The organism is Cupriavidus sp. 05N38, from assembly GCF_056397345.1.
This window is the reverse complement of the sequence record NZ_JBFTNF010000019.1, coordinates 1-57,671: the sequence shown is the minus strand read 5'-3', so window position 1 is coordinate 57,671 and position 57,671 is coordinate 1. Positions and strand designations below refer to the sequence as shown.

Genomic DNA, 57,671 nt, shown 5'->3' with positions numbered 1-57,671 from the left:
CGACCGGGAAGCGCGCCGGCGCGCCGAAGAACGGCACCGTCACCGTGCGCCCGCCGTGCACCGGGACGCGGTCGCCGGCGATCGCCACGAACTCGCCCGCGCGGACCTTCTCGGCCAGCATCAGCGCGGTGGCCGGCGAGATGTCGTCGACCTGGAACAGTTGCAGGCCGGAGCGCGGATCCAGGCGCGAGAGAATGCGGTTGAACTGGGCGGCGTGCGCGGTATGCACCAGCACCGTCAGGCGCAGGCCCTGGCGCCGGTTGGCCAGCACGCGGCACAGCTCCAGGCAGCCCATGTGCGCGGTCACGATGATGCCACCCTGGCCGCTGGCAATCTGCTGCTGCATCACTTGTTCGCCCTCGCGTCGCACGTTGCCGTAGCGATAGCCGCCGCCGATGGCGAGCAGCTTGTCGAGCAGCGTGTCGGCGAACGAAAAGAGATGGCGCAAGGTATGGCGCAGGCCCGGCGCGGCGCCCGCGGGCACGGCCGTGCCGGTGGCGGCCTGGACGCGCCGCAGGTAGTCGAGCGACGAATGGCGCGCCAGCGGCCTGGCCAGCCAGTAGTAGGTGACCACGGGATACAGCACGGCGCGGAACAGCGTGCGGCCGCACAGCCGGTAGAGCCAGTACAGGCACCACACGCCCCACACGCAGGTGGATTCGCGGATCTGGCTCCAGTGCCGCGCCATGCGGCCCGGCTGGCTGGCTTGCCGCTGGTCGTGTCGCTGGTCGTGTCGCTGCGCGTTCATGCCGGTCGCACCTTGCGCCACAGCAGCAGCGGCAGCCGCCTGAGCATGCCGAAGAACAGCCGGGTATGCATGGCCGAGATCAGCACGTTGTCACGCCAGACCTGGAAATGCGAGACGCCATCCGACGGATAGGTGACCCGCGTGGGCACGTTGACGATGGGCACGTTGCGCCAGGCCAGGTGGACCAGCACTTCGGTATCGAACTCCATGCGCCGCCCCAGCCGCACGTCATGCACCAGCGCAAGCACCGGGCCGAGCGGATAGACCCGCAGGCCGCACATCGAATCGCGGATGGCGAGCGACAGCGTGTTGATCCAGACCCAGACATGGGTCAGGTAGCGCGCCAGCAGCCGCACGCGCGGCACCGACTCGTCGTAGACCGGATAGCCGCACACCATGGCATCCGGGCGCGCCTGCGCCAGCGCCACGAACTGCGGGATGCACGCGGCGTCGTGCTGGCCGTCGGCATCGATCTGCAGGGCGTGGGTAAAGCCCATGCGCGCGGCCTCTTCGAAGCCGGCCATGATGGCGCCGCCCTTGCCCTGGTTCTTCGGCAGGCGGATCAGGTGCACGCGCTGCGCGTGCGCGGCGGCGATCTCGCGCAGCACGCGCTCGCATGCCGGGCTGCTGCCGTCGTCCACCAGCAGGCAGGGCAGCGGATGCCGCAGGATGGCCTGCACCATGGCGCCGATGGCGTGTTCGTGGTCATAGACCGGCACCAGCACCACCGGCTTAAACATGCGCGTCTCCGAAAACGATGCGACCGCTGGCATGCGGCCCCTGTGCCGAACTGAGGCGGAACGCTAGCGCGTTGCGCTCGGGCTGCCATGTCAGCGCCAGTTGCACGGTCGTGCCCGGCATGATCACGGCCTGGAACTTGAGCGTCTCCAGCCGGCGGAACTGCGCGCGCGGCGGCACCGGCAGGCGCGCCGGCGCCAGCGCCATGACCCAGTCGACCTGCGCCACGCCGGGCACGATCGGACTGCCGGGGAAATGGCCGTCGAACACGGCCAGGTCTTCGCTGATGTCCAGTTCGGCGCTGGCCGACATGGCATCCCCGCCCGCCTGCCAGCGCACCGCCGGCAACACGCGGCGGAACATATCGCGCAGCATGGCTTCGGTGGTCTTGCCCTGGGCATTGCACGGCAAGGCATCGGCGAAACTCCAGCGGCGCGGCAGCGCCAGCGCGTCCACCGCGCTCGCCAGGACGGCGCGCAGCGCGGCCAGCAAGGCTGCCCTGCCCTGGCCGGCCAGCAGGGCGGCGCCGCCATCGCTCGGCACCACCGCGGCACCGAGGCGCATGCCGATATCCAGTTCGAGCAGCACCACGCGCGCTTCGCGCACCAGCGGCGATTGCTGCAGGACTTGCTCGACCTGCGTCAGCGAGATGCGCTTTTCCTCGATCTTGACGATGCGGTCGGCGCGGCCCGCCAGCGCAAAGCCGCCGTCGCCGGCGGGCTGCACCTGGTCGGCGCACAGGTACCAGCCGTCGTCCGGCAGATGGGCCGAGCGGACCGCGAGGAAGCCGTCCTGCAAACGCCACTGCACGCCCGGCAGCGGGGTCCAGCGCTCGTCATGGCGCGCGCGCTGGCGCCAGGCGATGCCGCCGGTCTCCGAGCTGCCGAAGACTTCGACCGGGGCCAGGCCGAAATGGCGCAGCGCGTCGGCCGCGGCCTCCGGCGGCAACGGCCCGCCGGACGAGAACACGGCATGCAGCGAGGCGCGCGCCGGCGCCCAGTCGAGTGCCGGCGGCATGCGCCGCAGGTGCGCGGGGCTGGTCACCAGCACCGCAGGCGTGCCATCGCAGGCGCGCACGATTTCCTCGTGGAAGGCGAGCCGGTCGGCGGGCATGGGCCGCGCCGCGGCAAGCGGCCACAGCACGCAGAACAGCAGGCCATAGATATGCTGGTGCGAGACCGTGGCCAGCACCCGTGCCTGCGCCGGCACGCCGGCGCCGAACGCGGCCTGCAGCGCCTGCACCTCCGCCTCCAGCTGCGACAGTTGCTTGACGATGGCCCCGGGCGCGCCGGTGGAGCCGGAGGTAAACAGGGTTACCTGTGTCGAGCGCGGGTCCAGCGGCGGCCAGCCGGGAGCAGCCGCGCCATGCGCATCCCGCGCCTGCGGCCGCACCCCGCCTGGCAGGTCGCCGGCGCGCGCATCGGCGCGCCCGGCCAGCGCAGCCAGCGTCTCGGCACGCGTATCGCCAGGCAGCACCACGTGCTTGCCGGCGTGCCATGCGCCGAACAAGGCGGCGGCGAACTCGGCAGTGGATTCGAGATAGAGCGCCACCGTGGTGCCCGGCACCGCCGCGAAGGCCTGCCGCCAGGCCGTCGCGCGCCGCACGAAGGCCGGCGCATCCAGGTTGCCGGCCGTGCCGTGCGCCACCGCATGCGTGCGCGCCGCCAGTGCGGCCATCGCGCCGCTTACGCCGAGCCACTCAGCCATGCCTGCCTCCGGCCATCACGCGCTGGCGCACCAGCCATTCGCCGGCAAACATGGCACCCATCAGGCCATAGGCGATGCCGCCGTTGTAGAGTGCCCAGACCCGGTCGCTGGCCAGCACCGCGGTCAGCGCGGCCACCGTGCCGTTGGCGATGAAGAACACGCACCAGGCCTGCGTTACGCGGCGCGTGTAGGCCACGCCCGCGGGCGGCAAATCCGGCTCGCGCAGCCGCGCCAGCCGCTCGACCAGGCTGGGCGGGTGGCGCAGGCTCCAGCCGAACACGGCCAGCATGGCGCCATTGACCAGCACCGGGTAGAGCTTGAGCGGCATGGCGTGGTTGGAAGCCGCCACCACTGCCGCCAGCGCGGCGGCCAGCACCGCCAGCAGGCGCCAGCCGGCCTGGCGGCTGGTCAGCACGCGCAGCAGCGCCAGCGCCACCAGCGCCAGCGCCATCACGCGCGGCGACCAGTGCTGCAGGCCGAAGTAGATCGTCACCGGATAGCACAGCGTGAGCACGCCGAGCAGCAGTTTGCGCAGGCGCATGCGGATCAGGCCGTGGCGGGCGAATCGACCAGCAGGGCCAGTGCCTGCACCACGTCCTGCACGGTGCGCACCGCCTTGAACTGCTCGGGCTTGATCGGCTTGTTGAGCATGGGCTTGAGCTTGACCAGCAGATCGACCGCGTCGATGCTGTCGATGTCCAGGTCTTCGTACAGGCGCGCTTCCGGGCGGATGCGCCCGCGCTCGATCTCGAAGGTTTCCTCGAGCACGGTGGCCACCCGCGCAAAGATTTCGTCATGAGTCATGATGGGCTCCCTTGGTAGTCGGTGGTGCTTGCCGCGCTGGCCGCGGCTGGCGGTATGGTGATCCGCAGGCTCAGGCCGAAGCCTGGCCGGCGCGCTGCGAGGCCACGAAGGCGGCCAGTGCGGTGACGCTGGCGAAACGCGCGCGCATCTCGTCCTTGTCCCCGTTCATGGTCACGCCATAGCGCTTTTGCAGCGCCAGGCCGAGCTCGAGCGCGTCGATCGAATCCAGGCCCAGGCCTTCGATGAACAGCGGCGCGCCGTCGTCGATATCGGCCGGGCCGATGTCTTCGAGCGACAGCGATGAAATGATCAGTTCCTTGATTTCGTGTTCAAGCGCCTTCACGGCGGACCTCCCTGGAAAAAAACTCGGATAGCGATTGGGTCAGATGCCTGACGGCCAGCGCGTCGTCCAGTCCGGACGGCACCCACTGGGCGACGCTGACGTCTTCTCGCACGTCGATGATGTAACGGGGCCTGCGCGCCGGCACGCGATACCACTTTTCACCCTTGGTCAGGGTGGGCGGCTCGCAGCGGATCACCACCGGCGTGAGCGCGAAGCCGCCGCGCACGGCGATATTGGCCGCGCCGCGCTGCAGCCGCAGCGGACCTTGCAATGCGGTGCGCGTGCCCTCGGGAAAGATGACGAGGTTGTTGCCCGCGTTCAGCGAGGCAATGCAGTCGTCCACCATGCCGGCACCGGAATCGTTGCAGACGTAGCCGGTGGCGCGCACCGGCCCGCGCGTAAACGGGTTGCGGGCCAGCCCCGCCTTGACCACGCAGTCGGCCTGGCGCGTCAGCGCGATCAGGAACACCACGTCGATCAGCGAGGGATGGTTGGCCACGATCAGCAGGCCGCTGCGTTGCAGCCGCTCGGGGTGCCGCACCTCGTAGCGGATCACGCCGACGGTGCGCATGAGCAGCAGGAACAGCCGGAAGGCATGGTGGATGATGTTCTTGCACACCCGCTGGCGGCGTGCCGAGGACCACAGCAGCACCGTCATCAGCGGGAATACCGCCACGCGCAGCAGCAAGCCGCCCACGCCGAAGCTGGAGAAGCACAGTCCCGTGGCGCACACGCGCCAGGCACGGTCCAGGCGCTCAACCATGGCGCTGCCACCTCCATGCGCCGCGCTCGCCGCGGTGGCGCAGTTCGGCATCGCCCGCCAGCATGAAGCGCAAGACGTCCAGCCCATGGGGCAGCAAGGCGCCTGGCGTGGCCGGGGCGTCGGCGGCGCTGGTCGCCTCGAGGCTGAACCGGACCTCGCCGGGCTGCGGCCTGGACACGCGCCAGGCCCAGCCGAACAGGCACTCGGGTTCGTCGGCAAAGACCGCGTAGGCGGTGGGCAGCGGCGCCTCGTAGTGCACCAGCAGGACTTCGGCGGCGCCATCGGCCAGCAGGCCGCAGGCTTCCGCCACCGCCGCTTCGACGGTGTCGCGGCCGGCGGCCAGCGCTTGCAGGTTAGCGGGATCGCCGCGGTCGATCGAATACAGTGCCCCGATGGCGTTATGCACGGACAGGCCGAACGCCGTGGGCGACAGGGCCTCGCCGTCGGCGAGGTCGCCGAGCATCTGCAGCGGGCGCAGCGTATCGCCATGGCGCGACGCGAAGATGACGGGAATGCCCTCCACGCCCGGCTGGCAGGCGTAGGCGGGATGGAGAGCGGCCCGGCCTAGCGCGCTGGCGCGCCGGCGCAACATCGGGGCCATGGCGCTCAATGCGGGCAGTTCGTCACCGGCCGGCAGCCAGGGCGCACGGCTCCAGTCAAGCCAGGCTTGCTGCGTGTCTAGTTGTGCTGCACATGCCGCCCATGCGCGAATACCGAATTCCATTGCCATGCCGTTCGCGTTGGGTGGAAGAAATGGCAGCGGCGCTGCCGGCCCGCCGGCGAGCGCTGCGCGCCCAGGTGGCGGGCAGCGCTCTCGCGAGACCTCGCGAAGCGCGCCGGCCAGGCATCGAACAACACTCTGATGACGCAACGTTATCAGGAGATATCAACCGCTCACCGCCTGTTTGCCTCTGTTGACTGCTAATTGCCGCCTGTTTTTCCAGGGCGCCGCCCACATGCCATGGGCCGCAACCTGCATTTCCGAAATAACGGCAAAAAGCGCGCAAAACTAACCTCGGGGCGTGATCAGGACCGCGGAAACCCCTGGTGTGGCGCAAGAAATATATTCAGCAAATAGGACGAATCTGACCTGCGCATTTTGTCAGGGCCGAATTCTCGCACAAAGGGACATCGGAAGGCGATGCGAGATCGTTAAGAAGGTTCGCAAATGTAACGACCGGGGCGCGGCTGCGCGATGGCACCGCTGGGGGCCGCGCCGGGGGCCGTGCTGGGGGCCGTGCTGGGGGCCGTGCTGGGAGCCGCGCCGGGGGCCGGGCAGGCCGGAAGGGCCGCCGGAGGCCGCCTGGCAGCGGATCGGCGGTGAGGAGGGTGCGCGCCGGGCGCGGTCGCGAGCGGCGCACCGGGAGCCTGCAGACGGCTCCCGGCGGGTGCGGCGCGGGAGTCTCAGCGCGCCGCCAGGATCTTCCCGCTGACCTCGCCGAAGCCGACGCGATAGCCGTCGCCCTGGCACCAGCCGGTCATGATCACCTCGTCGCCGTCTTCGAGGAAGCCGCGCTTGGCGCCGTCGGCCAGCGTGAGCGGCTCGGCGCCGTTGCGGGTGGATTCCAGCAGGCTCCCGTAGGAGTCCGGCGTGGTGCCGCTGATGGTGCCGGAACCCATCAGGTCGCCCACGCGCACGTTGCAGCCGGAGACGGTGTGGTGGGCGAGCTGCTGCACCATGGTCCAGTACATGGCCTTGAAGTTGGTGTGGCAGACCGTGGTGGCATGCGCGGAGCCTTCCGGGCGCAAGGCGACTTCGAGCGCGATATCGTAGGCGTTGCCCTGCTGCTGCAGCAGGTATGGCAAGGGCTCGGGCGACTGCGCGGGATTGTCCCGGCGGAACGGCTCCAGYGCGTCCATGGTCACCACCCACGGAGAAATCGAGGTACCGAAGCCCTTGCTGTTGAACGGCCCCAGCGGCACGTATTCCCACTGCTGGATGTCGCGCGCGCTCCAGTCGTTGAGGATCACCATGCCGAAGATATGCGACGGCGCGTCCGCGGTGCTCACGGCTTCGCCCAGCGCCGACGGCTTGCCGACGATAAACGCCATTTCCAGCTCATAGTCGAGCTTGCGACAGGCGGTGAAGATCGGGCGCGGCTGGTCGGGCGGCTTGATCTGGCCCTTGGGGCGGTGCAGCGGCGTGCCGCTCACCACCACCGAGCTGGCGCGGCCGTTATAGCCGATGGGAATTTCCAGCCAGTTGGGCAGCAAGGCGTTGTCCGGGTCGCGGAACATGCGGCCGACATTGGTAGCGTGCTCGCGCGAGGAATAGAAATCCGTATAGCCGGGAATGTCCACCGGCAGGTGCAGGGTGGCCCAGGCCATCGGCACCAGCGCCTGTTCGTGCAGGGCCGATTTGCCGCGCAGGGTGTCGTCGTCGGTCGACAGCAGGCTGGCCAGGCGCTGGCGGGTCTCGGTCCAGGCCGGCTTGCCGAGTGCGATGAACGCGTTGAGCGTGGCGCCGCCGAACACGCCCTTGACGGCGGGCGGCAGCAGGCCTGCTGCATCCAGCACGGCAAGGTCGACGACGAAATCGCCGATCGCAACGCCCACGCGCGGGCCCTGCCCGTTCGTGGAAAAGATGCCGTACGGCAGGTTCTGCAGCGGGAAATGCGTTACGCCATCGTTGGCGGATTCGATCCAACTTTGCTGGACGGTGGTCATCGGGGGCTCCAAAAGGGAATGTCTATGCCTTGGGGCGCCGGCAGCCTGGCTGCGCCGGCGCCCCGGGATGTGCGGATGGCGCGACGGGCAGGCCAGGGCCTAGCGCCGCGTCGGATCGAAATGCTTCTTCAGCCCTTGCCAGCAGGTGTAGTAATCGTGCTGGAGCTGCGCGGACTCGGCCGCGTACGGCGTGGGCCGGATCACCGCCGGGGTCTCGAACATAAAGGCCATGGTATCGCTGATACGGTGCGGCTGCGACGTATCCGCGGCGGTGGCCTTGGCGAAGGTCTCGGCATCCGGGCCGTGGCCGCTCATGCAGTTGTGCAGGCTGGCGCCGCCCGGCGAGAAACCGTCGGCCTTGGCGTCGTACACGCCCTCGATCAGGCCCATGAACTCGCTGGCAATGTTGCGGTGGAACCAGGGCGGGCGGAAGGTATTCTCCATGGTCAGCCAGCGCGGGCCGAAGATGACGAAGTCGATGGTGTCCACGCCCGGGGTGTCGGACGGACTTTGGAGCACCAGGAAGATCGACGGGTCCGGGTGGTCGAAGCTGATCGAGCCGATGGTGTTGAAACGGCGCAGGTCGTATTTGTACGGCGCATAGTTGCCGTGCCAGGCGACCACGTCGAGCGGCGAGTGCCCGATCGGGGCGTGCCACAGGTTGCCCTGGAACTTGGCCACGAGCTCGAAATCGCCTTCGCGGTCTTCGTACCAGGCATGCGGCGTGAGGAAGTCGCGCGGATTGGCCAGGCCGTTGGAGCCGATCACGCCCAGGTCGGGCAGGCGGAACAGCGCACCGTAGTTCTCGCAGATATAGCCGCGCGCCTGGCCATCGGGAAGTTCGACCCGGAAGCGAACGCCGCGCGGCACCACCACGATTTCCTGCGGTTCCACGTCCAGCAGGCCCATTTCGGTGGCCAGGCGCAGCCGGCCCTGCTGCGGCACGATCAACATCTCGCCATCCGCGTTGTAGAAGAAGCGGCCATCCATCGACTTGTTGGCCAGGTACAGGTGGAGGCCGCAGCCGCTCATGGCTTCGGGGCTGCCGTTGCCTGCCATGGTGACGATGCCGTCGATGAAATCAGTGGGCTCCACCGGCATCTGCGGCGGACTCCAGCGCATCTGGTTGGGCGACGCCGGCACGGTGTCGAAGCGGCTGACGATGCGCGACTGTTCCAGCGCCTTGAACGGCTCGTGCATGGCCGCCGGGCGGATGCGGTAGAGCCAGCTGCGGCGGTTGTGGGCGCGCGGCGCGGTGAAGGCCGTGCCGGAGATCTGCTCGGCGTAAAGGCCATAGGGTGCGCGCTGCGGCGAGTTCTGGCCTTCCGGCAGGGCGCCTGGCAGGGCTTCGGTGGCGAACTCGTTGGCAAAGCCGGACTGGTAGCCGCCCTGGCCTGGCAGGTCGCGCAGTTGCGCTGGTACGTTCTGTTGCGTCTGGGTCATGGACTGGATCTTCCTCTGGTCTTTCCTCTGGGTATGGGGGACGGCCGGCCGCGCGGCGTCAGGCCGCTGCCGCCGGGTCGGCGGCGGGCTGGCGGCCAGCCCGTTCAAGCACGCCCGCGCGGGCGTGCGTCATGGCTTCCTGCAGGACGGCAAGGTCGCCGATATGGTTGGCGAGCAGCAGGATCAGCTGCGCGTTGGCGGACTGGCTCTGGGCATCGGACAAGTCGCGGTGCATATCGATCAGGGCCTCGTAGAAATCGTCCGGCCGGGCGAGATTGGGTTCGGTGTTGAGCGGCATGGGCTGTTCGTCCGGGTGGTCAGGCAATGGCTTCGAGCGCGCTGGCACTACCAGCGCAGGCTGCCGCGCCGGCGCCGTCCTGCCAGCCAAGCGCGCGCCGCAGCGCGGCCTGCACCTGCGCGGGATCGAAGGCGCGCCAGCGCGCGCACACGTGCTGGTCGGGGCGCAACAGATAGACGCTGCCCGGCCGGCCATCGTAGCGATGCGCGAGCAGGCCCTGGCTGTCTTCGAGCAGGATTGCGCCGTGCGGCAGCGCCGGGCCTTGCGCCGCATGTTCCGGCGCGGCCACGCAGACCAGCGCCAGCGGCAGCGGCAGCGGGCCAGCGGCCAGCGCCTGCAAGGCAGACAAGGCGGCCGGCGGCAGGCCCCCTGCCGCCGTGAACACCATCACGGCAAAGCGGTTGCCGAGCTGGCCCAGCAGCCACGCATGCTGGCCGCCCACCTTGACCGGCGCGTCCACGCACGCCGCGCCAGGCACCATGGCGCCGGCGAAGCCGGCTTCATTGCCCGCGCCGGGCGCAGCGTGCGCATCGGGCGTGTTGAGCACCGACTCGTGCAGCACGGCCGGTACCGACAGGCGCCCGCTGTTGACCAGCTGGCGGGCGAAGGCATGGTGGCGCGCCAGGTTCAGCACGGCGTCGCGGAACACGCGGCTCACCGGCGTCTTGGGCGTGATGAAATCGGTCGAGCGCGTGGAGTTGCGGATGTTCTCGTCGGCGGCGAATTCCCGCTCGCTGGCATAGCTGTCGAGCAAGGCGTCGGGCGCGCTGCCTGCCAGCACCAGCCCGAGTTTCCAGGCCAGGTTCTCGGCATCCTGCACGCCGCTGTTGGCGCCGCGCGCGCCGAACGGCGAGACGCGGTGCGCCGCATCCCCCGCGAACAGCACGCGCGCGTGGCGGAAACGGTCCATGCGCTGGCACGAGAAGGTATAGACGCTGACCCACTCCAGCGCGAAATCCACCTCCTCGCCCAGCAAGGCCTTGATGCGCGGGATGACCCGCCCGGGCTGCTTCTCCAGGTCGGGGTCGGCATCCCAGCCGAGCTGGAAATCGATGCGCCAGACGTTGTCGGGCTGGCGGTGCAGCAAGACCGAGTAATTGCGGTTGAACGGCGGGTCGAACCAGAACCATCGCTCGCTGGGAAACGGCGCGGTCATCTTCACGTCGGCGATCAGGAAGCGGTCGTGGAAGACGCGGCCCTTGCTTTCCAGCCCCATGGCCTGCCGCACGGGGCTGCGCGCGCCGTCGGCCACCACCACGTAGCGCGCCTGCAGCGCGTAGTTGCCGTCGGGCGTTTCCACGTCGAGCGTCACCGTGGCATCGTCCTGCGCCAGGCCGGCCACGCGATGCTTCCAGCGGATGGCCAGGTTGGGCAATTCGGCCGCGCGGTCGACCAGATAGCCTTCCACATAGTATTGCTGCAGGTTGATAAAGGCGGGCCGGGCATGCCCGGTCTCGGGCAGCAGGTCAAAGCCGTACACCAGTTCCTCGTCGAAGAAGATCTTGCCGACGTGCCAGCTCACGCCTTTTTCCACCATGCGCGCGCCGCAGCCGAGGCGGTCGAAGATGTCGAGCGTGCGCTTGGCGAAGCAGATCGCGCGCGAGCCGGTGGACAGGGTGCAATCGTCGTCCAGCACGACTACCGGCACGCCTTGCCGGGCCAGGTCGATGGCCGCGGTCAGGCCGACCGGCCCGGCGCCGACCACCACCACCGGATGCACGGAATGCGGCCCGGCGCCCGGCTGCGGCGCCTGCTGTTCGGCACAGCGCTGGTAGGCAAAGGTGCGGGCCTGGTAGTTCGTTTCCATCATGTCTCCATCGTCCAGCCTTGAACGCCGGCGCCGGCCGCTTGGGCGGCTCTGGTGGCGCGGCGGCGGCGGCGGGCCGCCGCTCTTGTGCATCTCTCGCTGCTACTCCTGCTATTCCTGCTATTCCTGCAGCGCCGCCCACATTTCCTTGTCGCGCTGGGCGGTCCAGATGCGCGGGTGCTTGATTCCGCTCGCTTCGTCGAAGGCGCGCGCCACGTCGAACGGCAGGCAATGCTCGTATATGAAAACGTGGCCGAACTGCTCGTCCATGGCGGCGCGCGTATGGGCCATGGCTGCTTTGAGGTCGAGCTTTTGCGCCACCGCCTCCTTGCCCCGCTGCAGCAGCGTGCTGACGAAATCGCGCGTGTAGTCCAGCCCGCGGCCGACCATCTCGGGCGTGGTCAGGACCGGGCCACGGCCGGGCACCAGCGCGGCCGGCTCCAGGGCACGCAGCGCCTCGAGCGTGGCGGGCCACTCCGCGAGCTGCGCGTCGCCGCAATAGCAGGCGGCATCGAATTCGACCAGGTCGCCGGAAAACAGGATCTTCTGGGAGGGAATCCACACCACGGTATCGCCCTTGGTGTGGCCCGGGCCGGGGTGCATGATCCTGACCTCGAGCTTGCCGAGGAACAGCGTCAGCTCGCGCTCGAACACCACGGTCGGCCACGTCAGGCCTGGCACCGTCTCTACGCCCGCGAACAGGCGCGGGAAGCGCTCGATCTCGGACTTCATGTCGGCCTCGCCGCGCTCCGCGATCATCTCGTAGGTGCCCCGGCTGGCGATCACGTTCTGCGCGCCCTCCTTGAAATAGGCCGAGGCGCCCAGCACGCGCACGGCGTGGTAGTGCGACAGCACCACGTGCTTGATCGGCTTGTCGGTGAGGGCCCGGATGCGCGCGATCAGGTCCTGCGCCATGGCCGGCGTGGCGGTCGTATCGACGATCAGCACGCTGTCGTCGCCAATGATCACGCCGGAATTCGGGTCGCCTTCCGCGGTGTACGCATAGGCATTCTCCGAGAGCCTGGTGAAGGTGACCTGCTTCTCCTGCAGGTCCGCCTGCGATGCAAAGGCCTTGCTCATGTCTGCTCCTCTCTTATCGTGGACCGGCCGCCTACGGACACGGCGCCGCCCTGCCCTGCATGGCAAGCCGGCGCCGCAGGGGACTGCGGCGGACGGGAATTGCGCCGGCGGCGGCCTGCCTGCCGCCTGTCATGTCATCTGCTACGCCAGACCGGACCAGACCCGACCAGGCATCACCGAAAATTACACAATACGTAATTCATTTACCTTATCGTAATCGCACAATCGAGACGTGTCAAACCGGCAGCGGCCAGGACGATGCGCGCATCACTATCGCCATTGAAGGCCGCGGAAGGGCGTAAAGGAAGGCTGGCGCAGCAAAAGGCGCCCGGCGACGCGCGTTGCAGGCGAGGCGGACGGGCCGGATCAGGAGAAAACGGGGAACTGGCGGACTGGCGGACTGGCGGACTGGCGGACTTGGCCGACTTGCGGGCAGGAATGACTGCGTCCCGGGCGCGGGCGCCGGGGCGTCAGCGAGCATATGCGCCGGATGCACGCCGGGCGGATAACCACCCGGGGCAACCACGCAGGCTCGAACAGCAGGCTGGAGGCGTGCCTGCTGCACCGGGACAGACCACGCTACCCCGGCCGCGGATCGGGCCGGGATGGCGAGAATGCTCAGGCGGGCTTGTGACCTTCGCCGGGACTCGACGCGAAGCCGCTACCGACCGGGTTGGACGGTGTCGGGCTGGCGGGAGCAGATGCTGTGGCAGGCGCCTGGCCGGCCATGGAGGCGGCCGTGACGCCGCCGTTGCGGCTGGCTATGAATGCGTTGACGTCGGCAGCGAGATGCTGGGGTGCCAGCACCACTTCCAGTCCGAGCGCCTCGCAAGCCGCGAGGAAAGTGGACATGCGGGGGTCGGCTTGACCCGATTCGGCCCGCAGGTAAGCTTCGCGGGAAATGCCGGCCTTACGGGCGACGTCTTCCTGCTTGAGCTTTCGCGCTCGGCGCAACGCCCGCAGTTGCCGGAACGGTTCGCTAGCGCCTCTTGGCACGGCTGTACTGTTCATGTCGGTCTCCAGTCACCAGTGAAAATAAAAGTGCGCGGACGTGCATTCGAGTATAGAGCACGCAAAGCGTTCCGTATGTAATCAGGGGAACACTTTGTGCAGATTTCTTGAGAGTGCTCGGACAAACCTAACTTACGCCAATCCGTAGGTCCAATAAAGCACAATCTCCTGCCTCCGTGCAAGCTTAACGGACGACTGCAGTTTAGGTTGACGAGAGTGCACACGGCCGATATTGACAAACCGACCGGTCGTGCTATTCTCGTTCCATGCAAAAAGGTCAGCTTACCCGCGCAGCCATCGTCGAACAGGCGCTCGACACCGCCTCCCAGGTGGGGTTCGACCAGTTGTCGCTCGCCACGCTGGCGGCAGACACCAGCATGTCGAAGAGCGGGCTCTACGCTCACTTCAAGTCCAAGGAAGCGCTGCAGCAAGCGGTACTCGCGCTGGCGGTGGAACGCTTCGCCGATGTCGCCGTGCGCCCCGCCCTGCGCCAGCCGCGTGGCACGCGCAGGCTGCAGGCGCTGTTCGACGGCTACCTGCTCTGGCTGGGTGGCTCGATCAACAAGGGCCGCTGCCTGTTCATGGCCCTGAGCCAGGAATACCGCGACCGGCCCGGCGCGACGCGCGACCTGGTGGTGCAGTCGCTCAAGGACTGGCACAGCGTCATTGCCCGCGCGGTCAGCGACGCCATCGAGGAAGGCGACATTTCGCCGGCGCAGGACCCGCGCCAGTTCGCCTTCGAAATGGTCGGCATCGGCATGTCCTTCCAGCAATCCTACAAATTGCTGGGCCGCGAGGACAGCGAGGTCATGGCGCGCCGCGCCTTTGATGCGCTGCTGCGGTGCGCCGAGCTGGCGCAGGCGTCGCGCAAATAGATTCGCCCCGCTTTACCCGGCACGCATGCCGGCCACATGAATAAAGGGAAAGAGGTACACGAGGCAGCCAGGCGCTGTCTTTTTCAGCACAGAAAAATAGCACGACTGGTCGGTCTTGCGGAGCGCAAACGGAAGCGCAAACCGCTGGCAGCCCGTCAGGATGGAAGTCTTCGTTGGAGATTCAGCCGTGACGCAAGCGATTAATCGTCCCACCCAAAAGCGGCATGCCGCACCGGCATTCCCCCCCGCCATGCGCTGGACGCGCCTCTATTGGCAACTCGCCGGACTCGTCCATCCTTCCGGCGCGGCACGTGCGCTGGAACGGACCTGGTTCAGCCCGCCGCGTGGCAAGGGACCGGATGCCGCCGGGCGCGAACTGCTCGGTCAGGCACGCATGGACTGGGCCCTGGTAACCGGACAGGGCGCAAGCCGGCGTGTGCGCGTGTACCGCTGGGGCAGCGAAGGACCGACCGTGCTGCTGGCGCACGGATGGGGCGGCCATGCCGCGCAATGGCAGCCACTGGTGGCACCCCTGCTGGCCGCGGGCATGCGCGTGGTGGCTTTCGATGCCCTTTCCCACGGCGCCTCCGATGCGGGTGCGCGTGGTCCCGCGCAAAGTTCGGTGGTGGAAATGTCGCGCGCCTTGCTGGCCACGGCCTGGCATGCCGGCCCCATCCATGCAGCCATTGCGCACTCGCTCGGCAGCGCCGCGCTGGCGCTGGCCGTGCGCGAAGGCCTCCACCTCGAGGCCGCCGTGATGATCGGTCCGCCGGCCGACATGCGCAGCGCCGCGGCCGCGCTCGCCTGGCGGCTTGGCATCGCCCCGCAGGTGCTGGACCGCATGCAGCAGAACAGCGAGCGCTGGCTGGGCATGCCCTGGTCGGCCTTCAACGTGCCCGCGCTCGGGCATACGCGGCCGGTACCGCCGGCGCTGGTCATCCATGACCGGCAAGACAAGGAAGTCGACTGGGAAAACGGCGCAGCCATCGCCGGCGCCTGGCCGGGCGCAAGCCTGATGACGACCGACGGGCTTGGACACCGGCGCGTGCTGCAGGATGCGGCAGTGATTGCGCGCGCGGTGGCGTTTGTGAGCAGTGCCGGTGCCCCGGCGCGCCCTGTCGCCCCATCCCGCGCCGCCCCTGCCGAGGCTCACGCCTAGTACGGTTCCGATGCTGATGCTGCCTCCCGGTCATTGTCGCCTGCACCGGGGGCCAGCCGCGGCACACGCCTCCAGACCTTGCCAGGCAAGACGGGGTGCGTGGCATTGCCACGTACCCCGAGCGGAAGGATGGTCGGAACGTCTGGCCGTTAATTGCATATCATTCCGTTAGCGCCCCGCACAACAGGATGCGAGGCGGCATCACGCAGACGGGCCAAGGCCCGCCTGCCCGCCTCAAAACCCTTCCAGCACCAGCTTTCCGATCGTCTGACCGCCCTCGAGCATGGCATGCGCGCGCCGCAGGTTTGCCGCATCGATGCGCCCGAGGTTTTCCCCCAGCGTGGTCTGCAGACGCCCGGCGTCGATCAGGCGCGCCACTTCATTGAGCAGGCGATGCTGCTCGATCATGTCCGGCGTGCCGAACATCGAGCGGGTGAACATGAACTCCCAGACGAAGGTCGCGCTCTTGCTCTTCAGGTCGCCGACCGGCAGCGCGCTGGCATTCTCCACGATCGAGCAGATCTTGCCCTGGGGCGCGATCACGGTAGCCATCGCCGGGAAATGGCGATCAGTGTCGTTGAAGCAGAGGATGTAGTCGACGTCGGCAAAGCCCAGGCCGCGCAATTGCCCGGCCATGTCGCCGCGATGGTCGATGGTGTGGTCGGCGCCGAGCTTGCGGCACCAGGCCGCCGATTCGGGACGCGACGCGGTGGCGATGACAGTCAGGCCCGCCAGGGTCTTGGCCAGCTGGATGCCGATGGAACCCACGCCCCCTGCCCCGCCGATGATCAGCACCGAGCGCCCGGCATGCCCGCCCTGCGGCGACACGCCCAGCCGGTCGAACAGCGCCTCCCAGGCCGTGATGGCCGTCAGCGGCAGGGCCGCGGCGTGGGCAAAGTCGAGCGAAGCCGGCTTGTGCCCGACGATACGCTCATCGACCAGGTGGAATTCGCTGTTGGTACCGGGGCGCGTGATGCTGCCGGCGTAGAAGACCGGGTCGCCCGCCTTGAACAAGGTCACTTCCGGCCCGACCGCGGCGACCGTGCCGGCGGCGTCCCAGCCAAGCACGCGCGCTTGCGGCTCGACCTTGTCCTTGGGGGCCCGCACCTTGGTGTCGACCGGGTTGACCGCGATGGCCGCGATCTTGACCAGCAGGTCGCGGCCTTCCGGCACGGGGGTGGCGATATCGATGTCCACCAGGGACTCAGGGTTGTCGATGGGCAGGTAACGCGTCAGGCCAACAGCTTTCATTTTCGGGCTCCTTCATGCAGGTTCGGCGCTGACGAACACATCGATGCGCCATGGGCACAGGGTAGCCCCGATCATCTGCATTGATTAGCCGGAAAATACAACAAGGACTTTCCGCGAAATCAGGAAAGTCCTTGCCAGGCTTCAGGTTCCGGCGCAGCTCACGCTCAGGTGAGGTCTTCCGGCACAGCCCGGTAGCCCATCGGCGCAGTGGTATTGGCATGCACGTACTTCCTGGCATGGGCCTCGCGCATCGGCTTGAGCACGAACATGGCGAGCAGCGCGGACAGCCCGGCCATGCCCGAAGCCAGCATGAACACGGCGTGCCAGTCGCCGGTGGCGGCGGTGATCACGCTGGAGAACGGCACCAGCAGCGCCGCGGTGCCCTTCGCCGTATATAGCAGGCCGGCATTGGTCGCGGCGAACCTGGGGCCGAAGGTGTCGCCGCAGGTAGCCGGGAACAGACTGTAGATCTCGCCCCAGGCGAAGAACACGACGCCCGTCAGCACCACGAACGCAACCGGGTTCTGCCCGTACCTGGCCAGCAGCAGGATGCCGACCGCCTCGATCGCGAAGGCCAGGAACATGGTGTTCTCACGACCGATATTGTCCGAGATCCAGCCGAAGAAAGGCCGGGTCAGGCCATTGAGCACGCGGTCGATGGTGAGCGCGAAGGTCAGCGCCGGCAGCGTCAGGCCGAGCAACGAGACGGGCATGCCGTCGAGGCCGAAATCCTTGGCGATGGGCCCGAGCTGCGCCGTAGCCATCAGGCCGCCGGCCGCCATCATCACGAACATGGCGTACATGACCCAGAAGATGGGCGACGACAGCACCTGGCGCGGCGAGGCGTTATAGGTCGCGGTCTTGACTGCGTCCTTGACCTGGCTGAGTACCTTGGCCGAAGGCGGATAGAGGGCCATGCCCAGGAAGAACACGATCAGCCCCTGGCCCAGTCCGAACCACAGGAAGGTGGCTTCGTACCCGCTGGTCTTGATCATGTTGGCGATCGGCACAACCGTGAGCGCCGAGCCCGCGCCGAAACCCGCGGCGGTAATACCCGCTGCCAGTCCGCGGCGGTTGGGAAACCACTTGAGCGCATTGCCGACGCAGGTGCCGTATACCGCGCCCGCGCCGACCCCGCCGACCGCGGCGGCGAAGTAGAGCATCGGCAGCGACGAAGCGACTGAATTCAGCGCCCACGCCACCGCGCACAGCAGGCCGCCGCCCACCACCACGGGGCGCGGACCGTATTTGTCGACCAGGTAGCCTTCGATCGGCACCAGCCAGGTCTCGGTCACCACGAAGATCGTGAAGGCGACCTGGATCGCAGTACGTCCCCAGTGGTACTTGTCGTCGATCGGATTGACGAAGAGGGTCCAGCCGTACTGCATGTTGGCGATCATCGCCATGCAGATCACGCCAAAACAAAGCTGTACCCAAGGTGAGGCAAAGCGTGACTCGGGCGCGTTTTGCTGATGTTCCATGGTGTGCCTCCTGGTGGCGGGACATGCCGCCTTGTTTTGGGAAGGATGTCTTTTGACACCTCTTGCGGGATGCGCTCACGGCTGCCATGTCCGGGCGCTCCTTTCCGGAGCCCTTCTCTGGCGCGGCTTCCCGGCTGCCTGGGGTCGTTTCAGTGCTATACAGTATGTGATATATCAATATAGTCAAGATGCTTTTCAGCCACCCGGCGGCGGCCCGAAAACGGTCGCGAATGCGCCCCGGCAGCGCCCAAACCCGCGGCCAAGCCCACTGGTGCGCGACACGCATCAACGCCGCCGCGCGACAGGCACGATGGTGCTGACGGATCAATGACTTAGGTCATCGCGGCGCATCAATGGAACGGGGGGAGCAGCGCCTGGCGCGAGGCGAGGAAAGGCGGGGGGAAGGGGCGCGGATGGGCGCAGTCGCCGGGTATCCGGGAAAGTCCCTAGAACAAGTCAGGCAAGGAGGGCGCCGGATGTTCTCAATGTACGGGAGGGAGATGTGATCGGGGCGGCGTGCATCTGGCCCGGAATACTGCACAGGATCGCAGCATGCAGCGGCCAGGAGGGCCTGTTGGCAATCATCGGCGAGGATGCCATGCGGGCTCGGGCCGCAGGCCGAACGGCCCGCCGCCCTGCCCCGCCGGCAGCCTCACGCACGGGCCAGTTGCGGTTCCGCGCCAATGCCGGTGGCAGCGGCACGCGGGCGGCCAATGCCAGCCTTTTCCTGCGACGCGCCAAGTCCGGCAAAGCGGCCGTGCTCCTGCGCGCGCACCAGCACGGCGGTTGGCACGCGAGTGGCGATCAGGAAGGTGACGCCGACGCCAAGGGTGAGCAAACCAAGAGCGAGGCCGAGAAGAAGAACGCTGTCCATCAGAAAACTCCGGTATGGATGGTGAGTAGGAGTTTTCATTATATGCTGCATCGCACTATGTGTAAATATCCTGTATGTAATATATCACGTCGAGTTTTGTAACTACGCGACACCGCCGCGGGCAGTCGGCCGCGCCCTTGCGAGCGCGGCCCGCATGCAACCGGCCCGCCGCGCCTTACCCGACCCGGGCCATCCGCGCCTGTTCGTACTCCATGCCGCGCAGCGCATCCCAGATGGCGGCTGCGTTCGGCTTGAGCGACCGGCTCTTGCGCCGCACCAGCATCACCGAGGACGTTACCTGGGGCCGCAACGGCCGCATCACCGTGGCCGGGCTCAGGCCAGCCGAGTGCGCGCGCGACGGTACGATGCCGATGCCCAGTCCCAGCGCCACCATGCCGAAGATCGCGGCGAAATGGCCGAGCACCTGCAGCGATCCCGCGCGCACGTGATACACGCCGAAGGCCTGCTCCACCGCCGGCTGGATGCCCGAACTCTGGTCCAGCATCAGCACGTTCGCATCGTTGAGATCGCCCCACCCTATCGCTTCGCGCGCGGCAAGCGGATGCTGGGACGGCAGCACGRCATGGAAAGGATCGGCGCAGAGCGCCTCGCAATAGAGATCGTCGCCTGCCTCGGGATTGGTGGCGATGCCGAAATCCACCTCGCCGCTACGCACGCCTTGCAACACGCCGTCGTGCGAACGGTCCTTCAGGCAGATGCCGATGCCGGGCCAGGCCGTGCGGCAGCCCGCCAGCCAGCCCGGCACCGACATCGACGACAGCACCGGATCGGAGGCGATCTGCACCAGGCCCTGGCATGGCCTGCCAGTGCCCTGGCTTTCCCGCAGCGTCTGCTCGACCTCCTCGATCAGGTGGCAGATGCGCTGCGACAAATGCTCTCCGGCGTCGGTCAGTTCCACCTGCCGCGTGGTGCGGTCGAACAGGCGCTGGTCGATCTCGTCTTCGAGCTCTCGCACGCTGCGGCTAATGGCCGACTGCGTGAGCCCGAGTTCGGCCGCGGCGCGGGTGAAGCTTTTCTGGCGGGCTACGGCGGCAAACGCCTTGAGCTGCGGAAGCGAGATATTCATGATGCCCCCTTCTATATGCGCGATGCCCGGCCACCGGGGCCGGGCTGGTGCGTCAGCGATTCTCCGGAAACGGCGCCCTACTCGCTCTTGCGGGGCGACAACCCCGCGAGACAGGCCGCGCTGTCGGCGCCCACCGGCACCGTATCGCCAGCATGACCCGTGATAAAGCGCCTGCGCATCGGCGCGAGTATGAATTTGGCGGACAGCCCCGCGGCAATGGTCACGAGCGCAGCCACCGTGAAGACGGCATCCCATCCGCCGCGCGCCGACAGCACCGAGGCCAGCGGCACCAGCATCGCTGCCGTGCCCTTTGCGGTGTAGAGCGTGCCGGCATTGGCCGCCGCGAACTTGCTGCCGAAGGTATCGGCGCACAGCGCCGGGAAGATCGAGAAGATCTCGCCCCAGAACAGGAAGGTCAGCGCGGCGAACGTCATGAACCAGTACGGGTTATGGCCGAACTGCATCAGCCCGAGCAGCGACAGCCCCTCGCCGATGAAAATGAAGAACATGGTGTTCTCCCGCCCGATCCGATCGGAGATAAAGCCGCACAGCGGCCGGGTCAGCCCGTTGCAGAGGTTGTCGATCGACAGCGTCATGGTCAGCAGCGGCAGCGTGAAGCCCAGCATCGTCACGGGCATCGAGGCGAAACCGAAATCGCGCGCGATGGGACCCAGTTGCGCGGTGGCCATGATGCCGCCCGCGGCCACCGCCACGAACGAGGCATAGATGACCCAGAACACCGGCGTCCTGACCATGCGCCCCGGCGTGAACTCGATCGGGTTGGTCAGCACCGCCCTGGCCGCCACGGCGCCTGCTGGCGGGCGCGGCTTGACCAGGAGCAAGGCCATCAGCAGGATGCAGACACCCTGCAGGATCCCGAACGTGATGAAGGCATGCTCGTAGCCCGAGCGCTGGATCATGTTGGCGATGGGAATCACCGTGAGCGCGGAGCCCGCCCCGAAGCCGGCCGCGGTCAGGCCGGCGGCAAGGCCGCGCTTGTCCGGGAACCACTTGAGCGCGTTGCCCACGCAGGTGCCGTAGACCCCGCCCGCGCCGATGCCCGCGATCACTGCCGCCAGGTAAAGCTGCGGCAGGCTGGTGGCATAGGCATTGATGACCCATGCCAGTCCCGCGCACACCGCGCCGCAAGCCACCACCGGGCGCGGTCCCAGCTTGTCGACCAGCCAGCCTTCCAGCGGGACCAGCCAGGTTTCCGTCACGATGAAAATGGAGAATGCTATCTGGATCGCCGACTCACCCCAATGATGCTTGGCGTTCATCGGCCCGACAAAGAGTGTCCAGCCATACTGGAGATTGGCCACCAGCCCCATGCAGACCACGCCGATCGCCAACTGGAACCAGCGATTGCGAAGCCAGCCGGAGCGGCCGTGGGCGGAGGCCGCCGTCGTGTCGTGCGTCATGTCGTGTCTCCTGCATAGTGCTGTCGCGCTCTGCGGCGCGAAGGGAAGGCTTCTCTGCTAGGGGGAGCCCTTGGTCACTACTGATTGAGCGCGCCTGACATTGCGGCACGTGCATCCGTGGACTGATGCTAGGTCAAACTAAGTTCGACACAGCATAAAGTTTTTTATTATTATCATTAACGATCCCTTATACATCGGGCGGAACAGTGCATGAAGAACGCGACGCTGCGCCAGCTGAAGGTTTTCGAGACGGTTGCCCGGCACCTGAGCTTCTCGCGCGCCGCCGAGGAGCTGCACCTGACCCAGCCCGCCGTATCCACGCAAGTGCGGCAGCTGGAGGGGCATGTCGGCCTGCCGCTGTTCGAGCAGCTGGGCAAGAAGATCTATCTCACGCCAGCCGGCATCGAGATGCTGAATTACAGCCGCAGCATCATGCAGCAATTCCGCGAAGCGGAAGATGCCATGTCGCAACTCAAGGGCATCTCCGGCGGACGGCTCAACGTCGCCGTCATCAGCGCAGGCGACTATTTCTTCCCCCGCCTGCTTGCGCAGTTCATGCAGCGCCATGACGGCGTCACGCTGAATCTTGCGGTGCACAACCGCGAAGAATTGCTGCACCAGCTTGCCGGCAACCTCACCGACCTTGCCGTGATGGTGAGGCCGCCCGAGGGCATGGATACCATCAGCGAACCGTTCGCGCCCCATCCCTACGTGATCGTCGCCGCGCCCAACCACCGACTGGTGAGCGAGCGCAACATCCCGCTGGCGGCACTGGCCGACGAGGCCTTCGTCGCACGCGAGAAGGGCTCGGACACCTGGAACTCCATGCAGGAAGGCTTTGCCGGGCGCCTGTCCAACCTGCGCATCGCCATGGAGATCAAGAGCACCGAAACCATCAAGCAGGCCGTGATCGCGAACATGGGCATCGCCTTCCTGTCCGCCCACACCGTCGGGCTCGAACTGCAGACCGGCAACCTGGCCGTGCTCGATATCGAAGGCTTCCCGGTGATGCTCAACTGGTACGTGGTACACCGCAAGAACAAGCGCCTGCCGCCGGTCGCGCTCGCCTTCAAGCATTTCCTGATGGAAGAAGGCGCCAGCCTGATCCAGCGCATCACCGGCGTGGAGAAGCTGATCAGGCCACAGCGTCAGCCGTAGTGGACAGACGCGCGGATCGATCCCGAATCCATAAACGATTCATTATGATTTCATGATCTAACTTTAATTATCGTTAATTGATCGACAACCCTAAGCTTCGACTCAGGCCAACCCCTGCAAAGCGCCCGAAGGAGTCCGATCATGAACCAGATCCAGTCCGCAGCCCCCGCCGCCATCCATGCCGACGCCGCCATCGCGCCCCGCGCGGTCGACAGTACGCTCGACGAGCGACAGCTAGCCGCCTACAACGCAGCCTTCACCGAACTGGGCCTGCGCTTTCGCTGGGACCGCGAGATGTTCGCCTGGCTGTGCGGCATCGAATGCGAGCAAAGCCGCATTGCGCGCTATATCGAGCAATACCATGCGCACCTGCTCAAGGCCTACGATGCCGAATTCCTCAGCCGGCTGATCTTCGACAAGAAATGCGACTACCTGCGCGCCATGGCGAGCCAGGCCAACTGAGCCGGGCCACCGCGAAGCGCCGCCCGCCGGCGCTTCGCTCCCCCCTGGCACCGCCCCCCCGAATCGCTCCGATAGTGCGCTGGCGCACTTAGCCTGCGTGCGTGGCCCGCTAATGTCGACCTACCTGTCGAAACAATGGGAGGCGGCCATGGAGCCCTCGCATTCGGTACGCGGAAGCGGTGCGCCTGCCACGCTCGCGGAACGCCGCGAAGGCGCCTTCGCCAGTACGCGCGACCTGCCGCTGCAGACCTGCCCCATCGAGGCCGCCTGGATCCGTGCCGGCGAGCCGCAGTCGCGTGCCGCCACGCACTCGCGCTCGATCGACGGCATGGCCAGCACCAGCCTCTGGGAATGCACCGGCGGCGCCTTTCAGTGGCACTACGGCTGGGAGGAAACCGTGCTGATCCTGGAGGGCAAGGTCAAGGTGACCAGCCCGGGCGGGCGCGTCCATATGCTGCAGCCTGGCGACATTGCCTATTTCCCCGCCAATACCACGTGGCTGTGGGAGGTGGACGGCTATGTGCGCAAAGTGGCGTTCTGCCGCCGGCAAGTGCCCGTCACGCTGCGCCTGGCCACGCGCGTGCTGGCGCGCCTGAACGTCACCAACCACCTCGGCGAGGCATGCGGCACGGTGCTGGCCAGGCTGCGCCGCCTGCCCGCGCGGGCAGGCCTGCGCGATACTTCCGCGCTGACACTGCTGATGAGCCTGCCACTGTAGGCATGCCGGAGCCGGGCGCGCGCACAGCCACGCCGCGGCCCGGCGGGCCACCGGCCTAGCCGCGCATGTGGTTGACCAGCGCGCCGATGCCGTCGATGCTGACCTCGACCACGGCCCCGTCCTTCATCGAACCTACGCCGAGCGAGGTGCCGCAGGCAATCACGTCGCCGGGCATGAGCGTAAGGTCCTGCGAAATCAGGCTGACCTGCTGCTCCGGCGAGAAGACCAGGTCGGAAAGCGGATAGTTCTGCCGCTCCGCCCCGTCCAGCCGCGTGATCACGCGCGCCGCGCGCCAGTCCAGTTCCGTGACGATGGCCGGGCCGATGCAGCCAAAGGTATCGAAACCCTTGGCGCGGCACCACTGCGGGAAATTCGGGTCTGCGCCGATCAGCTCCGCCGCGGTGACATCGTTGACCACGGTATAGCCGAAGATATGCGTCGCGGCCTCTTCCGGCGCCACGTTGCGGCAGCGCCGGCCGATCACGATGCCGAGTTCGCCTTCGTACACGATCTTGCCCGCGTAGCTGCGCGGCCGCAGGATGGCGTCGCCAGGACCGGCCAGCGAACTTGCCGGCTTGATCAGGAACAGCGGGTGCCCTGGCACGGGCTTGTCCAGCTTGCGCGCCAATGCGTGGAAGTTGTTCCACAGCGCCACCACCTTGCCCGGCTCGCACGGGCTGAGCAGGCGCAGGCCTTCGCGCGCCAGCATGGCGCCGGTGGGGCGCGGGTTCGCAAAGCCGGGGCCATCGTATTCGGCCACGCGATCGCCCTCGATGCGTCCGAAGCCGGTCTCGCCATCGCCTGTCTGGAAGCGGATCCAAGTCTGCACGGAAAACTCCTCCGGCGGGCGCGGCTCCCCGCCGCTGCCCGCCTTTGTGCCGCGTTGTCGTCGTCAGGGCCCGCTCGGCGCGCGCCCCTCTCCCCTGGGTCGATGATTCAGATCTTCCCCGCCCCGCGCGCCCACTTGTATTTGGCGCCCAGCACCGCAACGGGGATCTCGGTCGAGTAGGCATAGGCTGGCACGCCGTGTTCGTACAGGTACTCTGCGGCCTCCTCCACCTGCACGTCGCCGGCCAGCGAGGCCACGATGGGCTTCTCGATGCCGCGCGCCGCCATCTCTTGCTTCACCTCCACCACCAGCTTGGCGAACACCATCGGCGGCGTGATGATGGTGTGCCAGTAGCCGAGGATGATGGCGTGGATGCGCGGGTCTTCCATGCCCAGGCGCAGCGTGTTCTTGTAGGTGGAAGGCGGCTCGCCGCCGGTGATGTCGACCGGGTTGCCGGCCGCGCCGAACGGCGGGATGAACTTGCGGAACGCCGCGTCGAGGTCGTCCGGCATGGTCATCAGGGACAAGTTGTTGTCCACGCAGGCATCCGACAACAGCACGCCGGAGCCGCCGGCGCCCGTGATGATCACCACGTTCTCGCCCTTGGGCACGGGCAGCTTGGGAATGCCGCGCGCGTACTCCAGCAGATCGCGCAGCGAGCGGGCGCGAATCACGCCGCACTGCTTGAACACGTCCTCGTAGATCTTGTCGTTGCCGGCCAGGGCGCCGGTGTGCGAGCTGGCGGCGCGCGCGCCCAGGCTGGTGCGCCCGGCCTTGAGCACCACCACCGGCTTTTTCCTCGAGACCCGGCGCGCGGCCTCGGCGAAGGCGCGGCCGTCCTTCAGGTCCTCGCAATGCTGGGCGATGATCTCGGTGTGCTCGTCCTGCTCGAAGAAGGTCAGCAGGTCGTCTTCGTCGATATCGGACTTGTTGCCCAGTCCGACGATGGCGGACACGCCCATCTTGGCCGAGCGCGAGAAGCCGATGATGGCCATGCCGATGCCGCCCGACTGCGACGACAGCGCCGCCTTGCCCTTGACGTCGTATGGCGTGCAGAAGGTCGCGCAGAGATTCTTCGGCGTGTAGTAGAAGCCGTAGATATTGGGCCCCATCAGGCGGATGCCGTGCTTGCGCGCAATGGCCACGATCTCTTCCTGGCCGTCCACGTTGCCGGTCTCGGCAAAGCCGGACGGAATCAGCACCGCGCCGGGGATCTGCTTGCGGCCCACTTCCTCAAGCGCGCCTGCCACCAGCTTGGCGGGAATGGCGAACACCGCCACGTCCACCTCGCCCGGCACATCGAGCACGCTCTTGTAGGCGGTCATGCCCATGATCTCGCCGCCCTTGGGATGGATCGGGTAGATCTTGCCCTGGTAGCCGCCGTTGATCAGGTTCTTCATCACCGAGTTGCCAATCTTGCCGTCCTCGGCGGAGGCACCGATCACCGCCACGGCATCGGGCCGCATGATCCGGTTCATCTGCTGCACGATCTCGTCCTGGCCCGGCCGGTAGCGTTGCGGCTGCGGCGCGAAATCGACCACGATGCGCACGTCGGCGGCGATGGCGCCGTCCTTGCTGGCGAACACCGGGTTGAGGTCGAGTTCGGCGATCTCGGGGAAATCGTTCACCAGCTCGGACACACGCCGGATCATGCCGGCCAGCGCCTCGCGGTTGGCCGGCTCGGCGCCGCGCACGCCTCTGAGCACCTCGGCCGCGGCGATGCCGTCAAGCATCGACAACGCTTCTTCCTCGCTGGCCGGCGCCAGGCGGAAGGTGATGTCCTTGAGCACCTCCACCAGCACGCCGCCCAGGCCGAAGGCCACCAGCTTGCCGAAGGAAGGATCGGTGACGGCGCCGATGATGACCTCCTGCCCGCCGGTGATCATCTGCTGCACCTGTACGCCCACGATATTGGCCTGCGCGTTGTACTTGTGCGCGTTCTCGACAATGCGCAGGTAGCCGTTCTCGACTTCGGCGGCATCCTTCAGGCCGACCAGCACGCCGCCCGCCTCGGTCTTGTGCAGGATGTCCGGCGAGACGATCTTCAGCACCACCGGATAGCCCATCTTCGCCGCCAGCTCCACCGCGCCGGTGGGTGTCTTCGCCACGCCTTCGCCGGGCACGGCAATGCCATAGGCGTCGCACACCAGCTTGCCTTCAGGCGCCGTCAATGCGTCACGCCCCTCTTGTTTCACAGCGGCGAGAATCTTCCGCACCGCGTCTTTGTCGTGTGCCATGTCAGGTCTCCAACTGTTCATGGTTTGCATCGGGATGCACCGCCCCGCGCCCTCGCGGTCGACGCGAGGGCGGGCGGCTTGCGGATCTACTGCGGGGAAGTAACCGAGACTCGTCTGCTCAGACCGCGCCGGCTGCGCGCAGGGCTTCGATCTGCGTGGGCGTGCGGCCCAGCCAGTCGAGGATCTCCTCGGTGTGCTCGCCCAGCAAGGGCGAGCGCTCCACCGTGACGGGCGAGGCCGACAGCGTGATGGGGCAGCCGAGCTGCACGTACTGGCCGCGCTCCGGGTGGTCCAGCTCGACCAGGTAGCCGCGCTCGTACATCGACTTGTCCTCGATCAGATCCTTCATCGAAAGGATCGGCCCGCACGGCACGTCGAGCTCATTGAGCGCGTCCATCACTTCGAACTTGGTACGCGTGCGCGTCCATTTCTCGATGATGGAGAAGCATTCGTCCAGGCATTTGAGGCGGGCCTCCGGCGTGGCGAACTGCGCGTGCGTGATGAGATCTTCGCGGCCGCACAGGCGCATCAGCGGCTCCCAGCCTTGCGGCTGCACGATCACGTAGACGTAATCGTTGGCGCCGCCCGGCGCGCAACGCAAGGCCGCGCCCGGCTGCCCGCCACCCGACGCATTGCCCGCGCGCGGCACGAAGTCACCGAACTCCTGGTTTGGATACTCGCGCATCGGCCCGGCGGCCAGGCGCTGCTGGTCGCGCAGCTTGACCCGGCACAGGTTGAGCACCGAATCCTGCATCGCCACTTCCACGCGCTGGCCGCGCCCCGAATGCTCGCGCTGCAGCAATGCCGCCAGGATGCCGACCACGCAGTGGATGCCGGTGCCGGAATCGCCGATCTGGGCACCGGTCACCGTCGGCGCGCCTTCCGCGGCGCCGGTGGTGCTGGCCGAACCGCCCATGCATTGCGCCACGTTCTCGTAGGCCTTGCAGTCAGCGTATGGCCCCGGCCCGAAGCCCTTGATCGAAGCGTAGATCAGGCGCGGGTTGAGCGTCTGCAGGCGGTCCCAGTCGAAGCCCGCGCGGTCCAGCACGCCGGGGCCGAAATTTTCCACCAGCACGTCGCAGCGCTGCACCAGGTCCTCCAGCAACGCCTTGCCTTCCGGCGTCTTCATATTCAGCGTCAGGCTGCGCTTGTTGGAATTGAGCATGGTGAAGTACAAGCTGTCCGCATTGGGCACATCGCGCAGCTGGCTGCGCGTGATGTCGCCGCGCCCGGGCAACTCCACCTTGATCACATCGGCCCCCAGCCACGCCATCAGCTGGGTGGCCGAAGGGCCGGCCTGCACATGCGTCATGTCCAGGATCCGCACACCGTCCAGTGCCTTGTCCATCATTGTCTCCTCGCCGCCTGGTTACTTGTACATGGTCTGGTTCTTGGTGCCCGGCGCGTACTCGCGCGGGTCCACCCAGATATTGATCACGGCGGACTTGCCGGTGCGCTGCACCGCCTCGCGCCCGCGTTGCAGCGCGCCTGCAATGGCGCTGGCCTCCCGCACTTCCTCGCCGTAGCCGCCCAGCATCTCGGCGAACTTCGAGAACGGCACGTCCGACAGCAGGTTGCCCACGTTGCCGCGCTCTTCGCCGTACTTGGCCAGCTGGCCGTAGCGGATCTGGTTCATCGCCGAGTTGTTGCCGATCACCGCCAGGTAGGGCACACCGAAGCGGTTGGCGGTCTCCATGTCGAATGCAGTCATGCCGAAGGAGCCATCGCCGTAGAAGCAGAGGATCTCCTTGCTGGGGTTGGCCAGCCCCGCGGCGATGGCGAATCCGGTGCCCACGCCGAGCGAACCGAGCGCGCCGGGATCCATCCACTGGCCGGGCCGGCGCGGGCGCACTGCCTGCGCGGAGATGGTCACCACGTCGCCACCGTCACCGATATAGACAGTGTCGTCGGACAGGAACTCGTTCAGTTCATAGGCCACGCGATAGGGATGGATCGGCGAGTTCTCCGAGCGGAACAGCGGCATCAGCTTCTCGGTAGCCACGGCCTCGGCTTCGGTCAGCTGGCCCATCCATTTCTGGCGAGCCTGGCGCTTGTCGTTCTTGATGCGCCCGCTGGCGGCCTGCAGCACTGCGCCGAGGATGGCGCCGGGGTCGCCCACCAGGCCGAGGTCGATCTCTCGGTTCTTGCCCACCGTGCGGTAGTCCATGTCGATCTGCACCAGCGTCAGCTCGCGGCTGATGCGCTTGCCGTAGCCCATGCGGAAGTCGAACGGCGTGCCCACGATGATGAGCACGTCCGCATTGGCGAAAGCCTGCGTGCGCGTGCGGTCGAAGTGGTGCGGATCGCCCGGTGGCAGCAGGCCCCGGCTGGCGCCGTTGAAATAGCCGGGGATATCCAGGCCCTTGAGCAGCGCGATCGCTTCCTCGTGGCCGCGCGCGGTCCAGACCTGCTGGCCGTAGAGGATCGCAGGACGCTCCGCGTTCACCAGGATGTCGGCCAGCCGCTCGATGTCCCTTGGGTCGCCGATCGACTTCGTGGAGGCGCGATAGTGGCCCGGCCGCGGGATCACGGCGCGCGCCAGGTCGACTTCACGGTCCAGCACGTCGCGCGGGATTTCCAGGTAGGCCGGCCCCGGCGCGCCGTTGAAGCATTCGCGCGCGGCCATGGAGATCATGTCCGCCACGCGCTCCGTGCTCGGGATGGAGGCGGCGAACTTGGTGATCGGCGCCATCATGTCCACATGGGGCAAGTCTTGCAGCGAGCCCATCTTGTGCTGCGACAAGGCGCCCTGCCCGCCGATATGGATGATCGGGCTCTCCGAGCGGAACGCCGTGGCCACGCCGGTTACGGCGTTGGTGCAGCCCGGGCCCGCGGTAGTCACCACGCAGCCCAGCTTGCCGGTCTGGCGCGCATAGCCGTCGGCGGCATGCGCGGCCACCTGTTCGTGGCGCACGTCGATGATGCGGATGCCTTCGTCCACGCAGCCGTCATAGATATCGATGATGTGGCCGCCGCACAAGGTGAAGATCGTGTCGACGCCTTCGTTCTTCAGTGCCCGCGCCACCAGGTGACCGCCGGAAATCACGCCGGCGTCGCGGGTCTTCTGCTTCAGGGTGTCTTCGGCCGTGGTGGTCTCGGGCCGCGTGGATACGACTGCAGACATGTCTTGGTCTCCTCGTTGACTTGAATGCGACTGGCTGTGACGCGGGACGCCTGCCGGCTGCGCCCTGTCACGACACCCTCTCGCCTGTTACCGCCTTGCTGCCTCTGCCTGGCCGGGCGTTGTGCTCCCGGCCTGCGATGCGCTCGATCCTTTTCGTCGGATCTTGATGACATACGGTATGTGATATATCAACGAAGCTCAAGAGAAATTTGGTGGACACACCTTCGATTTCGACGACGCGCCGCAGCATTTGGACGGCAATAGCGCACAAATGAACTGAATTGCTGAATCTACGTGGATTGATTCCGGTTTCTCACGAGCCGCGGCCCGCCAGTTTTGCCGCCCGGTTGGTTGTCGCCATCGACAGGCTTTTCCTTGTTTCTCTTTGATATATTACATACCATATTTCACAGCGCGATCGCGTCGCGAGCCAATCTCGCGCCGCGCCGGTTCGCGCCCCAACCAGAGCGAGGAGACCTGTGAACATCCACGAATATCAGGCCAAGGAACTGCTGCGGCGGTTCGACGTGGCCGTGCCGCGCGGAGCGGTTGCCTTTACCCCGGAGGAAGCCGCCAGCGCCGCGCGCAAGCTCGGCGGCTCGGTCTGGGTAGTGAAATCCCAGATCCACGCTGGCGGGCGCGGTGCCGGCCACTTCCGCAACGATCCCGGCGGCAAGGGCGGCGTGCGCGTGGTCAAGTCGGTCGACGCGGTGCGGGCGCAGGCCGGGCAGATGCTCGGCGCCGTGCTGGTCACCAGGCAGACCGGCGAAGCCGGGCGCGAGGTGCGCCGCCTGTATGTAGAAGAAGGCTGCGAAATCGCCCGCGCGCTGTACCTGGGCATGCTGATCGACCGCGCCACATCCCGCGTGACGGTGATGGCCTCCACCGAGGGTGGCATGGAGATCGAGGAAGTGGCCGAGCGCACGCCCGAGAGGATCCTCAAGGTGGCGATCGATCCGGCCGCCGGCATCCAGCCCTTCCATGCCCGCCGCCTGGCGTTTGGCCTGGGCCTGTCCGGCAAGCAGGTGAGCGCGGCCTCGCGCTTCATCCTGGCGGCCTACCGCGCCTTCGTCGAACTCGATGCCTCGGTGGTGGAGATCAACCCGCTGGTGGTCACACGTGCTGGCGACGTGATCGCGCTCGACGCCAAGTTCAACTTCGACGACAACGCGCTCTACCGCCACCCCGATATCGAGGCGCTGCGCGACGAGACCGAGGAGGACCCGGCCGAAGCCGCGGCTGCGCGCCACGAGCTGAACTACGTCAAGCTCGACGGCAATATCGGCTGCATGGTCAACGGCGCCGGGCTGGCCATGGCCACCATGGACATCATCAAGCTCTATGGCGGCGAGCCGGCCAACTTCCTCGACGTGGGCGGGGGTGCCACGCGCGAGCGCGTGACCGCAGCCTTCCGGCTGATCCTCGACGACCCCAAGGTCGAGGGCATCCTGGTCAATATCTTCGGCGGCATCATGCGCTGCGACGTGATCGCCGAAGGCGTGGTGGCAGCCGCCCGCGAGATCGACCTGACGGTGCCGCTGGTGGTGCGGCTCGAAGGCACCAATGTGGAACTGGGCAAGGCCATCCTGCATGACTCGGGCCTGCCCATCGTGTCGGCGGATCATCTCGCCGACGCGGCGGAGAAAATCGTCCAGGCCGTACAGGCCGTCCACGCCAACGGGAGGAAATGACATGGCCGTCCTGATCCATCGAGACACCAAGGTGATCTGCCAGGGCTTCACTGGCGCGCAAGGCAGCTTCCACTCCGAACAGGCGGCGGCCTATGGCACGCGCATGGTTGGCGGCGTGACACCGGGCAAGGGCGGCGAGACGCATCTCGGGCTGCCCGTGTTCGACACCGTGGCCACCGCAGTGGACCGTACCGGCGCTGACGCCTCGGTCATCTACGTGCCGCCGCCTTTCGCGGCTGACGCGATCCTCGAAGCGGTGGACGCAGGCATCGGGCTGATCGTCTGCATCACCGAAGGCATCCCGGTGATCGACATGGTGCGCGTGAAGCGCTCACTGTCGGGCTCGGGCAGCCGCCTGATCGGTCCCAACTGCCCAGGCGTGATCACGCCGGGGCAGTGCAAGATCGGCATCATGCCCGGCCATATCCACCGCGCCGGCAAGATCGGCGTGGTATCGCGCTCGGGCACCCTGACCTACGAGGCCGTCGCGCAGACCACCGCCGCCGGCCTGGGGCAGAGCACCTGCATCGGCATTGGCGGCGATCCCGTCAACGGCACGAGTTTCATCGACTGCCTGGAGATGTTCCTGGCCGACGACGACACCGAGGGCATCATCATGATCGGCGAGATCGGCGGCTCGGCCGAGGAGGAAGCCGCACGCTTCCTGCAGGATGCGCGCAGCGGTGGCCGCGTCAAGCCGGTGGTGGGGTTCATCGCGGGCACCACCGCCCCGCCCGGGCGCCGCATGGGACATGCGGGCGCGATCATCTCGGGAGGCACGGGCACGGCGCAGGCCAAGATCGACGCCATGCGCGCCGCCGGCATCCGCGTGGCGCGCTCGCCGGCCGAGCTGGGCAAGACGATGGCGCAAGCGCTGGCCAGATAGCGCGCCGCCATCTGGCGAAAGGCCGTGGGCGCGGAACGATGGATGTTCCCGCGCCCATGTCGTTCATGGCAGGCGCCCTGCGCGCCTGGCCGCCCGGGGCAAGCCCCCCGGTCTCAGTCCAGGAAGTCGCAGTTCTTCTCGACGTAATCCGCGAGGTCGAGCGAGTGCTGGCGCACGAGTTTCTCGGCCAGCTCCGTGTCGCGCTTTTCCAGCGCCTCGATGATGCGCAGGTGATCGACGATGGAGCGCGAGGCCCGGTCGCTCTGCGAGATCGTCATCTTCCGGATGGCCCGCACATGGACGAAGATATTCTTGATCGAGTCCATGATGATCTGCGACTTCGACAACTGCACGATGGCCTGGTGAAAGGCAATGTTGGCGTCGGAGTACTCCTCGATATGCTCGGCCGGCGTGCCATCGCGGAAGCTGTCGAACATGTGCCGCAGCTTGGCGATCTCCTCGTCGCTGGCATGCAGCGTGGCCAGCCGCGCGGCCATGCTTTCCAGCGCGGCCCAGACCTGGATCATCTCCACGATCTCGCGCTTCGTCTTGCGCATGATGTAGATGCCGCGCCGCGGCACGGTGCGCAGGAATCCCTCCTGCTCCAGCAGCGTCATGGCTTCGCGGATCGGGGTACGGCTCACGCCGAGCGCCTCGCTCAGGACCCGCTCGTCGAGCCGGATCTCTTCATCCGACTGATAGATGTCGGCATCGGAAATGGCCTGTCGCAGCATCGCGTAGGCCTGGTCCCGCAGGCTGGCGCCAGCATTGATGGGCTGGAGAGAGAGGGTCAGCCCGGTGGGCTGTTCAGCGGATTGGCTTTGCGCGGACATGGATAGGCTCGAATTGATACCAGCGCCCCGGCTGCCTCGCGGGGCAGCCGGCGGCTAGCCACCTAGCTTACCAAAAGCGGCCCGGCATGCGCGGAATGCATAGAAAAATGCACAATTGGCATAGATCAGGCAACATTTGGGTGGTGGTTTTGAGTATATGGTATATCACATGGTCGCCATCGCCCTCCCGCGCATCCCACACAAGCCGTCTCAGGCCGCCTGCGCCATGCGCTCGCGCTGCTTGATCAGGCCGAGCACGGTGTCGACCATCGGTGTCGGCTGACTCACCAGCCGTCCCATTTCCTGCACCACCGTGAGCAGCGGATCGATTTCCATGGCGCGCCCTGCTTCCAGGTCCTGCAGCATCGATGTCTTGTGCGCGCCCACCGCGCCCGCCCCATCGATGCGCCGCTCCACGTCGACACGGAAATGCACGCCGAAACGCTCCGCGATGCCCTGGGCTTCGAGCATCATGGCGCGTGACAAGGCGCGCGTGGCGGGGTCGGCCGTGATGACATCCAGCGTGGCATGGGTCAGCGCGCTGATCGGGTTGAAGCACAGGTTGCCCCACAGCTTGAGCCAGATCTCGTCGCGAATGTTGTCGCGCACGGGCGCCTCCAGGCCGGCGGCCACCATCATTTCGCTCAGATGCGCCACCCGCGCCGACTTGTTCCCGTCCGGCTCGCCGAGCGGGAATTTCTTGCCATAGACATGGCGGATCACGCCGGGCTCGACGATTTCCGCCGCTGGGTAAAGGACGCAGCCGATGGCACGTTCGGGCCCCAGCCCGCGCCACTGGCGAGCGCCGGGATCGACGCTCTCCAGCGTCGTGCCGGCCAGCGGGCCGCCGTGCCGATGGAAATACCAGTAGGGTATGCCGTTGACACCGGTCACCACCGCGGTCCCGGGCCCGAGCAAGGGCTGCATCAGATCGACCACGCCTGGCACCGAGTGGGCCTTGAGCGTGATGAACACGTAATCCTGCGGGCCCAGTTCGGCCGGGTCGCTGGTGCAGCGGACCCGTGCCACCCTCTCCTCGCCTTCGATCTGCAGGCGCAATCCGTCTGCCTTCATGGCTGCCAGGTGCGCACCGCGCGCCACCAGGCTCACCTCCGCCCCGGCCAGTGCAAGCTGCACCCCAAGGTATCCCCCGATCGCGCCGGCGCCATAGATACAGATTTTCATGCTGTCGTCTCCTGCTGTCTGATGGATGGATCTTTTGATATATCACATACTACATTCCACAGAGCGAGAGTCAACCTCTATCCGCATGCTTGCCCAAGCGCGATCGTCAGTGCACGGGCGATGCAGGCGTCCCGCACGGATCACACCGCCTACACTTCATCGCATCTTTGTCGCATCACCGCGGAGAATCCACGACGAGACGATGACCTGGGATCACTTGCCGATACCGTTTTCCGAACTTTCCACTTTTTGCCGCGTCTTTCATTGTTCTGCCCATTCGGTATCACTGCGCCAAGGACGACCCGCCTTCGATGATGAATCGCCGCAGCCTGCTCGTTTCCGCCACCGCTTCCGCCGCGCTCGCGGCCCTCGGGGTCACGCCCTCCGTCCTGGCTGCCGGCCGGATCAAGCTGGGCGACGCCCGCCCCTTCAGCTTCGATACCTTGATAGAACGTGCCCGCACCATGGCGGGCAAGCCATACGCCCCGCCCGCCACGGCGCCAGCGGAAATCCTTGGCAAGATCGACTACGAAGCCCACGGCAAGATCCGCTTCAAGCCCGATGACGCCCTGTTCGCGGACGGCCCGGGCCAGTTCCCGGTCACGTTCTTCCACCTCGGCACCTTCTTTCGCCAGCCGGTGCGCATGCATGTGATCGACAGCGCCAAGGGCGTGCCTGCCGCGCGCGAAATCGTCTATGACGAGTCGTATTTCGACATGCCGGCCGACAGTCCCGCGCGCAAGCTGCCGCGCGGCAGTGGCTTTGCCGGCTTCCGGCTCCAGGAAAGCCGCCTCGGCGACCAGAAGAAGCTGGACTGGAAAAAGAACGACTGGGTGGCATTCCTGGGCGCTTCGTACTTCCGTGCCATTGGCGAGCTTTACCAGTACGGCCTGTCCGCGCGCGGCATCGCCATCGACGTGGCGGAGACCGGCAAGCCGGAGGAATTCCCCGGCTTTACGCATTTTTTCTTCGAGCCGCCGTCAGGCAATGCGGACACCGCGACGGTATACGCCCTGCTCGACGGGCCCAGCGTGTGCGGCGCCTACCGCTTCGCCATGCAGCGCGGCAAAGGCGTACTGATGGATATCGACTGCGCGCTGTTCCTGCGCAAGGACGTGGCACGACTTGGCCTGACCCCGCTGACCTCCATGTGCTGGTTTACCGAAGCCAGCAAGGGCACCGCCGTGGACTGGCGCCCCGAGGTGCACGACTCCGATGGCCTGGCGATCTGGAACGGCGCCGGCGAGCATATCTGGCGCCCGCTCAACAATCCGCCGCGCACCATGGCGTCTAGCTTCGGCGACGACAACCCGCGCGGGTTCGGCCTGCTGCAGCGCGACCGCAATTTCGACCACTACCAGGACGGCGTGCACTACGAGCGGCGCCCCAGCCTGTGGGTGGAGCCGCGCGACGGCTGGGGGGCGGGCGCCGTACAACTGATCGAGATCCCCACCGACGATGAGATCCACGACAATATCGTCGCCATGTGGGTGCCCAAGGCACCCGCCAGGGCCGGCAGCGATTTCCGCCTGCGCTACCGCCTGCACTGGCTGGCGGACGAGCCCTACCCCAGCCCGCTAGCGCGCTGCGTGGCCACCCGGCTGGGCAACGGCGGCCAGCCCGGCCAGCCGCGCCCGCAAGGCGTGCGCAAGTTCATGGTGGAGTTCAAGGGCGGCCCGCTCGATAAGCTGCCGTTCGGCACCAAGCCCGAAGCGGTACTGAGCAGCTCGCGCGGGACCTTCTCCTACGTGTTTGCGGAAGCGGTGCCCAATGGCGTGGCCGGGCACTGGCGCGCCCAGTTCGACCTCACCGCCGAAGGCAAGGATCCGGTCGACGTGCGCTTGTTCCTGCGGCTGGACGGCAAACCCTTATCGGAAACCTGGCTTTACCAGTACCACCCGTTCAACTCGCCGGCCGGCTCCGGCGCCTGAGCGCGCGAGCGGTACGCGGTAGCCGGTATTGGCCTGTCGTGATGTAGCGCGCACCGGAGCAGGTATCATGGCGACGGCCCGGCAACCGGGAGTTTACGCGCGTGCCAGGCTGTCTCATGACGACGAACCGTACCGGCCATGGCCGGTCACCGCCTTTTCTGCGTAACTTCCGGGCCTTTTCCGGGCCTTTTCCGGGCCTTTATCCACGCCTTTTCCGGGCCTTTTCCGACTCTCTTCTGCGCCTCTTCCGCTTTCCCTGCCGAGATGATTCCCGCTAACCCCGCCGACGCCGCCGCCCCCAGCCCAGACGATTCGCTGCCCCGTGCCGAGCGGGCCTACCAGCACCTGCGCAACGCCATCCAGGCCGGGCAACTGCCCTCCGGTACGCGGCTGCGGGAGGTGGAACTGGCCGCCACGCTCGGGCTGTCGCGCACTCCGGTGCGCGAAGCGTTGTCGCGACTGGAGTCGGAAGGGCTGGTCGTCAACGAGCCCAACCGCGGCATGATGGTGACGCGGCTCGACGCCAGCATGGTGAGCGAGTTGTACGTCATGCGCGAAGTGCTCGAAGGCACTGCCGCAGCGCTGGCGGCGCGCCACGCCACCGACGTGGAAATCTCGCTGCTGCGCGACATCGTGCAGCGCGATCTCGCCATCGCCGAGAACCCCGACAAGCTCGCTGCCAACAACCGGCTCTTCCACGAGACACTGCACCGTTGCGCGCACAACCGCTACCTGCTCAAGACCCTGCGCTCCCTGCACGAATCGATGGCCCTGCTGGGCCGCACCACGCTGGCCTTGCCCGGGCGGGCACAGGTTTCCTACCAGGACCACATCGCACTGGTGGACGCGCTCGAGCAGCGCAATCCCGCGCAGGCCGAGCAGATCATGCGTCGCCATATCCAGCAGGCATACAAGGCACGGCTATCGATGTGGATCGACGAGCAGGCCTGACGTCCAGGTCGCCGCTGCCGCGCGTGCATGGCGCCAGGCGCCAAGGCTGAGCAGCGCGAGCGCGGCCGGGCTCAGTGCAAGAACGCGCGGTGGCGAGCCCCGGCGCAGATCAGCCAGCTTCGGTGCCGGAATCCGCGGGACATAAAAAAACCGGCCAAAAAGCGCTGCGCTCCGGTGGAGCGACGCGTTGGCCGGTCTTGCCGCGCGGAGCACCCGCGCCGGGTCTGACGATGCCGATGCCCGCGCTCGCAACAATTCGTGCAATGGCACGAAGGCGAGCCGCAGCCGCATGGCCGTCAAACCAAGACTGCAAACAATCTTCAGACTATCGACTAGACAGCTACTACAAACAACAGCAAACAACAGACTTCAAATAGCTTCAAACGAACTGCAAATCACTGACTTCAGCAACACACGCTTGATTCTTGATGACGGTTGCCACCGCTGCGATCAGCCGTTCGCGTAGGTGATCTTGGCGCGGCGAGCCTGGCTTTGCAGACGGCCAAAGACACGCTGAACAGCGGCAACAGCGCTCTTCACGTCGTCGATGAAGGCCGGGCTACGGGGGCCCAGTTCACGGTCGATCAGTTCGCGTTCCAGTTGGTCGGTCATCTTGATATCGGATTGGGTGTTCATGGCTTRCTCCTTAGGTGATAACCCGCATCGGGTTTTCCCTAATTGTAGCAAAATAAATGCGGCAGAGCAGCAATAGGTGATAGTACGTATGCCGTGGCGCAACGTGGGGTGACGACTTAACCATAACGTTGCCGATTTGCAACGATTAGATCGGCAACGACATGCTTGATCCCCCCCAGCATTAAAGTTGACCATAAAGCATATTTTGGTCGGAGCCCGCGAGGTGGATCAACGCGATCCGCAGCCATTCGCCGATGCACGTCTTGTTTGCGCTTTTCGACAATGGCGCTCCAGCAATCAGGGAAAGTTGCTGCGAAGCTACTTGGTGAGATGCGAAGCAACTCACCGAAATCGTTACCCGATAGAGAGGTAGTCGACAAAATTCGGAGGCCGTATTCCAGGACGCGAATCGCTGGCAGCCGTGCAAACATTTCGCCGTCGAAGAGCACGGCACAGACTCCGGTCCACTTGCGGTAGGCGATAAATTGCACTTCCTGGCCGACGAGAAATTCGGTACGCGGTGTACGTGTGTTCAGCATCTTGACGAAGCGACCGCGAGGAACGGCGGTGTCCGTATGCCATTTCCCGAGAGCCGGCAGGCGCGCTCTTGCCCCCGCTTTCACCGTACCAGCGTACCTCGCCGTAGTTCAGGCGTGCGACAAGCCTTCCCGCGCGCCTCGGCAGGCTGCTCGCCTGTCTGCCCCTCATTGCAACGATGCCCCAGAGTCACAGGACCTGCCACGACTGGAATCGGCGATGCCAGATGTCGTCCCACGCTTGCTCATGTGCTGCCAGACGCTGTGATCGAAGTGGGCGCGGTCGATGCCAAGGATGTCGGCCGCGACATTGATCACGGCTTGGTCAGAATAACCACTCGGGATCAGTCCGGCCAACCAGAGAAAGTTGCGAAGATGTCGGTCAATTGCACTGGCGGATAGATATTGTCCCGAAACTCGCCGGGAGCGCCAAATTGAACGGGGGCACTGCAACTGGGCCAACGAGACGCGGTGGCACCACCGATGTGCTCTACATTCCCGGCCCAAACGCAGAGGTTTTCAGCACGCCTCGATAAACAGCAGCATCCCACATTATCGAGGTGGGATGCTTCTTCCTTGACTGATGGAAAGATCCCCCCTTCTCCATGGTCCAGATGCCGAACCGCCGTCTTGCACTGAATGTTCAGCGTGGAACATTACAGCACTCCACAGATTGCTTACCACCCTCCTGAACCTGCATAAACCCACCCAACGTAGGGTGAAAATCAAGGACAGGATGCCGTTCTAAGGATGAAGTTCGTCATTGAGGCTGTTGCATAAGCATGCTCAGCATCGAGAAGGCCAAGGCATCAACTCCCATGGATTAAGACGTGATGTTTGTGCCACTTTTCGAGAAAAATTCACTCTCGGACGAATATCGGGAAATACAAAGTTCTTCACAAAAAACACTAAACATCATCATGGTCATTCGCAGTCGCTTCTCTAAGACGGTTGTTGCCGCCTCGCTTCTGTTTCCCCTCGCCGCCCCTTTCAGCCATGCACAGGAATCCGCTAACGCGGACCTTGATTCCTGCGTTACACAGGAACAGACAATTCTGACGGCCAAGGGCGCCGGCATGGGCATCGTCGCCGGGCTCGGCGCAGCGCTCTTTGGCAAAAACAAGGATGACAGCATCAAGAAGGCCGCCATTGGCGCAGCCGTAGGTGGCGCCTTGGGGGCGGCCGCCGGCTTTGCCACGGCGTACTACACGGCCATCGACACGTGCTACAAGAAGAATCCGAGCTGGATCCCGGAATCGAAGATTGAACGTACCAAGGGGTACCAGCAGGTCAAGAAGGATATCAAGTACAACCCGAAGGAAGGCGACAAGACGTTGGTCTCCAAGATCGACATGCCGACCACCGCGAAAGCCGGCGACAAGATCGATCTGGCAACCACGTTCATCGCGATGACTAAGAACGGTTCCGAAGCCCCAGTAAAGGTAGAACGTAAGCTCTTTGTGATCGATGATGGAAAGGAATCGATCTTGCCGTTCCCTGGCCAAACCGCTGAGGATCGCACCGTAGAGGCTGGCCAGAACGTTGACACATCGCGCCTGCCGATTCCTTCGGAAGCCAAGAGTGGCAGCAAATACCGTTACGAGTTTGCGGTGAGCATGGCTGGCAAGCCTGCGGCGGTTGCCTCGCAGACCGTTACGATTCTGTAATTCGAGATAGTGGGGTGGGCTGCTTCGGGCAGCCCGGCTGCGCTCACGCGTCGGCTGCATCCCTGCCCCAAAGATCATGCGCACGACATCATTGCACTGCAGCCTCGTACTCCTGGGTGCGCTATTACTTGGCGGCTGTGCCGCCAGCCAGCTTCATGGCTTCCAAAACGCCTACCAGGGCTACAACGTCCCCGAGCCACTAGTTGCAACCGTCCGCTATGAACTAAAACGGCACGGTTTGCCGAATGCGCAAGTTACACGCGACAGCGTAGGCCGGATCCGCCTGGTGGGCAACTACCAGGATGAGGATGAAGTCGACCGCGCATTCTTCATCGTCCAATCAATTGTCGGCATCAAGTCGACCTCACCGTTCTATCCGGAGAGCATCAAGGAGAAGCGCTGGGAAGTTCAGGCAGGACAGGCGCTTGCCGCCCATGCGAGGGCGGTACGCGATCGACCCGCACCACCTGCTAAGCGGGCCTTGATCATTGGTATCAATACCTTCCGTGACAAGCGCGTGCCCGACATCTTGGGTGAAGACGATGCACGACGCGTGAAAATGGAGGCGGAGAAAGCGAACTACCGCACCACAGCCCTGCTCGGCCCGCAAGCCACCAAGGCCAACATCGAAGCCATTCTGAAACGTTTTAAAGACGAGGTGGGACCGAACGATACCGTACTCATCTATGTGTCCAGCCACGGGGCCATGCCCGTACCGTCTCCCCGTGTGCGGGACGCGCGAAAGATGTCGATCATCGCTTATGACTCGGGGGATCCACGGGTCCCTGACCGTGACTTTGCGATCAGTGTATTCGACAGCTCGGTACCCGACCTCAAGTTGCAAGAGTTAGCACAGACGCCGAGCAGACAGACCCGCCTGATCATCGATACGTGCTACAGCGGCGAGATTCTGAGGGGTATCCCGGATGAGTCCAGACGCTACATCCTTGCGGCCAACGGCGGTGTACCTGAGCGCGCCGGCATTTCGATGGCGGCATGGACCGGCCAAGCGTACGAGGCCAAGGGTATCCGCTTTACGGAAGATGGCGCAGGTAGCACGCAGAACGTTCGTACCACCCAGACCACGCCAATGGATCTTAGCCGATACACGATTATCACGGCCACGAGCGATGGCGAGCAGTCGTGGGGCCCGTCCGCAGGCGGCACCTTCGAAAGTCCAGTCACCCCTGGCAAGCGCCTGCAGGGTTCGTTCTTCACGCAAGCTTTCTTTGAGTACCTTGCAAAGTTCAATGGACATATCGAACCGGCCTTCGTGGAAGCCCGCAAGTTCACTGTGCAAAAGGTGGCGAGCATTCCGCCCGTCTCGGGCTACAAAGGCCCAGTCCCTATCCCACAGGTACCTCGGCTAAACCCGTCCTTGGCTGCCGGCGACAAGAGCAGCATCTATGAATAGGGGGAATCGCCCAATCGCGTGCCGCCCCATTTTTTGTCCGATCAACGCATTTCTGGATATCAAGAGCTGACCATGCGACTTCAATTCGCTGCCCTGCCCCTGCTGCTCGCGGCCTGCGGCGTCACCTGCGCGCAGGAAAGCTATAGCGCAAAATCCCTGTTCTTCGGCGAGGACAACGACGTCGTCGCGGTGTCCACGAGCAAGCCGGCCAATGCAACCACAGCGGTAGCTGCCGCCCCCGCCTCTGCCCAGAAGGCGACTCCGATCAAGGTGGCCAGCAAGAAACCAGCCAACCAAAGCATCGGCGCCAGCTATTTCATCCGCCTCAAGAACCCCGACGGCAGCACCCGCGATGTCCTGGCGAGCCGCAAGTTCCAGAGTGGTGACCGCTTTCAGCTTGGTGTCAAGGTGAACAAGCCTTCCTACATCTTCGTTTTCAATGAGGATGCCAACGGCAAGATCACGCAGATCTACCCGCAGCCGGGCCACAACAACTACATCAATGCCATGGGCGTAGTGTTCCTGCCCGGCCAGGGTGCCTTCGAATTCGATCGCAAGCCTGGTACTGAGCATTTGCTGGTCTATGTGTCGCAACAGCCCGTGCCCTCCAACATGCCGGATCGCATCCGCTCGATGCAGCCCGATGTCGTGACCACGACGTACGCCGCGTCCACCGGTGCGCCGGCGGCCCAGTGCAATACTCCAGCGGCCACGCCCGTAGTGGACGCCGCACCTCAGCGATTTGAGGCCGCCAACGAACAGGCACTTTACGCATCGAAGGCCATCACGTTTACCGACGACGCTGCCTGCGGCAAGGCGGATGCCGGCGCACTCTACGCGTCAAAGGCCATCGTTTTCAGCGACGACGCCGATGCGGGCGGCATGCAGGCCGCGTCCTATGTCGTCAAGAAGGCCACCACTCCAGATGCCAGCCTGTTCCTGAAGATTAGGCTGGTGCACGAATAAGCGAACACCCACGACCCATGATGCCAGGGAGCAGCCTACTAGAGGCGCGTTTCCCCGCGTCGCAACCGTGATAAAGGAATTCATGAGCAATAACCACCTCATCGTCGGCCTTGGTGGCACCGGCGGGAAGATTATCCGTCATCTGCGTAAGACCATCGAGCGCAGCAAGGATGCCCAGGGCAACAGCCCGTCTGAAGCGCGCTTCGAATACCTCTATGTGGATACGTCGGACGACGAGATCAATAAGAAGGAGGAATGGAAGGTCCTTGGCAAAGAAATCGACCTCGATCGCAGCCAGTACCTTATCAACACGGCCAGCAATGTCCGTCCCGTGCTCAGCGATCCCGAGTCCTTCCCTGGCCTGAAGGACTGGATCGAGCCGCGCGATGTGTTCGACTTCGTCAATGCCACCACGGCCGGTGCCGCGCAACGCCGCAAGCTGGGCCGCGTGGTGTTCGCGCAAAACGCCTCGCGCTTCGTCAAGGCTGTGGAAGATCGCCTGCAGGTACTGGAATCGGCGCCTGGCAGCAGGAAAGGGGCCGTGATTCATATCGTTTGCGGCTTGGCTGGCGGCACCGGCAGCGGCTCGTTGGTGGATGCCGTCGCCCAGATCCGCCACAAGTGCGCCGACCACGATCTGTATCGCGTTATCGTCTACGCCGTACTGCCCGAGAAGCATTCCCGCCGCGTGAAGGACGTGGCTGGCGTGTCGACGTACTATGCGAATGGCTATGCCGCGCTGACCGAACTCAATGCATTGGCCGTGGGCAAGTACAAGCCGGTCAACCTGCTAGACGGCTCGCGCCTGAATCACGATATCTATTTCAACGGCTGCTACCTTGTCAATAACATCAACGAGCACAATGTGCAGTTCGATGTAGACGTGGAAGTGCCTCGCCTTGTCGCCGAATTCATTTTCCAGAAGACGATGAATAAGGAGTGGGAAGGCCTGGGTCGCGCCGAGAAGGGCGAAAACGACATCAAGAGCTTCGAAAGCGACGAGAACATCGGCAAAGCGCGCGCCAAGCTGTTCATGTCGTTTGGCATTAAGCGCGTGGTGGTGCCGGAACAGGAGATCAAGGAATTCCTGGCGTACGGCTTTGCGGAACAGGCCACGCGTCAGCTCATGTACAACAATTTCCGCCAGGGCGACGGGTACGCCGACGAGGCCGTGGAAAAAGACTGGGGCTCCGAGGCTCGCAAGCCCGACACATTGCAGTCGTTTCTGCTGACCGACGCGCACCTGATGCTCGACACCGGCATCCTCGAAGACGACGCCAAGAACACCGCGTGGAAGCCGCCGCGCGAGTACTGGAAACAGATCATCAGCTTGCAGGTGCCGGATATCCGTGCCGACAAGAACATCGAGGAAGCCAACTGGCTACTGGTGCTAAACGGCCGCCTCTCGAAGGTCTTCGACGAGACGTATCGCACCATGGGCGGCGTGCGGAAATTCTTCGAGATCAAGGGGAACGCCCGACTCGAGATGGCCCGCCATGTCAGCCGGCACATCGAAAAGGACCTGTTCGCGCGCTGGAAGGCGGGCAACGCGTCGCTGTTCCAGCTTCGCCAGTTCATGGACGCGCTGATCGCCATGCTGGACGAGCGCCTCGCACTACTGTCCGCACGCGTCGCCAAGCTGCCCAACGAGCTGGAAGCCCTCCAGGCCCGGTACAAGGAACTGGAGAACAAGTTCAATAACGTTGGCATCTTCGCCAAGGCGCTGACTGACAAGCGCGGCGGCCTTTTTGCCGATATCGGCGCATTGCTGCAGGATCAATACACGCTGAATACCAACCAGCAGGGGCTGAAATTTGCGTGCAGCCTGATCCCATTCGTCAAGGACCAGCTCGTTTCGCTGCGGGGCACCATCGACGGCCTGCACCAGAATCTGGTAGTTGCCACTGACAAGGTGTCCAAGGAAAGGGCCAGCCGCCTGAAGGCTGCCGATGCCGTCTACCAGAAGCGCATCTTCGACGAGACCGCCATTGCCAACGTAATGAAGGCACTTATCATCGACGAAGCGGCCCAGATGGCGCGCACGCAACGGGTACGTCAGTCGATCATCGACCTGGCCGGCACGGATGTGGACAGCTTCGACGTGCTGCTGCAGAGCACGTCGCTGGGAAGCATCATTTCCACGCTGTCGCAGGAGTCCGCGCAGATCGTCGAACTGGCGCATGCCGAGATCGCCCGTCAGATGCCGCCGGTACTGCACGTGAACATTGTGGAGCGCCTGCAGAAGCGTTACGACGCCAATGACTCGGGCCTCAAGGAATTCGTTTCGCAGTTGTATGAGGAAGCTGGCACGACGCTCGTCTACAACAAGACCGAAGTCGATCGCGTAGTCGCCAACAATGTTGGGGGCAGCCAGGGGCGCGCGCAGACTATTGGCGTGTTCCTGCCGGAATGCGAGGGTCAGAAGGAATTCCGTAGCAAGCTGGCCGGGCTGTTCGAGTCGCAGAAGGACCCGGCATCCGACACCAAGGTGGCCGTGGGGAACCTGTCGAACCAGATTGTGATCATGAAGGTGTCGTCGCTGATGCCGGCGCGCTTCGTCGAGTCCCTGACCGAGTTCAAGCGCCACTACGACGGCCTGTTGGCCGACAGCCGCGAAGCCGTACTACTTCATGGCGAAGGCAATGGCGCCAAACTGCCGCCGCTCTTCGCACGATCGACAGCCGAGATCCGGGCCGAATCCCGCCGCAAACCGTACATCCTGCTGGCGCACTTGCTCGGCATGGTCAAGGAACGTCAGAACCGGACAACGGGCCTGATGGAATGGGTGTTCTCGTACTTCGCCGGAGACCTGCCGAAGGTGCATGTGCTGCAAGGCAAGACGTGGCACGACGTGCTGCAAGCCGAGCAACCGGCCGAGGCCCAGGCCGCCATCGAGAAGGAAGTGGCTAAGCGTCTCGATGCCGAGTACAAGCACATCGACAAGAAGACCGAGCTGCGCAAGGCGTACCAGCAGATGGTGCTAACACGTTACGAGGAAGTCGACCATGACGAACAGGATCTTCAACTGGTGGCGCTTGGCGCCATGCGGGAACCCATGTTCGAAATTGCCGGCCTACCGTTGAACGACTAACGCCTTACATCGTCGGCCGGTGTCGATCCCTGTCGTCGGCCCGGCCGATGTTCATCCGTGTGACATAAACTCAAGAGTAGAAGGTTATGGCGAAATACAAATGCCCGACGCTGGGTGACTGCGAACGCGCCAACGCGGGCGAAATCTTTGAACGGTCCCCTGGCGACGATCTGCACTGCCCTGGTTGCAACATACTGCTGGACCAGGTGCAGGGCCCCACCGGCGGCAAGCGCGGCGGCGTGAACAAGGCAGCAATCGCCGGCGCCGCGGCTGTCGTGGTGGCGCTGGCCGGCGGCGGCTACTTCTTCTTGGCACATAAGGCTGGACAACCCGAGGAATCGGTGGAGCCCGTGGCCGCACCTGTTGCCGCCGCGGAAGCCGCCCCGGAACCAGCCCCTGCATCCGCACCCGCATCCGCCGGTGGCATCGCTCCGAACGAAGCAGAAACTGCCGCCTTGCGCACCAAGGGTGAAAGCGATCTGAAGACCRGCAATGCGGATAGCGCCGAGCAGGCCAGCAATAAGGCAGCTGCCAACGAAATGCTCAAGCTCGCCATTGCGAAGATGACCCAGGGCAAGCTAGACGAGGCCGAGAAGAGTCTGGCGTCCGCTCGCGATCTCGATCCCCGTCAATCGCTGGTACCTTACAACCTAGCGGTACTGCGTCTGAAACAAGGCCGCACTGACGACGCGCTGAAGGAATTCGAAGCGAGCTTCATGGCCGGGTTCCCCTACTTCGACAAGATGGACCAAGATCCCGATCTCGATAGCTTGCGCAAGGACCCGCGCTTCACCAAGCTCGTAGAGCAGTATCGCAAGCAGACCACATGAGTCTGGTGAACATCGTCCTTGCCTTGCGCGACGGCAGGCGTCGTACGGGGGGCATGGCACTGCGCATCGCCCCCGCAGTGCTCGCAGCCGGCTTGCTGATGGCCTGCGGCAAGCCCGACGGCAACCGCATTCTTGGACACTGGCGAGCCGAGCGATTCATCGCCCAAGGAATCAGCGTGCCAATGGGGCCCGAGTTCGAAGTCACACTCCATGCGGTACGCAGCCCTGATGGTGATATCGAGATACCGATCTCCGCCATTACAGCCAAGGGCGACGAGGTGACGCTAGAAGGGCCAATGAGCCTGGCGCTGTCATTCCATTTCGAGGATGCCAATCGCATCTCGGTGGATTTGCCGTTCGTTGGAAAGCTGTACTACCGCCGTGTTGCCCTGACGCCGCATGCGGCAGCAACGGCCAGCGCACCTGTTTCCCACGCTCTTGTTGCGGCCCAGCGCCAGTCTTCTGTGCCCGTCGCAAGCTCTCCGTTGGATTCCCAGCAGCCTACGCCGCCGACTGTCACCCGCTCTCCGCAGACTTCGAGCGCTCAGGCGACAGTCGCCACACCGACACCCGACGGCATGGACGACTATCGCCGCGCCGTTGCCGCCTTACGGCAAGGCGACGCCGACAGCGCGGTGCGAAGCCTTCACGCAAGCTTCCAGCACGGCTTCCGTCAGTTCGACCTAATCGATGCCTCCACCGAATTGAGTGCCCTAAAGAGCGATCCGCGATATCAGGCGTTGATGGCCCGTTACCGCTAGTTCCTCGGCACCCTGAGCCTCTCCGTTTCGTTTTTCCCTGCCCGTCGTTTATGAAGAAATTAGCCGCACTTCTGTTGCTCTGCCTTACCCTGCCTGCCATCGCAGCACCCGTCACGCTGCGCCCCATGGATGGCGAGCGCCAGGTGCTTGCAGAACAAGCGACCAACTTCACCGGCGCATGCGGTGGCGCCGTGGTCCGTGTGATGGGAGTAACTTCCACCTCAGGCAATCACTTCGGCATAGACCTGGACGCCGGGGTGGTCATCGTTCGTCAGGCGGGCAAGGAGATCGCCCTGCGCGATCCGTTGTCCGACCAGAACGCGATTGCATGCGTGCCGACGGCAATTGGCGACAGGCTGTTGATTGCCAGTGCCTGCGCCGGCAGCTCCTGTCCGGACAACTTCACCTACTACGTGATTGATCCCAGGCGCCTTCTGATACTTGTGCCCAGGAAGGCCGCCGAAACCTGCGACGAGCGGTGCGCGGAAAGAGTATTGGGGGTCAAGGTGCCGGCAAGCGCCCGAAGGTAAACTTGCTCCGGCCAACCGCAAGGTGCCGCTGACCACCTTGGATCTCCGCTGCCCCGAGTCCGGGGATCCCTTCTTGGCCGCAGGTCTACCGCGAACGATGATCCGTCTGCTGCCAGACGGCAGACCGCGACGCTATGGCTTGCCGACCTGCCGGCGGTAGCTCCACACAACGAAAGAGCCAATGCTACTGATGAAGGCATTGCCGGCCGCGGCCGTGTGCGCCGACAGATGGCTCGGCGGCAAGGACCGGGAAGATGGGCAGCACGGCAAAGATCATTACCGCTACGGCCCACAGCAGTGCGAGCACCACCGGAAAGGTATGCAGGGCCAGCCGCATATTGCCGGGCTCTTCGCACAGCACGTAGCCGACATCGAAGACCACGGCGCCACGGCCGCCGTCGTCTCGGGCGCCAGCACTCCGGAGGACGTCATGGCCAGCTCTGTCTGGCCTGTTGCGACGGGCTCATGACCCGCTTGATGCCGACAATGCGCGGCCCCGCTGCCTGGACATGTTTTGCAATAGGAACGTCACCTGGCGGATAGCAAGTGCCCGTTGCATACAGTCCGGATGGTTCGTACGAAGAGCATGACGATTACCACGGTCAAGAAGGCCAGCAGAAGAATTGCCAACATGGTAATTGGCCAGAGATGCACCGTGTCGGCATACTTCAATGCCGCATTCGACAATGCCGCGATGGGAAAGCTGACGCCCCACCAACCCACTGAAAATGGAATTCTCCGGCGGAACACCTTGAGAACCAATATAAAGAAAATAAACAATCCCAAATAGAACAGGACCGCCGCGAACATATCAACTCTTTGCATGAAATTCGTGTAGGCCAGGAAGCCAACTTCGAACGGCGCGATCAGGATCATGAGCGAAGAGGTCATATTTCCTTCCAGCTTCTCATGATGAATCAAGCGAGCCACAATCATGGTGAAGAACACAAGAGCAAGGATACTCCCGACGGACAGGGAGAATATATTGATCTCGTGTGCCCACGGCATACGCATCGTTCCGCCGGCCATGGCAATATCGAGCGTCGCGACTCCGGGGATCAGCCACGCCGGCAGCGCATGTCCGGAATCGAGCTTTCCCTGGAGAAGCTGGCTGGAAATCGTGCACGCGATGCCAATGGTGCCAATGGCGCCGATGGTCCACATGACCTCCGCCATGCCCCGATCGGCATCGCCGATCACCGAAGAAATCAGCAAGACCGCAATGGGCACCGTGCCGAAGAAATTTCCGGCGATGGGATGCCGGAACTCGTGCATCACCGCATTCGGATACTTTGCGAATTTCACCGCGTACGAGATGGCCAGAATCAGAAATGCGATCACGGCCACGATGCCGATCGCGCCCCAAATGACCGGACTGACGCCGTACTGACGGGTCGCCAATCGCCAGGCAAGAGAAAGTCCGGAAATCCCCATGACCGAGGCAAAAAGATTCACTGGGAGATTCTTCACCGATATGTCGCGTTTCCCAATGTCGGGCCTATTGGGTGGTGGGAAAGTCTGCATCAATTCTTCTCGGTGAATGGCCGCGCCACGGGCCTGTCGCCAGGTGGCGATGTCGGGAGTATAGGTTCGGACGCAGCGCGGCACTTCTCCCGCTTGATGCTGTTTGGCGCCAGATGTTCCTGGTTTCCGGCCATCGTGGGGACTGCCTGGATTTTTGTGTCCAGGGCATAACTTGTCGACAAGGTGCCTGTATGCCGCGCAAACCAAAGGCAAGACCCGGGACCGTGCGGCCACCCCTGAGAAGCTGATCGATCAGGTCGTTAAAGGTGCGCCGGGCGCCGAACCATGCCGTCATGCCGGGTTATCCTGCGTGCGCGGATCGTCCCGAGGATGCCACCAGCCGGCGCAGCGGCACGCGCGCCGGGACAGCCCGCAAGAGCCCGGCTCGCTCCCAGGCCCGCTCTTGCGGAACATGGGAGCGCCAAGCCCAGCGCAGCCCGTCAGGTCTCAGGCGTGGAGCGGATACGGTTTCTCGGAATCGAGTCCATATTTTTGCAGCGCCTGCTGCACGATCGCCTTGTCGATCGTGCCATCGTCCGCCAGCGCCTTCAGCGCCGCCAGGGTAATCCAGTGGCGATCCACCTCGAAGAAGTGCCGCAGCTGTTCGCGCGTGTCCGAACGGCCGTAGCCGTCCGTCCCCAGCACCACGTACCGGCGCGGCACGAACGAGCGGATCTGGTCCGCCAGCGCGCGCACATAGTCGGTGGCCGCGATCACCGGCCCCTGCATCGGCGCCAGGCATTGTTCCACGTGCGAGCGCCGCGGCGTCTGGCCCGAATGCAGCAGGTTCCAGCGCACCGCCGCGTGGCCCTCGCGCGCCAGCTCGGTAAAGCTGGGGCAGCCCCACAGGTCGGCCTGGACGCCCCAGTCCTCGTCCAGCAGCTTCGCCGCGGCGATCACCTCGCGGAAGATGGTGCCGGCACCCAGCAACTGCACGCGCGGCTGCCCGGCCGCGCCGTCCTTGCCGCGCCGGAACAGGTACATCCCCTTCAGGATGTCCGCCTCCGCATCATTCGGCATGGCCGGATGCTCGTAGTTCTCGTTCATCACGGTAATGTAGTAGTACACATCCTCCTGCTCCTGCACCATGCGGCGCAGGCCGTCCTGGATGATCACCGCGAGTTCATAGGAAAAGGTGGGATCGTAGCTGATGCAGTTGGGGATGGTGCCGCCCCACACCAGGCTGTGCCCGTCCTCGTGTTGCAGCCCTTCGCCGTTGAGCGTGGTGCGCCCGGCGGTGCCGCCCAGCAGGAAGCCGCGCGCACGCTGGTCGCCCGCCGCCCACGCCAGGTCGCCAAAGCGCTGGAAGCCGAACATCGAATAGAAGATGAAGAACGGGATCATCGGCTCGGCGTGCGTCGAGTACGACGTGGCGGCGGCGATCCAGTCCGACATGGCGCCAGCCTCGCTGATCCCTTCCTGCAGGATCTGGCCGTCCTTCGATTCCTTGTAGAAGCTCAGCTGCGACGCATCCTGCGGCGTGTAGTTCTGCCCTTGCTGCGACCAGATGCCGATCTGCCGGAACAGCCCTTCCATGCCAAAGGTGCGCGACTCGTCCGACACGATCGGCACGATGCGCCGGCCCAGCGTCTTGTCGCGCAGCAGCGTGTTGAGGATGCGCACGAAGCTCATTGCGGTGGAAAACTCGCGGCCCTCGCCGCTGGCCTTGAGYTGCCCCTCGAACGCCGAGAGCGCCGGCACCGCCAGCGACGGCCCGCGCCGGCGGCGCGCCGGCAGGTAGCCGCCCAGCGACTGGCGGCGCTCATGCAGGTAAGCGTGCTCGCGCGAGCCGTCCTCGAAGCCGAGGTACGGCAATTCGTCGAGCTGCTGTTCCGTGAGCGGCAGCTGGAAGCGGTCACGGAAATGCATCAGCGCCTCCACCCGCATGCTCTTCTGCTGGTGGGTGATGTTCTGTGCCTCGCCCGCCTCGCCCATGCCATAGCCCTTGATGGTCTTGGCCAGGATCACGGTCGGCTGGCCGCGGTGCTCGCTGGCGGCCTTGTAGGCGGCGTAGACTTTGTGCGGATCGTGGCCACCGCGGTTCAGTGCCCAGATATCGTCGTCGGACCAGTCCGCCACCAGCGCCTTGAGTTCGGGCGTATTGAAAAAATGCTCGCGCACATAGGCGCCGTCCTTCGACTTGAAGGTCTGGTAGTCGCCGTCAACGCATTCCATCATGCGGCGCGCAAGGATGCCGGCCTTGTCGCGCACCAGCAGCGCATCCCACTTGCTGCCCCACACCACCTTGATCACGTTCCAGCCCGCGCCGCGGAACTCCGACTCCAGCTCCTGGATGATCTTGCCGTTGCCGCGCACCGGGCCGTCGAGCCGCTGCAGGTTGCAGTTAATGACAAAGATAAGGTTATCGAGATGCTCGCGCCCGGCCATGCCAAGCGCGCCGCGCGACTCGGGCTCGTCCATTTCGCCATCGCCGCAGAACACCCACACCTTGCGCCCGTCATGCTGGCCGAAGCCCCGGTCCTGCAGGTATTTCATGAAGCGCGCCTGGTAGATGCCCATGATCGGTGCCAGGCCCATCGATACCGTGGGGAACTGCCAGAAATCCGGCATCAGCCACGGATGCGGGTAGGACGAGATGCCCTTGCCGCCCACCTCCTGGCGGAAGTTGTCCATCTGCTCGGCCGTGAGCCTGCCCTCCAGGAAGGCGCGCGCGTAGAAGCCCGGTGCGGAGTGTCCCTGGAAGAAGACAAGGTCACCGCCATGCTGCGCCGACGGTGCATGCCAGAAATGGTTGAAGCCGATCTCGTACAGCGTCGCCGCCGAGGCAAAGCTCGCAATATGGCCGCCGACATTGGTCTCGCGCGCCGCCCGCAGCACCAGCACGAGGGCATTCCATCGGATATAGGAGCGGATGCGATGCTCGAGTCCCTGGTCTCCGGGACTGCGCGCCTGCGCCTCCAGCGGGATCGTATTGAGGTAGGCGGTATTGGCGCTGAACGGCAGGTAAATGCCAGCACCGTGCGCCCGCTCGATGAGCCGCTCTATCAGGTAGTGCGCGCGCTCCGGGCCCTCGCAGGCGATCACCGAATCGAGCGCATCCAGCCATTCGGTGGTTTCCTGAGCGTCGCCGTCATTGTTGCGGGGAGTGGCAGGGTGGGCTTGCGCCATGATAGAACTCCTCTGATGCGTAGATCAGCAAAGCGCCCCGCCCTCGTCGCACGCGGGCCGCTGGGATAGGTACCCAAGGTTAGCATCCGGAACTCGCCACGGTAAGACCATTCTCCACCTGGCGCAGTTCTTCCATTCCCGGTGACCAATCCAATCAATCAATGCCAACGGCGCGGCCGTGATACAGCGTTGCCAGGCGGCGGCGCGTCGGCATGGCTTTTTCGCCACCTCATCGACGCGTTCATGTGACATGGCGACGCCCGAAAAAGTGACGCATGACGTCCGTCTCAATCCCTGGCGATCCATCTCTGGCGAGCTGCCAGACGTGCGATCGGGTCGACAGGAGCACTCCCCGACGGGCTCGCGCTTATCGCTTGCCGATCGCACCAAGACAACGCCCCGTTGTCGGGGCAAAGCGCATCAGAACCGGTGACGGATCCCCATCACCCCACCGACCTGGTTCTTGCCGGGCTGTACGTTAAAGACGGCGGTTGCGCCGCTGCCACTGTTGAAGCCGTTGACACCGAGCTGGGAACTGTCCTTGTTGAGCGCGTAGGACATCGACAGGTAGACGTCGGTGCGCTTGGACAGCGTGTAGTCGCCGGTCAGCACGAACTGCCAAGGGTCCGACCCGGTCTGCCGGAAGTCCTGGTAGTAAGCCGTGCCCAGCACCGAGAACGCCGGCGTGAGTTTGTAGATCACACCCAGCCAGTAGAAGTTGGAGCCCGCATCGGCCGCTTGCGCGCCCGGCAGTCTTGCACCGTCGTACGCCTTGGCCAGGCGATACCCTGCAAATACCTTGGCGGCACCAACAGAGTAAGCGCCCCCCACGGAAACGCGGCGGATGACCGGCGCCTGATTCGCCGCCGTACCGACATGGATATCGTCATAGGCCGCACCCACCGAGAACGGGCCGCTCGCGTAATTGACGAATGCGCCAAATTCGCGCCCGAATACGTTGCTGCCGGCTACCTCGGTGCCATTGGCCTGGAACGAGTAGAAGGCTTGCGCAGTGACCCCGCCGAACGCGCCCATATACTTGATGGCATTGTCCGCGCGCGCACCAAACTCCGGTGCAATCGAAAGCATGCCGTAGCGGTCGGCGATGACGGTGGGATCGTAGGCAGAGCCGAATTCGCGCATCGAGGTCTGCTGCCGTCCAAGACGCAGCGAACCATACCGGCTTTCCAGYCCCACGTAYGCATCGCGGCCAAACAGGCGASCGCTYTGACCGGAATTRCCGGTGTCGATATCAAAGCCRCTTTCCAGCTGGAAGACTGCCTTCATCCCGCTGCCCAGGTCCTCCGCGCCACGCAACCCCCAGCGCGAGCCTGACTGATTTCCCGAAGTTACCCGTGCGAGACCATCCCCGTTGCGCCCCGCATTGTTGATATATTCAACGCCAGCGTCAGCAACACCGTACAGCGTCACGTTCGATTGGGCATATACGGCGTTGGCTGCAATGGATGCGGCAAATACCGCAAGAACCTTCTTCATCAAATCTCCAGATTGTTTTATTGGAACACCACTAAAAGGCGATAACAGCGATTTTCATCGGCTCATCTGTCCGCCAGACCCCAGGGCCGCGCCGGGCAACCCGCGCCGCCTTCCAGCCCGCCAGGCCGGAAGGCGGCACGCGCTACCGGGCGGCGACGGAAGCCCTGTCGTCGGCAACACGATGCTTCTGTGTCACCGCCGATACCACCGTAGACACGACGATATTGAGCACCAGCGCAATCACACCGATATAAGTCGGATAGGCGGCATCGCCAAAGTGCAGCGTGTACACCGGCTTCAGCCCCAGGGAGATCGCCAGGCTCGTACCCGTGACGATGCCGACAGCCCAGCCGGCAAATAGTCCAGGCGCAGTCAGGCGCCGCGTGTATAACGTGAACACGACCGCCGGGAAGATCTGGAGAATCCAGACACCGCCGAGCAACTGCAGGTCGATCGCGTATTGCGTCGGCAGCACGATGATGAAGAGCAGCGCGCCAAACTTCACGACCAGCGAGAACAGCTTGGCACTCTTCGCTTCCATCTCAGGAGTCACGTTCGGCGCGATCAGCGGCTCGTATAGATTCCGCGTGAAGAGATTTGCCGCGCCAATCGACATGATGGCTGCCGGCACCAGCGCGCTGATGGCGATGGCGGCCGCCGAAAAGCCCACGAACCACGACGGAAACAACTTGAGGAAGAGCGCCGGCACCACGTCCGAAGCGGACGTCACGTGCACGCCGGCCGCGACTGCCATATAGCCCAGCAGCGCGATCAGGCCCAGCAACAGCGTGTAAGCCGGCAGCGCGATGGCGTTCTTGCGCACTGTGTTTGCCGAACTCGACGACAACACGCCCGTCATGGTATGCGGATACATGAACCCTGCCAGCGCCGATCCGAGTGCCAGCGTCGCATACGCCGTGAACTGCGATGGCTTCAGGATGATGCCCGTGACCCCGCCCTTGGCAGCGAAGTACGTGTCGGCTGCATGGAACAGCGCACCGTAGCCACCGAGCTTGCTCGGGATAATCGATATCGCGGCAATGACCACGATATAGATCATGATGTCTTTCACGAAGGCGATCATCGCCGGCGCACGCAAGCCGCTCGAATAGGTGTACACGGCCAGGATGGCGAAGGCGACAATCAGGGGCAGTTCGCCATCGACGCCGAGGCCCTTGATCACCACCTGCATGCCGATGAGTTGCAGCGCGATGTACGGCAGCGTGGCGACGATCCCCGTGACGGCGACTGCCGCCGGCAGCCATTTGCCGCCGAATTCGCCCTGCACGTAGTCGGCCGCCGTGATGTGGTTCTTGCGGTGGCAGATCTCCCACAGTTTCGGCATGACCGCGAACACGAACGGATAGACGATGATCGTGTAGGGCATCGCGAAGAAGCCATACGCGCCCACCGAATAGACCAGCGCAGGGACCGCGATGACCGTATATGCCGTATAGAAATCCCCGCCAACAAGGAACCACGAGATCACCGTGCCGAATTGCCGGCCACCGAGACCCCATTCGTGAAGCTGGGACAGGTCGCCGCGTTTCCAGCGCGCTGCAACGAAGCCCAGCACAGTAACGAGCACGAAGAACGCAATGAATACCGCCATCGCCACGCCGTCGACCGCCGATGTATCGATCATTTCATCCCCCGATACACGACGTACAGCAGCATGGAGGTGATTGGCACCCAGAGGAACTGATACCAATAGAAGAACGGAAAGCCGAACCACTCGGGCTGTGCGCTGATATAGAACGGCAGCCACAAGAGGCCGATGTAGGGGGCGAGGAGGAGCGGCCAGATCCAGCCGCGGCCTCCTTTGTTTGGTGTCTCCAATGTTGCTCTCCTGAGATGATTGAGCGGATACAAGCACCGATTCGTCGCGATACATGCTCGGGAGTGGTGTCTCCCTTTGCCTGCTTCCGTGCAGAATCAGCCGGCTATCCGCAACGATTTCGCTGAACGCTTGTGTCGCCGGATATCAGATTCAAAGCCGAGGTGCCAGTCAGATGCAGCAAGTGATTGCGACAGCGTGCGTGGGGTTCCACGCCACGCACGCTGGATGTCATTCCCGGCGGCTTCACGGCCTCATTCCACGCCTCATGACGTCGCCTCGATCACCCTATCGGGAGGCGATTGCCAGCGACCCGCGCGCGGCACGACGGCCTCCAGGTAGATCTTCAGTGCACCACCAGACGGCCTGTCGCCGTCGTCAGCGGTGTTCCCGACCAGTTCGATATCCAGCACCATGGGAGACCCGCTTGCGAAGCACACCTTGACCTTTTCCCGCAGCGGCTTCCCGGAGCCGAGTCCGAATGCATCCCCCGCAAGCACCGTGCCGTCCGAGGCGAAGATCGTCATGTCACCCGCATAGTCATCTGCGAGCCCGGCAACACCGATCACCAGTGCCAGGACGAACGGGCGCCGGTTTGCGATAAGTGCCGCAGCGATGTCGACAGGATCACTGGTCATACGTTGTCTACCGAATAAGTCGTGCCACTTCGAGGCGCACCACATCGCAGCGCCGCTGCGGATGAATCAGGAAGCCATGCTTGCAGGAGCCCATTCACGTCGGGTCACCAGATTCAAATGATAGTGAAGCGGAAGCATGCGGGCTGATGCAAATAGGCTAATCTCAGGCCAATGCATGCAAGGTATCGGCCAATGCGGAGCGCCCCAAGCACGGAGACACATCATGAAGTGTCTGAAGCCGCCACCGTCGCCCCGTGATCCATTCCGCCCAGGAGGAAGTGGCGTGTTGCGCCATGGCATCCTTCATCGCATCGGCACGCGCATTGTTCATTGCGCATGGCCAGACACTTACATCACGTTGTGATGTATTAATTTCTGAAGATCGCGCGTACAGGCGGGCGTGCTCGAGTCCACTGTGTAGTCGATGCTCAGCGCGTCAATCGCGAACGCGACGCAGACCTCGCCGGACACCAATGCCGGCAGGATGCGGCCAGATTGATCGGCACGGCAACCAAGCGCGACCGTGTTCGCCGCCGCGACAATGAAGCGTGCTGCTCTTGCGTGGCGGGGATGGCTTCGCGCAATAAGCGCACTTCCAGGGATCGATATGACGTACACGCGGCAATCGCCACGGTTCCCTGGCGTCAACATGCCAGCGTGACCAGGATCACCCCGCCGTGGCATTTGGCGGTCTCAAGGCAAGCAACGACCATCGGTTCGCGAGGGCGGTGCGTCCGCCCCTCCGATCGACAAGGCCGGCGTCTACAGATGCAAGCTGATCTGCCTGGCAAAGGCGCGTATCACCTCTTCATTCCGAGAGAGGAGGATCCACTGCCCCACCCGGGTCTGAACAAGAAGGCCGGCCTCGACCAACGTTGCGACATGCGCCGATACGGTCGACTGCGACAGGCCACTGCGTGCGTGAATCACAGTCGACGGCACGCCATGACCAAGATCGATGTAGCCCTGTACGAAGACCTCGTTCGGCGTCTTCAGCCACGCCAGGATCTGACGCCGGAAGCGGTTCGCGAGGGCTTTATGAATCAGGTTCGC

At 64.8% G+C, this 57,671-nt stretch carries 52 protein-coding genes (1 of these 52 running past the window's edge); 17 read left to right on the top strand and 35 right to left on the bottom strand.

The window, feature by feature from the left end; all coding sequences use genetic code 11:
* From AC1DK4_RS15930 to AC1DK4_RS15865, 14 genes are all read right to left on the bottom strand, one after another.
* Positions 1-748: the 5' portion of an LpxL/LpxP family acyltransferase gene (locus AC1DK4_RS15930; RefSeq protein ID WP_441621348.1), read on the bottom strand. Its footprint begins 314 nt before the window's first position; only the first 748 of its 1,062 coding nucleotides appear in the window; it begins with the start codon at positions 746-748; its stop codon lies beyond the left edge, outside the window.
* Entirely contained in the window at positions 745-1,488 is a 744-nt protein-coding gene (locus tag AC1DK4_RS15925; RefSeq protein ID WP_441621350.1) for a glycosyltransferase family 2 protein, read from the bottom strand. The genes AC1DK4_RS15930 and AC1DK4_RS15925 overlap by 4 nt, the downstream gene beginning before the upstream one ends.
* Positions 1,481-3,193, bottom strand: coding sequence for an ApeI family dehydratase (locus AC1DK4_RS15920; RefSeq protein WP_441621352.1), 1,713 nt, complete (start codon positions 3,191-3,193; stop codon positions 1,481-1,483). The genes AC1DK4_RS15925 and AC1DK4_RS15920 overlap by 8 nt, the downstream gene beginning before the upstream one ends.
* Positions 3,186-3,734 (bottom strand): COG4648 family protein, encoded by a 549-nt coding sequence (locus AC1DK4_RS15915; RefSeq protein WP_441621354.1) that lies wholly within the window; start codon positions 3,732-3,734, stop codon positions 3,186-3,188. Before AC1DK4_RS15915 ends, AC1DK4_RS15920 begins: the two co-directional genes overlap by 8 nt.
* Positions 3,735-3,739: 5 nt before the next feature.
* Complete coding sequence (locus AC1DK4_RS15910; RefSeq protein ID WP_441621356.1) at positions 3,740-3,997, bottom strand: acyl carrier protein; 258 nt, start codon at positions 3,995-3,997, stop codon at positions 3,740-3,742.
* 70 nt (positions 3,998-4,067) lie between these two features.
* The gene (locus tag AC1DK4_RS15905) at positions 4,068-4,340 is read right to left on the bottom strand and encodes a phosphopantetheine-binding protein (RefSeq protein ID WP_441621358.1); all 273 of its coding nucleotides are present in this window, start codon (positions 4,338-4,340) and stop codon (positions 4,068-4,070) included.
* Positions 4,327-5,103 carry a lysophospholipid acyltransferase family protein gene (locus AC1DK4_RS15900; RefSeq protein WP_441621360.1) on the bottom strand — a complete coding sequence of 259 codons (777 nt, stop codon included), beginning with the start codon at positions 5,101-5,103 and terminating at the stop codon, positions 4,327-4,329. The genes AC1DK4_RS15905 and AC1DK4_RS15900 overlap by 14 nt, the downstream gene beginning before the upstream one ends.
* The gene (locus AC1DK4_RS15895) at positions 5,096-5,833 is read right to left on the bottom strand and encodes a beta-ketoacyl synthase chain length factor (protein ID WP_441621361.1); all 738 of its coding nucleotides are present in this window, start codon (positions 5,831-5,833) and stop codon (positions 5,096-5,098) included. Before AC1DK4_RS15895 ends, AC1DK4_RS15900 begins: the two co-directional genes overlap by 8 nt.
* 674 nt (positions 5,834-6,507) lie before the next feature.
* Positions 6,508-7,770 carry a fumarylacetoacetase gene (fahA, locus tag AC1DK4_RS15890; RefSeq protein ID WP_441621363.1) on the bottom strand — a complete coding sequence of 421 codons (1,263 nt, stop codon included), beginning with the start codon at positions 7,768-7,770 and terminating at the stop codon, positions 6,508-6,510.
* Positions 7,771-7,869: 99 nt separating this feature from the next.
* Positions 7,870-9,213 (bottom strand): homogentisate 1,2-dioxygenase, encoded by a 1,344-nt coding sequence (gene hmgA / locus AC1DK4_RS15885; protein ID WP_441621365.1) that lies wholly within the window; start codon positions 9,211-9,213, stop codon positions 7,870-7,872.
* A gap of 58 nt (positions 9,214-9,271) precedes the next feature.
* The gene (locus tag AC1DK4_RS15880; RefSeq protein WP_441621367.1) at positions 9,272-9,511 is read right to left on the bottom strand and encodes a DUF2783 domain-containing protein; all 240 of its coding nucleotides are present in this window, start codon (positions 9,509-9,511) and stop codon (positions 9,272-9,274) included.
* A gap of 19 nt (positions 9,512-9,530) precedes the next feature.
* On the bottom strand, positions 9,531-11,318 hold the full coding sequence (locus AC1DK4_RS15875) for an FAD-dependent oxidoreductase (RefSeq protein ID WP_441621441.1): 1,788 nt from the start codon (positions 11,316-11,318) through the stop codon (positions 9,531-9,533).
* 120 nt (positions 11,319-11,438) lie between these two features.
* The gene (locus AC1DK4_RS15870; protein WP_441621369.1) at positions 11,439-12,398 is read right to left on the bottom strand and encodes an MBL fold metallo-hydrolase; all 960 of its coding nucleotides are present in this window, start codon (positions 12,396-12,398) and stop codon (positions 11,439-11,441) included.
* 618 nt (positions 12,399-13,016) lie between these two features.
* Complete coding sequence (locus tag AC1DK4_RS15865; RefSeq protein WP_441621371.1) at positions 13,017-13,409, bottom strand: helix-turn-helix domain-containing protein; 393 nt, start codon at positions 13,407-13,409, stop codon at positions 13,017-13,019.
* Between the two features lie 266 nt (positions 13,410-13,675).
* On the opposite strand from AC1DK4_RS15865, the gene AC1DK4_RS15860 reads away from it, so the two are divergent.
* A complete protein-coding gene (locus tag AC1DK4_RS15860) occupies positions 13,676-14,284 on the top strand; it encodes a TetR/AcrR family transcriptional regulator (RefSeq protein ID WP_441621373.1) in 609 nt (202 codons plus the stop codon).
* A 250-nt stretch (positions 14,285-14,534) separates the two neighbouring features.
* Complete coding sequence (locus AC1DK4_RS15855) at positions 14,535-15,443, top strand: alpha/beta fold hydrolase (protein WP_441621443.1); 909 nt, start codon at positions 14,535-14,537, stop codon at positions 15,441-15,443.
* Between the two features lie 234 nt (positions 15,444-15,677).
* Here AC1DK4_RS15855 and AC1DK4_RS15850 read toward each other — a convergent pair whose 3' ends face one another.
* From AC1DK4_RS15850 to oxlT (AC1DK4_RS15830), 5 genes are all read right to left on the bottom strand, one after another.
* On the bottom strand, positions 15,678-16,694 hold the full coding sequence (locus AC1DK4_RS15850; RefSeq protein WP_441621375.1) for a zinc-binding alcohol dehydrogenase family protein: 1,017 nt from the start codon (positions 16,692-16,694) through the stop codon (positions 15,678-15,680).
* Between the two features lie 164 nt (positions 16,695-16,858).
* Entirely contained in the window at positions 16,859-18,175 is a 1,317-nt protein-coding gene (oxlT, locus tag AC1DK4_RS15845) for an oxalate/formate MFS antiporter (RefSeq protein ID WP_441621377.1), read from the bottom strand.
* Positions 18,176-18,827: 652 nt separating this feature from the next.
* Entirely contained in the window at positions 18,828-19,049 is a 222-nt protein-coding gene (locus tag AC1DK4_RS15840; RefSeq protein WP_441621379.1) for a hypothetical protein, read from the bottom strand.
* A gap of 175 nt (positions 19,050-19,224) precedes the next feature.
* Positions 19,225-20,136 (bottom strand): LysR family transcriptional regulator, encoded by a 912-nt coding sequence (locus tag AC1DK4_RS15835; protein WP_477131630.1) that lies wholly within the window; start codon positions 20,134-20,136, stop codon positions 19,225-19,227.
* A gap of 77 nt (positions 20,137-20,213) precedes the next feature.
* Positions 20,214-21,557 (bottom strand): oxalate/formate MFS antiporter, encoded by a 1,344-nt coding sequence (gene oxlT, locus AC1DK4_RS15830; protein ID WP_441621382.1) that lies wholly within the window; start codon positions 21,555-21,557, stop codon positions 20,214-20,216.
* A gap of 210 nt (positions 21,558-21,767) precedes the next feature.
* On the opposite strand from oxlT (AC1DK4_RS15830), the gene AC1DK4_RS15825 reads away from it, so the two are divergent.
* From AC1DK4_RS15825 to AC1DK4_RS15815, 3 genes are all read left to right on the top strand, one after another.
* Entirely contained in the window at positions 21,768-22,715 is a 948-nt protein-coding gene (locus AC1DK4_RS15825; protein ID WP_441621384.1) for a LysR family transcriptional regulator, read from the top strand.
* A gap of 141 nt (positions 22,716-22,856) precedes the next feature.
* Positions 22,857-23,177 (top strand): HAD family hydrolase, encoded by a 321-nt coding sequence (locus AC1DK4_RS15820; protein ID WP_441621386.1) that lies wholly within the window; start codon positions 22,857-22,859, stop codon positions 23,175-23,177.
* A gap of 148 nt (positions 23,178-23,325) precedes the next feature.
* The gene (locus AC1DK4_RS15815) at positions 23,326-23,895 is read left to right on the top strand and encodes a cupin domain-containing protein (RefSeq protein WP_441621388.1); all 570 of its coding nucleotides are present in this window, start codon (positions 23,326-23,328) and stop codon (positions 23,893-23,895) included.
* A 55-nt stretch (positions 23,896-23,950) separates the two neighbouring features.
* Here AC1DK4_RS15815 and AC1DK4_RS15810 read toward each other — a convergent pair whose 3' ends face one another.
* The 4 genes from AC1DK4_RS15810 to AC1DK4_RS15795 form a co-directional block, all read right to left on the bottom strand.
* Positions 23,951-24,724, bottom strand: a complete 774-nt coding sequence (locus tag AC1DK4_RS15810) for a fumarylacetoacetate hydrolase family protein (RefSeq protein ID WP_441621390.1) — start codon at positions 24,722-24,724, stop codon at positions 23,951-23,953.
* Between the two features lie 107 nt (positions 24,725-24,831).
* Positions 24,832-26,961 carry an acetate--CoA ligase family protein gene (locus AC1DK4_RS15805; RefSeq protein WP_441621392.1) on the bottom strand — a complete coding sequence of 710 codons (2,130 nt, stop codon included), beginning with the start codon at positions 26,959-26,961 and terminating at the stop codon, positions 24,832-24,834.
* A 118-nt stretch (positions 26,962-27,079) separates the two neighbouring features.
* Entirely contained in the window at positions 27,080-28,312 is a 1,233-nt protein-coding gene (gene frc / locus AC1DK4_RS15800) for a formyl-CoA transferase (RefSeq protein WP_441621394.1), read from the bottom strand.
* Positions 28,313-28,330: 18 nt separating this feature from the next.
* Complete coding sequence (locus tag AC1DK4_RS15795; protein WP_441621396.1) at positions 28,331-30,085, bottom strand: thiamine pyrophosphate-binding protein; 1,755 nt, start codon at positions 30,083-30,085, stop codon at positions 28,331-28,333.
* 479 nt (positions 30,086-30,564) lie between these two features.
* Between AC1DK4_RS15795 and sucC the strand changes: the two genes are divergently transcribed.
* Both sucC and sucD read left to right on the top strand, forming a co-directional pair.
* A complete protein-coding gene (gene sucC / locus AC1DK4_RS15790; protein ID WP_441621398.1) occupies positions 30,565-31,776 on the top strand; it encodes an ADP-forming succinate--CoA ligase subunit beta in 1,212 nt (403 codons plus the stop codon).
* Between the two features lies 1 nt (position 31,777).
* A complete protein-coding gene (gene sucD, locus AC1DK4_RS15785; protein ID WP_441621400.1) occupies positions 31,778-32,662 on the top strand; it encodes a succinate--CoA ligase subunit alpha in 885 nt (294 codons plus the stop codon).
* Between the two features lie 113 nt (positions 32,663-32,775).
* On the opposite strand, the gene AC1DK4_RS15780 is transcribed toward sucD, so the two are convergent.
* Positions 32,776-33,495: a GntR family transcriptional regulator gene (locus AC1DK4_RS15780; RefSeq protein WP_441643491.1), complete on the bottom strand. Its 720-nt coding sequence runs from the start codon at positions 33,493-33,495 to the stop codon at positions 32,776-32,778.
* A gap of 210 nt (positions 33,496-33,705) precedes the next feature.
* On the bottom strand, positions 33,706-34,680 hold the full coding sequence (locus AC1DK4_RS15775) for a 2-dehydropantoate 2-reductase (protein WP_441621404.1): 975 nt from the start codon (positions 34,678-34,680) through the stop codon (positions 33,706-33,708).
* A gap of 311 nt (positions 34,681-34,991) precedes the next feature.
* Here AC1DK4_RS15775 and AC1DK4_RS15770 point away from each other — a divergent pair, with 311 nt between their 5' ends.
* Together AC1DK4_RS15770 and AC1DK4_RS15765 are read left to right on the top strand one after the other, a co-directional pair.
* Entirely contained in the window at positions 34,992-36,611 is a 1,620-nt protein-coding gene (locus tag AC1DK4_RS15770; RefSeq protein ID WP_441621406.1) for an OpgD/OpgG family glucan biosynthesis protein, read from the top strand.
* Between the two features lie 264 nt (positions 36,612-36,875).
* Positions 36,876-37,562, top strand: coding sequence for a GntR family transcriptional regulator (locus tag AC1DK4_RS15765; protein WP_441621408.1), 687 nt, complete (start codon positions 36,876-36,878; stop codon positions 37,560-37,562).
* Positions 37,563-38,012: 450 nt separating this feature from the next.
* On the opposite strand, the gene AC1DK4_RS15760 is transcribed toward AC1DK4_RS15765, so the two are convergent.
* Together AC1DK4_RS15760 and AC1DK4_RS15755 are read right to left on the bottom strand one after the other, a co-directional pair.
* Positions 38,013-38,198, bottom strand: a complete 186-nt coding sequence (locus AC1DK4_RS15760) for a hypothetical protein (RefSeq protein ID WP_441621410.1) — start codon at positions 38,196-38,198, stop codon at positions 38,013-38,015.
* A gap of 116 nt (positions 38,199-38,314) precedes the next feature.
* A complete protein-coding gene (locus AC1DK4_RS15755) occupies positions 38,315-38,737 on the bottom strand; it encodes a hypothetical protein (RefSeq protein ID WP_441643492.1) in 423 nt (140 codons plus the stop codon).
* An 830-nt stretch (positions 38,738-39,567) separates the two neighbouring features.
* On the opposite strand from AC1DK4_RS15755, the gene AC1DK4_RS15750 reads away from it, so the two are divergent.
* From AC1DK4_RS15750 to AC1DK4_RS15715, 8 genes are all read left to right on the top strand, one after another.
* The gene (locus AC1DK4_RS15750) at positions 39,568-40,401 is read left to right on the top strand and encodes a hypothetical protein (protein ID WP_477131629.1); all 834 of its coding nucleotides are present in this window, start codon (positions 39,568-39,570) and stop codon (positions 40,399-40,401) included.
* A gap of 76 nt (positions 40,402-40,477) precedes the next feature.
* The gene (locus AC1DK4_RS15745; protein ID WP_441621416.1) at positions 40,478-41,815 is read left to right on the top strand and encodes a caspase family protein; all 1,338 of its coding nucleotides are present in this window, start codon (positions 40,478-40,480) and stop codon (positions 41,813-41,815) included.
* A 72-nt stretch (positions 41,816-41,887) separates the two neighbouring features.
* Positions 41,888-42,781, top strand: coding sequence for a DUF4384 domain-containing protein (locus AC1DK4_RS15740; RefSeq protein ID WP_441621418.1), 894 nt, complete (start codon positions 41,888-41,890; stop codon positions 42,779-42,781).
* An 82-nt stretch (positions 42,782-42,863) separates the two neighbouring features.
* Positions 42,864-45,872, top strand: a complete 3,009-nt coding sequence (locus AC1DK4_RS15735) for a tubulin-like doman-containing protein (protein ID WP_441621419.1) — start codon at positions 42,864-42,866, stop codon at positions 45,870-45,872.
* Between the two features lie 86 nt (positions 45,873-45,958).
* Positions 45,959-46,702, top strand: a complete 744-nt coding sequence (locus AC1DK4_RS15730; protein WP_477131628.1) for a tetratricopeptide repeat protein — start codon at positions 45,959-45,961, stop codon at positions 46,700-46,702.
* Complete coding sequence (locus tag AC1DK4_RS15725; RefSeq protein WP_441621423.1) at positions 46,699-47,463, top strand: hypothetical protein; 765 nt, start codon at positions 46,699-46,701, stop codon at positions 47,461-47,463. The genes AC1DK4_RS15730 and AC1DK4_RS15725 overlap by 4 nt, the downstream gene beginning before the upstream one ends.
* Before the next feature lie 50 nt (positions 47,464-47,513).
* Positions 47,514-47,993 (top strand): hypothetical protein, encoded by a 480-nt coding sequence (locus AC1DK4_RS15720; protein ID WP_441621424.1) that lies wholly within the window; start codon positions 47,514-47,516, stop codon positions 47,991-47,993.
* Positions 47,994-48,174: 181 nt separating this feature from the next.
* Positions 48,175-48,462, top strand: coding sequence for a hypothetical protein (locus AC1DK4_RS15715; protein ID WP_441621426.1), 288 nt, complete (start codon positions 48,175-48,177; stop codon positions 48,460-48,462).
* 59 nt (positions 48,463-48,521) lie between these two features.
* Here the strand turns inward: AC1DK4_RS15715 and AC1DK4_RS15710 are convergent, their stop codons facing one another.
* The 8 genes from AC1DK4_RS15710 to AC1DK4_RS15675 all read right to left on the bottom strand — a co-directional run.
* Complete coding sequence (locus AC1DK4_RS15710) at positions 48,522-49,448, bottom strand: SLAC1 anion channel family protein (protein ID WP_477131627.1); 927 nt, start codon at positions 49,446-49,448, stop codon at positions 48,522-48,524.
* Positions 49,449-49,964: 516 nt separating this feature from the next.
* Positions 49,965-52,646, bottom strand: a complete 2,682-nt coding sequence (aceE, locus tag AC1DK4_RS15705; protein ID WP_441621429.1) for a pyruvate dehydrogenase (acetyl-transferring), homodimeric type — start codon at positions 52,644-52,646, stop codon at positions 49,965-49,967.
* A gap of 420 nt (positions 52,647-53,066) precedes the next feature.
* Complete coding sequence (locus AC1DK4_RS15700; protein ID WP_477131626.1) at positions 53,067-54,143, bottom strand: porin; 1,077 nt, start codon at positions 54,141-54,143, stop codon at positions 53,067-53,069.
* Positions 54,144-54,285: 142 nt separating this feature from the next.
* Positions 54,286-55,788 (bottom strand): monocarboxylate uptake permease MctP, encoded by a 1,503-nt coding sequence (gene mctP / locus AC1DK4_RS15695; protein ID WP_441621445.1) that lies wholly within the window; start codon positions 55,786-55,788, stop codon positions 54,286-54,288.
* Positions 55,785-55,982 (bottom strand): DUF3311 domain-containing protein, encoded by a 198-nt coding sequence (locus AC1DK4_RS15690; protein WP_441621433.1) that lies wholly within the window; start codon positions 55,980-55,982, stop codon positions 55,785-55,787. The genes mctP and AC1DK4_RS15690 overlap by 4 nt, the downstream gene beginning before the upstream one ends.
* A 264-nt stretch (positions 55,983-56,246) precedes the next feature.
* Positions 56,247-56,618 carry a hypothetical protein gene (locus tag AC1DK4_RS15685; RefSeq protein WP_441621435.1) on the bottom strand — a complete coding sequence of 124 codons (372 nt, stop codon included), beginning with the start codon at positions 56,616-56,618 and terminating at the stop codon, positions 56,247-56,249.
* Positions 56,619-56,966: 348 nt separating this feature from the next.
* A complete protein-coding gene (locus AC1DK4_RS15680; RefSeq protein ID WP_441621437.1) occupies positions 56,967-57,236 on the bottom strand; it encodes a hypothetical protein in 270 nt (89 codons plus the stop codon).
* Positions 57,237-57,380: 144 nt separating this feature from the next.
* Positions 57,381-57,671, bottom strand: a 291-nt coding sequence (locus AC1DK4_RS15675) for an ArsR/SmtB family transcription factor (protein WP_477131625.1), incomplete at its 5' end; no start/stop codon positions are given.

Coding starts and splice junctions, on each gene's coding strand:
- AC1DK4_RS15725 (WP_441621423.1), top strand. CDS start 46,699: ATGAGTCTGGTGAACATCGTCCTTGCCTTGCGCGACGGCAGGCGTCGT.
- AC1DK4_RS15875 (WP_441621441.1), bottom strand. CDS start 11,318: ATGGAAACGAACTACCAGGCCCGCACCTTTGCCTACCAGCGCTGTGCC.
- AC1DK4_RS15765 (WP_441621408.1), top strand. CDS start 36,876: ATGATTCCCGCTAACCCCGCCGACGCCGCCGCCCCCAGCCCAGACGAT.
- oxlT (WP_441621382.1), bottom strand. CDS start 21,557: ATGACGCACGACACGACGGCGGCCTCCGCCCACGGCCGCTCCGGCTGG.
- AC1DK4_RS15755 (WP_441643492.1), bottom strand. CDS start 38,737: ATGCTGAACACACGTACACCGCGTACCGAATTTCTCGTCGGCCAGGAA.
- AC1DK4_RS15910 (WP_441621356.1), bottom strand. CDS start 3,997: ATGACTCATGACGAAATCTTTGCGCGGGTGGCCACCGTGCTCGAGGAA.
- sucD (WP_441621400.1), top strand. CDS start 31,778: ATGGCCGTCCTGATCCATCGAGACACCAAGGTGATCTGCCAGGGCTTC.
- AC1DK4_RS15920 (WP_441621352.1), bottom strand. CDS start 3,193: ATGGCTGAGTGGCTCGGCGTAAGCGGCGCGATGGCCGCACTGGCGGCG.
- frc (WP_441621394.1), bottom strand. CDS start 28,312: ATGATGGACAAGGCACTGGACGGTGTGCGGATCCTGGACATGACGCAT.
- AC1DK4_RS15770 (WP_441621406.1), top strand. CDS start 34,992: ATGATGAATCGCCGCAGCCTGCTCGTTTCCGCCACCGCTTCCGCCGCG.
- AC1DK4_RS15780 (WP_441643491.1), bottom strand. CDS start 33,495: ATGTCCGCGCAAAGCCAATCCGCTGAACAGCCCACCGGGCTGACCCTC.
- AC1DK4_RS15735 (WP_441621419.1), top strand. CDS start 42,864: ATGAGCAATAACCACCTCATCGTCGGCCTTGGTGGCACCGGCGGGAAG.
- AC1DK4_RS15715 (WP_441621426.1), top strand. CDS start 48,175: ATGCTACTGATGAAGGCATTGCCGGCCGCGGCCGTGTGCGCCGACAGA.
- AC1DK4_RS15925 (WP_441621350.1), bottom strand. CDS start 1,488: ATGTTTAAGCCGGTGGTGCTGGTGCCGGTCTATGACCACGAACACGCC.
- AC1DK4_RS15740 (WP_441621418.1), top strand. CDS start 41,888: ATGCGACTTCAATTCGCTGCCCTGCCCCTGCTGCTCGCGGCCTGCGGC.
- AC1DK4_RS15895 (WP_441621361.1), bottom strand. CDS start 5,833: ATGGCAATGGAATTCGGTATTCGCGCATGGGCGGCATGTGCAGCACAA.
- AC1DK4_RS15850 (WP_441621375.1), bottom strand. CDS start 16,694: ATGAAAGCTGTTGGCCTGACGCGTTACCTGCCCATCGACAACCCTGAG.
- AC1DK4_RS15840 (WP_441621379.1), bottom strand. CDS start 19,049: ATGGACAGCGTTCTTCTTCTCGGCCTCGCTCTTGGTTTGCTCACCCTT.
- AC1DK4_RS15820 (WP_441621386.1), top strand. CDS start 22,857: ATGAACCAGATCCAGTCCGCAGCCCCCGCCGCCATCCATGCCGACGCC.
- AC1DK4_RS15815 (WP_441621388.1), top strand. CDS start 23,326: ATGGAGCCCTCGCATTCGGTACGCGGAAGCGGTGCGCCTGCCACGCTC.
- AC1DK4_RS15685 (WP_441621435.1), bottom strand. CDS start 56,618: ATGACCAGTGATCCTGTCGACATCGCTGCGGCACTTATCGCAAACCGG.
- AC1DK4_RS15855 (WP_441621443.1), top strand. CDS start 14,535: ATGCGCTGGACGCGCCTCTATTGGCAACTCGCCGGACTCGTCCATCCT.
- AC1DK4_RS15915 (WP_441621354.1), bottom strand. CDS start 3,734: ATGCGCCTGCGCAAACTGCTGCTCGGCGTGCTCACGCTGTGCTATCCG.
- AC1DK4_RS15870 (WP_441621369.1), bottom strand. CDS start 12,398: ATGAGCAAGGCCTTTGCATCGCAGGCGGACCTGCAGGAGAAGCAGGTC.
- AC1DK4_RS15825 (WP_441621384.1), top strand. CDS start 21,768: ATGAAGAACGCGACGCTGCGCCAGCTGAAGGTTTTCGAGACGGTTGCC.
- AC1DK4_RS15795 (WP_441621396.1), bottom strand. CDS start 30,085: ATGTCTGCAGTCGTATCCACGCGGCCCGAGACCACCACGGCCGAAGAC.
- AC1DK4_RS15805 (WP_441621392.1), bottom strand. CDS start 26,961: ATGGCACACGACAAAGACGCGGTGCGGAAGATTCTCGCCGCTGTGAAA.
- hmgA (WP_441621365.1), bottom strand. CDS start 9,213: ATGACCCAGACGCAACAGAACGTACCAGCGCAACTGCGCGACCTGCCA.
- AC1DK4_RS15745 (WP_441621416.1), top strand. CDS start 40,478: ATGCGCACGACATCATTGCACTGCAGCCTCGTACTCCTGGGTGCGCTA.
- AC1DK4_RS15865 (WP_441621371.1), bottom strand. CDS start 13,409: ATGAACAGTACAGCCGTGCCAAGAGGCGCTAGCGAACCGTTCCGGCAA.
- AC1DK4_RS15750 (WP_477131629.1), top strand. CDS start 39,568: ATGTTTGTGCCACTTTTCGAGAAAAATTCACTCTCGGACGAATATCGG.
- mctP (WP_441621445.1), bottom strand. CDS start 55,788: ATGATCGATACATCGGCGGTCGACGGCGTGGCGATGGCGGTATTCATT.
- AC1DK4_RS15860 (WP_441621373.1), top strand. CDS start 13,676: ATGCAAAAAGGTCAGCTTACCCGCGCAGCCATCGTCGAACAGGCGCTC.
- AC1DK4_RS15775 (WP_441621404.1), bottom strand. CDS start 34,680: ATGAAAATCTGTATCTATGGCGCCGGCGCGATCGGGGGATACCTTGGG.
- AC1DK4_RS15760 (WP_441621410.1), bottom strand. CDS start 38,198: ATGAACACCCAATCCGATATCAAGATGACCGACCAACTGGAACGCGAA.
- AC1DK4_RS15900 (WP_441621360.1), bottom strand. CDS start 5,103: ATGGTTGAGCGCCTGGACCGTGCCTGGCGCGTGTGCGCCACGGGACTG.
- AC1DK4_RS15720 (WP_441621424.1), top strand. CDS start 47,514: ATGAAGAAATTAGCCGCACTTCTGTTGCTCTGCCTTACCCTGCCTGCC.
- AC1DK4_RS15880 (WP_441621367.1), bottom strand. CDS start 9,511: ATGCCGCTCAACACCGAACCCAATCTCGCCCGGCCGGACGATTTCTAC.
- oxlT (WP_441621377.1), bottom strand. CDS start 18,175: ATGGAACATCAGCAAAACGCGCCCGAGTCACGCTTTGCCTCACCTTGG.